Below are 57,671 nucleotides of genomic sequence, written 5' to 3'. Positions count from 1 at the left end.
ATGAAAACAGTTACCCTTCAACCGGGGGTTATTAGAGATGAACTGAACCAATATCTAAAACCATACGGCCTTTTCTTCGGTCCAAACACTTCAACCAGCAATCGATGTATGATAGGAGGAATGGTTGGTAACAATAGTAGTGGTACAACTTCTATTCAATACGGTACAACTCGTGATAAGGTTTTAAAATTAAAAACTATCCTTTCGGATGGTAGTGAAGCCATATTTGAATCGCTTACAAAAGAAGAGTTTCAGGCTAAAACAAATTTGAATTCCTTAGAAGGTGAAATTTATAAAAAGCTTTATAAAGCATTATCTCCTAAAGAAGTTCAATATGAAATAAGAAAAGAGTTTCCAAAACCTGAAATACATCGTAGAAATACAGGCTACGCTGTAGATAGTTTAATAAATACATCTGTTTTTGGTGACTTTAAAGATAAAATAAACATCTGTAATTTACTTTGTGGCAGCGAGGGAACATTAGCCTTTACAACTGAAATTACACTTCAATTAGAACCATTACCGCCCTTACATACAGCAATGGTGGCTACTCACTATCAATCCCTCGATTCGTGTTTAAACGACGTTGTGGTAGCAATGCAGCATAATCTTCACACCTGCGAAATGATGGACGATGTTATTTTGAGTTGCACTAATAACAATAAAACTTATGAGCCTTATCGCTTCTTCGTAAAAGATAATCCCAAAGCTATTTTATTATTAGAATTAAAGAGTAATTCAGAAGAAGATCTTCAAAACCAAGTAAACTCTTTGTTGGCTTCCTTAAAAAATTCAAATTATAGTTATCATAATCCAGTTTTAAGAGGTGAGGAAATAACTATGGCTTTGGAACTTCGTAAAGCCGGTTTAGGGCTTTTAGGGAATATGGTTGGTGATAGAAAAGCAGTTGCATGTATTGAGGATACTGCAGTAGCTTTGGAAGATTTACCTGCATACATAAAAGAGTTTTCAGCTTTAATGAAAAAGTATAATCAACAAGCTGTTTATTATGCTCACGCAGGAGCGGGAGAATTGCATTTACGTCCTATATTAAATTTAAAGAAAGATGAAGGTGTTCAGTATTTCAGAAAAATCACCACCGATGTAGCTTTACTTTGTAAGAAATACAATGGATCGTTTTCGGGAGAACACGGCGATGGAATAGTACGTGCAGAGTTTATTCCTTTAATGATTGGAGAGAAAAATTACGACCTATTAAAAAAAGTAAAAAAAGCATTTGATCCACAAAACACCTTTAATCCTGGTAAAATTGTAGATGCCCTTAAAATGGATGAATCGCTTCGTTATGAAGTGAATAGAGTAGAAGCCAAAATCGAAACCTTGATGGATTTTAGTGATTCTGAGGGAATTCTTCGATTATCCGAAAAGTGCAATGGCAGTGGGGATTGTAGAAAAAGCGCTGAAGCTTCTGGAGCAATGTGTCCAAGTTATCATGCCACAAAAAATGAAAAAGATACCACTCGGGCTAGAGCAAATGCTTTAAGAGAAGTATTAACTAACAATAATGCCGTAAATAAATTCAATTCTAAAGACTTAAAAAAGGTCTTTGATTTATGTTTAAGCTGTAAAGCTTGTGCCAGTGAATGTCCTAGTAATGTAGATATAAGTACTGCAAAAGCAGAGTTTTTATATCAATATAATAAAGAAAATGGAGTTTCATTTTCTAACAAACTCTTTGGAAAAAGCACTGAGTTAAACAGATTAGCCTCCAAGTTTCCTAAAATTTCAAATTGGATTTTTTCAAACAATTTGACCTCCAGTTTCATCAAAAATATTGGGGGAGTTCATCCTAAAAGAAGCCTACCTTTGGTTTCAACTAAAGGTTTAAGTAAAATGCTTGAACTGCATTTAAACGAGGTGAATGAAGAGATTTCAATTCAAAAGGAGATATTTTTATTTGTTGATGAGTTTAGCAATTATTTAGATACAGAAATCGCTGTAGATTCGTTTGTACTTCTAACGCGTTTAGGTTATAAAGTTAACATTATTGATAACTTGGATAGCGGCAGAGCCTTACTTTCTAAAGGCTTTTTAGAGGAAGCAAAAAAAGAGGTTGACAAGAATATAAATAAGCTAAAAGAAAAGATATCTGCAACAACTCCTTTAATAGGGATTGAGCCATCTGCAATTCTTTCTTTTCGCGATGAGTACCTCCGATTAGCAACTGATAAAACTTCAGCTACAAATATTTCAAAACACAGTTATTTAATAGAAGAATTCTTAGCTAGTGAGTTTGAAAGAGGTAATATTTCATCTAATATGTTTACTTCTGAAGAAAAACACATTAAAATTCACTCACATTGTCATCAAAAATCACTTAGTAACCAAAAGGTAACTTTCGATATACTAAACATCCCTGAAAACTTTAAACCAACTATAATTACTTCAGGTTGTTGTGGGATGGCTGGGAGTTTTGGTTATGAAAAGGAACATTACGATGTGAGTATGCAAATTGGAGAGCTAAAGCTTTTTCCAGCTGTTAGAAAAACTTCCGAAGAAACTATTATTTCGGCTAATGGGACGAGTTGTAGGCATCAGATTTTTGATGGCACAGGTCGTAAGGCTTTACATCCCGTTACAATTCTTAAAAATGCTTTAAAGTAAATACACCCAAAATAGATTTTAAATATACCTGTAATTCAAGTTTTTAAATGATAAATCTTGAATTTTGAATTTTGAATCCTTGAATTATTAAATTCGAAAGTTTACATTTGTTCAAAACCAATCTATGGCGGGCAATTCTTTTGGAAAAATCTTTAAAATCACCACTTTTGGCGAATCTCATGGAGAGGCTATTGGTGGCGTGATAGATGGTTGTCCTGCAGGGATTTCCATAGACTTCGAGGCAATTAATGCTGAAATGCAGCGGCGTAAACCTGGGCAATCTGCCATTGTCACTCAACGAAAAGAAGAAGATGAAGTAAAATTTCTTTCGGGAATTTTTGAAGGAAAAACTACAGGAACTCCCATTGGATTCATAATTGAAAACACCAATCAAAAGAGTAAGGATTACAGCCATATAAAAGACGTATATAGACCTTCCCACGCCGATTATACTTATGATAAAAAATACGGAATTCGTGACTATCGTGGTGGTGGACGCTCGTCTGCACGAGAAACTGCATGCAGAGTTGTAGCGGGAGCAATTGCAAAACAACTAATTAAAGAAATTAAAATTAGCGCTTTTGTATCTTCGGTTGGAGATATTTTTATAGATAAACCTTATCAAGCGCTCGATTTTACAAAAACCGAAAGTAACATAGTTCGTTGTCCTGATGCGAAAAGCGCTCAAAAAATGGAAGAGCTTATCAGAGAAACCAGAAAAAATGGTGATACTGTGGGCGGAACAATTACTTGTGTAATAGAAAACGTTCCAGCAGGATTAGGAGAACCTGTATTCGATAAACTTCACGCAGAATTGGGAAAAGCAATGCTTTCAATTAACGCTGTAAAAGGATTTGAATATGGCAGTGGGTTTTGCGGTGCAAAGATGAAAGGAAGTGAACATAACGACCTTTTTAATTCCGATGGTTCTACAAAATCCAATTTAAGCGGCGGAATTCAAGGAGGAATAAGCAATGGTATGGATATCTATTTTAGAGTAGCATTTAAACCAGTTGCTAGTATTATGCAAAAACAAGAAACTATAGATAGCCAAGGAAAGAAGGTGATTGCTGAGGGAAAAGGCCGTCACGATCCTTGTGTGGTACCTCGTGCTGTTCCTATAGTTGAGGCAATGGCAGCTTTAGTTATTGCTGATTTTTGGTTGTTGAATAAAATTTCAAAAATAAATTAGAATTTCATAAACCGTCTATATTAAATAATTTACCATAATTAAAATCTAGTATCAAAACTTCAATATGAAAAAAATCGCACTTCACTGGAAAATTATAATCGGACTTGTATTAGGTATAATTTGGGCATTACTTTCCAGTAAATTAGGATGGAGTGAATTTACTTTGGATTGGATTGCTCCATTTGGTAAAATATTTATAAATCTATTAAAATTAATTGCAGTTCCATTAGTGTTAGTTTCTATTATCACTGGAGTTGCAAATATTGGAGATCCTTCTAGCTTAGGTAGAATGGGAGGGAAGACACTTTTAGCTTATTTATTTACAACATTGTTTGCTGTGAGTTTAGGGCTAATTCTTGTAAACACTATTAAGCCTGGTAAATTAATAGATGAACAAAGTAGAATAGATAACCGTATTAGTTATGAGCTTTGGGCGGATTCTAAGGGGCATCAAATAAAGGATGGAATAAATTACTTACAAGATCCCGCCTTTTTTGAACGTGCACAGGAAATCACCAATTTATCAAAAGGAGAATTAAAAGATGCATCGGTATCAGATAAATTGGAAACAGCTAAAAAAGCTACAGAATCCACCCCCTTACAACCTCTAATAGATATAGTTCCTGAAAACTTCTTTTTCTCACTCACTAATAATGGTTTAATGCTTCAAATAATATTCTTCGGAATATTTTTCGGAGTTTGTTTGTTGCTAATTCCCAACGAAAAATCTAAACCTGTAACCGACTTTATGGATGGGGCTATGGAGGTTTTCCTAAAAATGGTAGACCTGGTTATGCAAGCCGCTCCATTTTTCGTATTTGCTTTATTAGCAGGAGTTGTGAGCCAAATGGCGGGAGATGATATAGGTAAAGTTTACGAAATATTTAAAGGTCTTAGTTGGTATTCATTAACTGTTTTCTTAGGATTAATGTTAATGATATTTATTATTTATCCTCTTTTTATGAAGCTTTTCGTACGAAGCATTCCATATAGAGGGTTCTTTAAAGCGATGGCGCCAGCACAAACATTGGCTTTTTCAACATCAAGTAGTGCAGCTACACTACCCGTAACAATGGAATGTGTTGAAGAAAATTTAGGAGTAGATAAAAAAATCACCAGTTTTGTTTTACCAATTGGAGCAACAGTAAATATGGATGGAACTTGCCTGTACCAAGCTGTTGCAGTAGTCTTTCTTGCACAATTACACATGATTGATCTAACCATTGGGCAACAACTAACTATTGTAATTACTGCTACATTGGCTTCAATTGGCTCTGCCGCTGTACCAAGTGCTGGGTTAGTAATGCTAATAATTGTTTTAGAATCCGTTGGCTTAAATCCAGCTTGGATTGCCATAATTTTCCCTGTAGATCGAATTCTAGATATGTTTAGAACAATCGTAAATGTTACGGGTGATGCAACCGTATGTAGTATAATTGCAAAGGGAGAAGGTATGCTAAACTATAAAGATAGAAAAAACCCTTCTGAAACATTTGACTACGACTCATAAATATATTGATTATCAACGTTTTACACTTTGAAATCATATATATTATTTTTAAATTAGCATACTCCTCATAAATTTTTCTAAGTCTATAATTTAGAAATACTGCATTTTTAATGTTGTAAATCAGTTGATTATGGAGAGGTTGCTTTTTTTACTTAGTATTTTATTGATTTCCACAATATCTTATTCTCAAGTTGGAATTGGCACAACTACTCCTTCAGCTGCGTCTATGCTGGAAGTGAGTAGTACTTCGGATGGTGTGTCCTTTGGTGGATTTATGCCTCCTCGAGTTCCTAATGTGGCAGCAAGAGATAATATTAACCCTAGTAATTCTGATGTTGGTTTACTTGTGTTTACTGAAGATTTAAATTGCTTACAAATGTGGAATGGCTCTGGTTGGGAAGATGTACATTGTAATTACACATTAGCTTTTGTTAACTTATACCATAACTTTGATCTCCATACAAGTTGGGGATTTACATCAGATGTTCCATTTTTTGATAATGGTAGCAAAGGTTTTTTTGGAGTGACAGATGCTACTAATGGAGGCTTTAATGTAATTACAACATTAACCAATAACTTCTTGGGTATAATGGATTTAAACGATACAGAAAACGGAAATGGCACGGCAGATTATGCTACATTAACTTTTGAGACTATAGATGTTTCTAATGCTTCTAACGGTGCGACAATGAGTTTTTATTATGAGTTTTTTGAATATGACGGTGGTGATAACGCCTATTATACTTTAATTATTGATGGTATCACACAACCAGAAGTAACTCTAATAGAGGGACAAAATGGTGTAGGAGGAGTGTCAGATAGTGGAGTAATAGAAGAAATACTCCCACCTGGCACAAATTCAGTTTCTTTAAAAATAAGGATTAAACAAAATGGTCAAGAAGACTTCGCAGGTTTTGATAACTTCGCAATTGTTGCAAACTAACAGTTAATCCATAGAAACCTATAAAAACTTATTTTTCAACTCTGCTGTAGGAATCATACATTTATCCTTTTTCCCAAACCATTTATATCTATTTCTAGCTACATAATCGTATACGGCATTTCTTATAAATTTTGGAACTATAATAAACCCAAAAAGTAGGGGATAAGCACCCGAAAGATGTTTTGCTATATAAAGTGCTGCAGTAGACTTTTCATAATGTTTATCACCATCAATTAAAATAATAGAATCTACCTTAGCCCTGTCTATATTGAATTTTGCTGTGAGATTTTGTCCTGTTTCACTTTGAAGAGCAGCAAATTTGAAAACGTTTTTATGATCTCGTTTAATAACATAATTAATCGCGCCGTTGCAAAGATTGCAAACACCGTCGAATAAAATTATTTTATGAGTTTCAATCATAATCGTTATTGAAAAGCACTTAAATCAAATTCAAAACTAATCCTAATTTTTAAGAGGTTCGTTTTTTGAAGTTTGATGCTTACGTTTTGGAATTTTTATAATTATACTTTCTCCAATTCAGATAAACTTACATTAGTAGTAAAAGTCCCATAATTTACAAAAGCTTTGTTTTTTTCTATAGTATCTATTGTTCCTATTGCTCTTCCATCTATCATTCTCACTCTATCCCCAATTTTTAAAGTAACTTTTGGTTTTGGTGGAGGGAGTTTTTTAGCTTCTTCTTTTTCGATTTTCTTTCTTTCTCTAATTACTTCAACCTTTTTCTCTACTTCTTGAATTACCTTTTGTTTTTTGGCTTTTACAGCTTTTTTCACCTTAGGCGCAAGCTTTTTTCGTTTGCTATTTTCAATCATAACAAGTTTCATAAACTCATCAATAAGCTGTTTTTTCTTCTTATTATTGAAGTATTTATCTGCAAGAGAATCAACCTTTCTACCAAGACTTATAAGCTTTTGGTTAGAGTCGAATAATTCTTGATAGCTTTCTAATTTCTCTTGTACTCGAGCGTTTATTTCTTCGAGCTGTTTGCTTTCAATACGTGCTTTTTGTTCCTCAGATTTTAGGGATTCAGAGGTTTTTCTAAGGTTTGAGCGTTCTTTTTGAAGATTAGCAATCGTTTTATCAAATCTTACTTTTCCACGCTCAATTTTCTTTTTAGCTTTATTTATTAAACTATACGGAATCCCATTTTTTTGCGCTACTTCAAAAGTATAACTACTTCCGGCTTCACCTAAATGTAACTTATATAAAGGTTCTAAAGACCTACTATCAAATTGCATATTTGCATTAATAGCGTGAGGAAGTTCATTTGCCAATAGTTTTAAATTGGTATAATGAGTAGTTATAATTCCAAACGCATTGCGTTCGTAAAAGACTTCTAAAAAAGTTTCTGCTAATGCACCTCCTAATTCTGGATCACTACCAGTACCAAATTCATCAATTAAAAAAAGAGTATTCTTATTACACTTTTTAAGAAAATAATTCATCTTTTTTAAACGATAACTATAAGTGCTTAAGTGATTTTCAATAGATTGATTGTCTCCAATATCGGTTAGAATACGTTTAAAATAGCTAACTTCACTTTGTGGCTCTACGGGAATCAGCATACCACTTTGCAGCATTACTTGCAACAGACCAACTGTTTTAAGCGTAATACTTTTCCCACCTGCGTTAGGTCCGGAAATAACGATAATCCGCTTTTCTGGAATTAATTCAATGCTTTGAGGGTAAGTTTTTTGTTTCCTTTTATTATTAGAAATCAATAACAAAGGATGATACGCTTCCAGTAAAGAAATCTTTTTCTCCGAATTATTTCCTTCAGTCTTATAAGTAAGAATAGGAAGGACTCCGTTTATTTTAAGTGCGTACTTAGCCTTCGCATAAAGCACGTCCATTGTAGTTAAATATTCTTGATAACTAGCTAGAAGCTCGGCATATGGACGAACAAATTCAGTTAATGCTTTTAAAATTCGCTTAACTTCTTCTCCCTCTTCATACAGTAGATTGCTTAACTCATTTGCAAACTCTAGAGTTTCTTGGGGCTCTATATAAACTATACTCCCAGTTTTTGATCTTCCCAAAACTGCACCTCTTACTTTTTTACGGTGCATCGCTTTTACTGCAAGTACTCTACGATTTTCAACAACCGATTCACGAATGTCGTCTAAGTAATCGTTTTGTGAGTATTGCGAAAGAGCTTTAGTAAAAGAAGAATTAATCTTTCCTTTTACAACATTTAACCTCCTGCGAATTGTTCCTAATTCGATAGAAGCCTCATCTTTAATCTCGCCGTATTTATTAACTTTTTTATTAATTTCTTCTGAAATAATTGAAGTGTAATTTACTTCTTCAGAAAAAGCATTAAGGTGTATGTAAAACTCTTCATATTTCTTGAAGAATTTTAGTAAAATTCGAGTAGTTTCTGATATAGAAAGAATCTTTCTGAAGCCTGAAATCTCCAAAGTACTATTTTCAATACTGAATAGTTTAAGCTCTCTAAAAATAGGATCGAAACCGTGATTGGGTATCTTATTATCGCCTTCAAAAGATACCGTGAATTCCTTTAAGCGCAATAATTCAGGTTCAATTTCAGAAAATTCCTGAAACGGTCTTATTGAAAGAACCTGTTCCCGACCAGGTTCAGTAACACATAATTCTGAAATCTGATTCAGAACGGTTGGAAACTCAAGATCCTCTAAAGTTTTTTTATCAATTTTAATCATACAGATTACTCTTGGAATTTTCTTAATACTAACAAATCAAAAAAAACTAAAACGCTAACGATTGAATGAAACGAATTAGTAAGTTTTGGATTGATTAAATAAGGCTTTTTCTTTTATTTTTTAAATAATTAAAAGATTCAAACATCCACCTATTCGTGAATATGTTATCTTATTTTTGTGTTCACAAAAGTAAGTATAATGCAGATAACAATAGAGCCTGGATGGAGGGCGATTTTAAAAGATGAATTCGAAAAACCATATTTCAAAGATTTAATGGAATTTGTGAAATATGAATATAAAACATCAAAATGCTTTCCACCTGAAAATCAAATATTCTCGGCTTTAAATCACACACCATTTAACGAAGTTAAAGTGGTTATTATAGGTCAAGACCCTTATCACGGAGATGGTCAAGCACACGGGTTGTGTTTTTCAGTAGGGGAGAATGTGGCTATTCCTCCATCCTTAAAGAATATTTTTGAAGAAATTAGAACAGATGTAGGCAAAGATATTCCAAACAATGGTTATTTACTTCGATGGGCTGAACAGGGGGTTTTAATGTTGAATGCCACCTTAACTGTAAGAGCGCATCAAGCAGGTAGTCACCAAAAAAAAGGTTGGGAAAAATTTACAGATGCTATAATTCAAAAACTCTCTGAAGAAAAAGAAGGTATTGTTTTTTTACTTTGGGGTGGACCTGCTAAAAAGAAAGGTTCTAAGGTCGATAGTGCTAAGCATTTAGTTTTAAATAGCGGACATCCATCTCCATTAGCAGCAAATAGGGGTTACTGGTTTGGAAACAAACACTTTAGTAAAGCAAATGATTATTTGATTGAATTTGGAAAAAGTCCAATTGAGTGGTAGGCTAAAACTTATTGAGCCCTATAAATTATTACAAAATTTACTAAGCGAAATAGACTAGAAAACACTGTTAACTTAAAAGAAGTATTGAAACTTACTATTCTTCCTCAGGTACTTCAGTGTCTGCATTTGCGTCATTACAACTAAACTGTAGTAACAAGAAGTTTGTAACTAACAACGCCCCCAAAATGATTAAAAAAGTTGTCATAATACTTGATTTTATATAAATAAGATGCAAGTATTACTTTTGGGTTGCGTAAATATTAAGATTTTTTTTAGAATTTATGTAACACGCTGTTTTCATGAACCTTAGAATCGATTAACTGAAGTTCTAGAAGTTTTTGTTGTATATTTTGAAGCTCCTTTGAAGTTAATTGCACATCAGACCATTCTGTTAATGATAGCCATTCACGAACATCTTCTATTTTCTGACCATAGCGTTTTGCAATTATTTCGTCTATTTCTGGTAAATCTTTAAAGTTAGCTGTAGTCTTGTTAATTACATCCAATATAGACTGAATACAATCCGCTTCATTTTCTAAAACATCATTTCTAACAGCAATCACAAAACTAGGCCATGGAGTAGGAGATAACCCAACTAATCGGAAGGTTCCATTATCTACGTAAGGTTTAGTCATAAACTTTTCCCACATAAAATAATCACCATTACCTTTAGGCAATCCTTCTATTGCACCATTTAAATCTTGAATTACTTTAAATTTTAGATCGGATTGTAAATCCCATTCTAGATTTTCGGCATTTACATAAGCCATTAAGTGCGATCCAGATCCGTATCGACTAATTGCTGCTTCGGTACCTTTTAAGTCTTCCACTGCGTTAAATTCTGAGTTGGCGGCTACGTGAATCCCCCAAAGTAAAGGCGATTTTACAAATACCTGAACAATCTTACAGTCATTTCCATTAATAATATCACGAACAATTCCTTCAGTAAGAATTACAGCCATATCAATTTCTTTATCACGTAAAGCTTGAACCATATGGCCTGTTCCTTCAGGAAAATCTTTCCAACGCAAATTGATATCTTTCTTGTGAAATTCCTTATCGCGTAATGCAATATACCAAGGTAAATTAAAGTGTTCCGGCACACCGCCGATTAAAAAATTTTTCATTGTACAATTTTTTCTAAAGTATATTGAATAAGCTCATCGATAGTTTTATACGAGTTTTTACTAAAACTACCTGTGGCGCGATTAGCGATAATTGCATTCATGGAAATAGCACGATGGCCTAATAATTTAGACATACCATACATCGTTGCAGTTTCCATTTCCATATTCGTAATTTTCTTTTTATTAATACGGAATGAAGTAAGTTTTTCGTTAAGATTTTCATCTCTTAATCTAGCTCGAAGTACACGCCCTTGTGGACCATAAAAACCTACGTTAGTAATAGTAATACCTTTAAAAGTTTTATCTGAAGATAATTTTTCTAATAAACTTTTATCAGCTTTAACAGCATAAGGAACCGAATTATCTGGATTCCATTGTGTATGATCTATAAATTTTTGGGCAAAATCCTGTTCAAAAATAGTGTCTATATCATTGTAATAATGCATAACATTATCTAAGCCAATACCTATAGCACTTATTAAGAAACTATCTACTTCAATTTCATCAGTTAAGCTACCAGATGTTCCAATTCTAATAATATCGAGAGAAGTAAGTTTCTTTTTAATTGTTCTATTTTTAAAGTCAATGTTTACTAAAGCATCGAGTTCGCTAAAAACAATATCTATATTATCTGGACCAATTCCAGTTGAAATAACACTGATACGTTTCCCTTTGTAAGTACCTGTATGTGTTTTAAATTCACGATGTTCAGCTTTTACTTCAATAGAATCAAAGTATTTAGAAACCATTTCAACTCGACCTGGGTCGCCAACGGTAATTACTGTTGGAGCTAACTCTGAAGGAGCAAGATTTAAATGGTAAATTTTACCCTCAGGTGTTAATATTAATTCACTCGATTTTATAGATTCTAGTTGCATATTAATTCTTTGTGATTAACTGTGTGAAAAATAGGTGCTTCAAGTCAATTTCTTTCAGCTTCAATTATCCTCCTACACGTTTTACTTTAAATCCCTTATCCTTCAAAAACTTCATTATCTTATCGCGATAATCACCTTGAATTATAATTTGTTCATTTTTAAAACTTCCACCAACACTTAAAAGCTTCTTTATTTCTTTCGAAAGTATTTTAAAATCCGAATCTGCACCATTATACCCTTCAATTATAGTAATAGGTTTGCCTTTTCGTTTTTCGTATTTACAAATAAGAGGCTCGTCTTGTAACCAAATTGTTGATTCTTCCTCTGTTTCAGGAACGTCTTCTGGTTCGTGATCTGGAAATAGGTTTTTTAATTGGTCTTCTAAAGAATTCAAATTTTAAAGTTTAGGATTTATATTTCGGCTATTCTCAATATCAAAAATTGGTTGTTGAGTGAAGTCAAAAGGCTACTTTTTTATCAGTCCGATTTCTACCAAACGTTGGTGAAGAAACTCTCCTGCAGTAATATCGTCATATGCTTTTGGATGATCTTCATCGATACACTCTGGCATACAGTTTAATTTCATATCACTACGAGGGTGCATAAAGAAAGGAATAGAATAACGAGGTGTATCCCATTCTTCACGAGGTGGATTTACTACGCGATGTATAGTTGAACGAAGTTTGTTGTTAGTATGACGCTCTAACATATCACCTACGTTTATAACTAATTCATCTTCATTAGGTATTGCATCAATCCATTCTCCATCTTTTCTCAATACTTGTAAGCCTCCTGCTGAAGCTCCCATTAAAAGTGTGATTAAATTTATATCGCCATGAGCACCGGCACGAACAGCTCCTTTTGGCTCTTCAGTAATAGGAGGGTAGTGGATTGGCCTTAAAATACTGTTTCCGTTATTAGCCCAATGATCGAAGTAAAATTCATCTACTCCAATATATAATGCTAAAGCTCTTAATACATAAATACCAGTTTTTTCAAGCATTCTGTAGGCTTCCATTCCTGTATGATTAAAGTCTGGAAGTTCACTTACTTGCACGTTTTCAGGGTAATCTTCTTCTAAATTAGCGTCTGCAGATGGCTCCTGTCCAAAATGCCAAAACTCTTTTAAATCTCCTTCTTTTTTACCCTTAGCATGTTCTTTTCCAAAAGAAATATATCCGCGTTGGCCACCAAGACCTTCAATTTCGTATTTCTTTTTCGTTTCTTCAGGAAGTGCAAAAAAGCTTTTCACTTCTTTATAAAGTTCATCAACTAAATCATCACTTAGAAAGTGATTTTTAAGTGAAACAAATCCTATATCTTCATAAGCCGAACCAATTTCGTCTACAAACTTTTGTTTTCTTTTAGGATCTTCTGAAAGAAAATCAGCTAAATCAACACTTGGTATATTATTCATAGTTTCAATTTTTTAATGAATTTATTCATCGTTTAGAAATTAAAGATTTAGGAAATAAGCCTAAGTCTGTAATTTATAATCAACTACATTTTTGTATAACTATTATAAGCTACTTTAAAATTCTTACAATTCTCAATGAATTTTAGATTTACAAATATACCAAATTGTTAAAGTTTATACGAAGTTAAAATTTGCTATAATAATCCTTTTAGATGCGGGTTTTTTCCTAATTTTGATAGTTATAACTTTTTAAGATGAAAACTGAAACAACTCCACAAATATTCTATAATTACGACCGAAAAGGTCTTGATGACTCTACATTATTAAAACTGTATCGTGCAATGTTGAAGCCGCGTACAATTGAAGAAAAAATGCTAATTCTTCTTCGTCAAGGAAAGATTTCAAAATGGTTTAGTGGAATAGGGCAGGAAGCAATTTCTATTGGAGTAACCTCTGTATTAGAAAAAGATGAATACATCTTACCTATGCACCGAAACCTAGGGGTTTTTACCTCTCGTGAGATTCCTTTACATAGATTATTCTCACAGTGGCAGGGAAAAGCCAATGGTTTTACTAAAGGTAGAGATAGAAGTTTCCACTTTGGGACACAAGAATTCCACATTATTGGTATGATTTCACACCTAGGCCCTCAATTTGGTGTTGCTGATGGAATAGGATTAGCCAATAAATTAAAAAACAACAATAAAGTTTGTGCTGTATTTTCAGGAGAAGGTGGGATGAGCGAAGGTGATATACACGAAGCATTAAACGTAGCGTCCGTATGGCAACTTCCTGTATTGTTTTGTGTTGAGAACAATGGTTACGGACTTTCAACCCCTACAAATGAACAATACAATTGTGAAAACATAGCAGACCGCGGTGTAGGCTACGGAATGGAATCGCATATTATTGAAGGTAATAATGTTCTTGAAGTATACACTAAGCTAAAAAGTATTGTTGAAGATATGCGTATAAATCCTCGTCCAGTTCTTTTAGAATTTAAAACTTTTAGAATGCGGGGTCACGAAGAAGCTAGTGGTACAAAATACGTTCCTTCAGAATTAATTGAAAAGTGGGAAGAACGCGATCCACTAGTGAATTTTGAAAACTATTTATTAGCTGAAGGTATCCTTACTGAAGAAAAAATCAAAGAGTTTAAAGATGAATTTAAACAGGAAATTGATGAAAATTTAGAGATAGCATTTGCAGAACCTGTAATCGAATTTTCTGAAACTAATGAGTTAAATGACGTTTATAAAGAATTTAATTATCAGGAAGTTAAAGAAAATTCAGAAAAAGAAAATATTAGATTGATTGACGCTATTTCTCAGGGCTTAAAACAATCTATGGAACGCCACGACAACCTTGTAATAATGGGACAAGACGTAGCGGAATATGGTGGTGTTTTTAAAATCACAGAAGGCTTTGTAGAGCAATTCGGGAAAGATAGAGTTAGAAACACTCCGATATGTGAATCTGCTATTGTATCTGCGGGAATGGGGCTTTCAATAAACGGTTTTAAAGCAGTTGTAGAAATGCAGTTTGCAGATTTTGTTAGTTCTGGATTTAACCCGATAGTTAATTATTTAGCAAAAAGTCATTACCGATGGAACGAAAAAGCTGATGTAGTAATTAGAATGCCTTGTGGAGCAGGAGTAGGTGCTGGACCATTCCACAGTCAAACAAATGAAGCTTGGTTTACACATACACCAGGATTAAAAGTTGTATACCCTGCTTTTCCTTATGATGCAAAGGGATTATTAGCAACAAGCATTGAAGATCCAAACCCAGTCCTTTTCTTTGAACATAAAGCACTGTATAGAAGTATCCGACAAGATGTTCCTACCGATTATTTTACATTACCATTAGGCAAAGCAGCCTTGCTAAAAGAAGGAGAAGGTATTACTATCATAACCTATGGAGCAGGAGTGCATTGGGCTCTTGAAACTCTTGAGCAAAACCCTGAAGTTAATGCAGACCTAATAGATTTACGAACACTTATGCCTTTAGATACAGATACTATATATAAGTCTGTAAAGAAAACAGGGAAGGCTATAATTCTTCAAGAAGACTCTATGTTTGGAGGAATAGCATCTGATATTTCAGCTTTAATTACAGAGAATTGTTTCGAACAATTGGATGCACCTGTAAAACGTGTGGCTAGTTTAGAAACGCCAATCCCTTTTGCCGCAAATCTTGAAAAAGGCTACCTTTCTAAAGGAAAATTTAAAAAAGAACTATTTAACTTAATATCTTATTAATCATTTAACACTCTCTGTTAAACTTTAGATAAAGGAAATACAAACGTTAAAATTGTTGTTTACTTTAGTGACATACTAATCATTAAAACTAAACAATATGGTACGCTGGATTATTATTTTCTTGGTAATAGCAATAATTGCTGGAATCTTTGGATTCGGGGGCATCGCAGATGGTGCAACTGATATCGCAATGATTATTTTTTGGATCTTTATTGTATTACTAGTGCTGTCGCTACTTTCTAGACTATTTAGAAAATAGAGTTATTCTAACCAATTTATTATAAACAAATCACATTTTAAAATTATGAAAAAACTAATTATGCTAGCACTAGTTGCTGCAACCGCTTTTGCTTGCGGTACCCCAAAAACAGTACAAGAATCTCGAAAAGTAATTAAAGGTTACTGGAATTTAGATGAAGTTTCATACGATTCGTCTGGTACATTTAACGTTACAATGTTTAATGACACATCTGCAGAATGTTTTGAAGGCAGTATGTGGCGTTTTATCCCTAACAATAATACTGGTAGATACAATATCGAAAATTCTAATTGTCCTACTGGTGAGCGTAACTTTATTTTTACAATTCAAGAAATAGATCCAACAAGTGGGTTGTATGATTTCTTACTTAAACCTACAAATGCCAAAGGTAAATCTGATACAAATGCTGGTTATAGATTGCGCTTAACTCAACTTAACGAAAATTCAATGCGTTGGGAGCAAACTGTAAATCTTGATGGTAAACCATTTAAAATTAATATGAACTTTTCTAAAATAAACGAATAAAAACTTATGAAAACTTTTTTTAAACAAACCGCATTAGTTGCTTTAGCATTTACACTAGTAATAAGCTTAGGAAGCTGTGAAGCAACTAGAAACGCAAATAATAAACAAAAAGGCGCTGTAATTGGTGCTACTGGTGGGGCTGTACTTGGTGCCATATTAGGTAATAATATTGGTAAAGGAGGAAACAGCGAACTAGGAGCAGTAATTGGTGGTGTAGTTGGTGGTAGTGCCGGTGTAATTATCGGTAACAAAATGGATAAACAAGCACAGAAAATCGAAGAGGAAATTCCTGGAGCTCAAGTAGAAAGAGTTGATGATGGAATTGTGGTTACTTTTGATGAAAACAGTGGTGTTTATTTTGCTACTAACAAATATAACTTAAATACTCAATCTCAAGAAACTCTTGATAGATTGGCAAATGTATTAAAGGAATATCCTGATACTAATATTTTAGTTGTAGGACATACTGATAGTACTGGTCCAAGAGATTTTAATATGACACTTTCTAGAGATAGAGCTAATTCGGTAACCAATTATTTCGTATCTCAAAAAGGACTTGGTTCTGGAAGAATTACAACTAAGTGGTTCGGACCTGATACTCCTATTGCAGACAATAGTACTGTTGAAGGAAGAGCTAAAAACAGACGTGTAAACATTGCTATCGTTCCAAATGAAAAAATGAAGAATGATGCAAAGAACGAAGCTGGAGAATAATTAATATTTGAAAGTATTTTAAATCCCGCCCATAATTGGAGCGGGATTTTTTATTTTTATTAGATATATTATGGTTAGAAAAAATAAATGGGATTTAATTATAATTGGTGGAGGTCTTGCAGGCCTTACCACTGCTTTACATTTATCTAATCATAACTTAAAAATATGTTTGATAGAAAAGAATACATATCCAAACCATAAAGTATGTGGTGAATATGTAAGTAATGAAATTCTACCATACCTAAATTCCTTAAATATTGATCCTTTTTCTATTGGAGCAAAAAAAATCACAAGATTCAATATCACGAATTTAGAAGGTACGACTCTTAACACAGATCTTCCATTAGGTGGCTTCGGAATTAGTCGTTACGCTTTTGATAATTTAATTTATGAATCTTTAAAGAATGAAATAGAAATAAAATTTGATACTGTTGAGAAAATACTTTTTCAAGATGGGAATTTTAAAGTTTCTACTCAGAATAAAGAAATCTTTACAGCGGAATTTGTTGTGGGAGCATTTGGAAAAAGATCGAATATTGATTCTTTTTTAAAAAGAGATTTTATATTACAAAAATCACCTTGGCTTGCTGTTAAGGGTCATTATGAGTTTGATTTTCCCGAGGATACTGTGGCTTTACACAATTTTAATGGCGGATATTGCGGCCTTAGTAAAATCGAAACAAATGCTGTTAATGCTTGTTATTTAACCACTTTTAAAGCATTTAAAAAATATGGTGATATTGATTCTTTTCAGAGTAACGAAATGAGTAAGAACCCATTTCTAAAAGAATTTTACAAAACTGCAAAACCCATTTTCGAAAAATCATTAACTATTAGTCAAGTTTCTTTTCAAAAAAAGAAACCCGTAGAAAATCATATCTTTATGATTGGTGACAGTGCTGGATTAATTCATCCATTATGTGGAAACGGAATGGCAATGGCAATTAGAAGTGCTCAAATATTTTCAAATTTATTTTTAGAAGCAATGCAGAAAGATTGTTTTAACAGAAATATTTTAGAAGTAAATTACACTCGATCATGGTATAATGAATTTGGAAAAAGACTGAAAACAGGAAGAACTATTCAAAGTTTGTTGATGAATCCACATAGTTCAAAAATTGGATTCTCTGTAGCCAAAACATTCCCATCAATAATCCCTATACTTATTAAAAAAACACATGGTAGTCCTACTATATGATTAGTTTCAGCAATAAACATAGATCTTCTCAAGAAGAAGTGATGGACCGTTTGGATTTTCAAGGAGATGAATTGAATAATCTACTGAATGACTTAAAAACTATAAACAAGTGGTTAGGAGGCAATCACATTACAATTGATGGGGTTAAAAAGTTAATAAAAAATCACTCTAGAGACAACACTATTACAATACTTGATATAGGGTGTGGTGACGGAGAAATGCTCAGAAAATGTGCCGATTATTCTGTAAAGCAAAATTTAAAATTTAAGCTTATTGGTATAGATTTCAATGAAAACATATTAGAAATAGCCAAATCCAAAAGTGCTGGTTATTCAAATATTTCCTTTATTAATATTGATGTCGTAAACAATACAGAAGCAATACCTGAAAGCGATATTGTTTTATGTACGTTATTTCTTCATCACTTCAAAAATGAAGAAATAGAAAGGTTAATAAAAGAGTTTTTGGTCAAGTCGCGATTAGGGATAGTTATAAATGATTTAGAAAGAAGCAAACTAGCATTTAATTTGTTTAAATTGGTACATAAATTATTTCTGAAAACAAAAACAGCTAGGCACGACGGTTTAATATCCATCGCAAGAGGTTTTAAAAAAAATGAACTAGTAAGGTTTTCCGAGCATATTCAAAATCAAAAAAGTACTATCCGTTGGTGTTGGGCTTACAGATTTCAATGGATTATAAATAAAAATAAATAATGGTAAAAATCACAACGGTTTCAACTCAATTGCCACAATACGGTAGAGAAACACCTGAAATTATTGAGCTTGTTAAAAATTGGATGAGCAATCAAGATAATAGGTACAAACGTAAAGTGGTTAAAATAATGGAAGGAGCAGGGGTGGACAAACGCTATTCTATTATGAATCCTGTAGAAGTATTTGAAAACCCCAGTTTTGAAGCTCGTAATGACATTTACATTAAGGAAATAAAAAAGATGGGCAAAGAATGCCTACAAAAAGCACTAAATAAAGCAAATTGGAAGCCTACTGATATTGATTTTATTATTACAGTAAGTTGTACAGGAATTATGATTCCATCTGTCGATGCTTATCTAATTAATGATCTTAAAATGAGGGATGATGTAGTGCGTTTACCCGTAACTGAAATGGGGTGCGCTGCTGGAATATCTGGAATAATCTATGCTCGAAATTTTTTAAAGGCAAATCCAGGAAAAAGAGCAGCTTTAGTTTCAATTGAAGCTCCAACTGCCACCTTTCAAATTAATGATTACTCAATGGCAAATATTGTAAGTACCGCAATATTTGGAGATGGTGCTGCATGTGTACTATTATCTTCTTGTGAAGAGGATACTGGGCCTGAGATAATTGCTGATGAAATGTATCATTTTTACGATGCAACTGATATGATGGGATTTAAGCTTGTAGATACTGGATTACAAATGATACTCGATAAAGAAGTACCTGAAAAAATAGCAGAACACTTCCCTAAAATTATTCACCCATTTTTAAGAAAGAATGGTTTAGAAATTGAAAATATAGATCATCTTATTTTCCACCCTGGAGGTAGAAAAATTGTAGAAACTGTGGAAGAACTTTTTGGTAAATTAGGTAAAAATATTACCGATACCAAGGAAGTTTTAAGGCTCTATGGAAACATGAGTAGTGCCACTGTACTTTTTGTTCTAGAAAGATTTATGACACGAAATCCTGAAGCTGGATCCTATGGACTTATGTTAAGCTTTGGCCCAGGATTTTCTGCTCAGCGCATATTGTTAAAGTTTTAAGGTAAGGGACTATGAGTTTTAAAAATCAATGGGCAGTGATTTTAGGTGGAAGTAGTGGTTTAGGTCTTGCAAGTGCTATAAAACTCGCTTCTGAAGGTATGAATATTTGTATTGTTCACAGAGATAGAAAAAGTCACATACCTGAATTTGAAGCTGAAGTTTCTAAATTAAAAGCGTTTGGAGTAGATATAAAAACTTTTAATAAAGATGCTTTAAATAAAGAGGTGCGAAATCAAATAATTTCTGAATTACCGGAAAAGAGTGTGAAACTGTTATTACATAGTATTGCGAAAGGAAGTTTAAAGGCTATGACTGACGATGGACCTAATCTTGACAAACAAGATTTAGATATAACAATACATGCGATGGCAACTAGTTGGTACGAGTGGACTCAAGCTTTAATCCAACAGAATAAATTTTCAGATAGTGCTAGAAATTTAGCTTTTACAAGTGAAGGAAATACTAGGGTTTGGCCTGGTTACGCAGCAGTTTCAGCTGCAAAATCGGTTTTAGAATCTTTAATGAGAAGCATGGCTGTAGAACTTGCTTCACTTAATATAACATCCAATTGTATTCAAGCAGGTACCACACAAACTGCATCTTTTAAAATGATTCCAGGTAGTGAGAAATTAGCGGAAATGAGTAAAATGAGAAATCCATTTAAAAGAATGACTCAAGCAGAAGATGTCGCAAATGTGGTTTTTTTACTTTGCAAAGATGAAGCTAAGTGGATCAATGGAACTATTATAAAAGTTGATGGTGGCGAGAGTCTTCGGTAATTAAAAAATAAGATTTGAAAAGCGAGAATATAATAAAATTACTCCCTTACGGACCCGAATTTTTATTTGTGGACAAACTAACTAAGATTTCTTCGGAAAGGGTAGAAGGTTATTATACTTTCAAAAAAGACGAATATTTTTACCACAGTCATTTTAAAAATAACCCAGTAACGCCAGGCGTAATCCTTATAGAGTGTATGGCTCAAATCGGACTCGTGTGTTTGGGAATATATTTATTAAATTCAGAAGAGATTTCTGTAAAAACTACTGTTGCATTTAGCAGTTCTCAAGTTGACTTTTTTATTCCTGTGTTTCCTAGAGAAAAAGTAAAAGTCGTTTCAGAAAAGGTATATTTTAGATTTAATAAATTAAAATGCAAGGTTAAGATGTTTAATGAAAAAGGGGAGCTTGTGGCGAAAGGTGAATTAAGCGGAATGATAAAGAAGTATGAATAATAGAGTTGTAATAACTGGTTTAGGTGTTTGTTCCCCAATAGGAGTGGGGTTGCCCGATTTTACAAAAGCTTTAAAAAATGGTAATTCTGGAATTCGTTATTATTCTGAATTAGAAGATTTAAAGTTTTCTTGTCATTTAGGTGCCATTCCTGAAGTTACTGAAGAAAAAAAGAGGGAATATCTTACAGAATTACAGTTACGAAATTTTAAAAGCAGTAGCATTTTATATGGTGTTATTGCAGGAATGGACGCTCTAAAAGATGCGAAAATTTCAGCATCTAAAATTGATGATGACCCTTTATGGGATTTAGGAATTATTTTCGGAACCGGTGTAAGTAGCGTAGAAAAGTTTAGAGAAAGCATACATAAAGTAGATGATAAAAACTCACGTAGGTTAAGTAGTAATACCGTTCAACAAATAATGACTAGCGGAATTAGTGCTTATTTAGGTGGTTTAATTGGAGCAGGGAATATTGTTACAACAAATTCATCTGCCTGTTCCACTGGTACTGAAGCTCTACTATTAGGTTACGAAAGAATAAAAACTGGCAAAGCCAAGCTAATGCTTTGTGGTAGTACTAGTGATCATGGGCCATATATTTGGGCAGGTTTTGACGCTCTAAGAGTTACTAATTATAGATATAACGAATCTCCCGAAAAAGTTCCGGGTCCTTTAAGTGAAGCTGCAAAAGGATTTATACCAGGTAGTGGAGCAGGGGCATACCTTTTAGAATCGTTAACGAGTGCGGAAAAAAGAGGAGCTACAATATATGCAGAAGTTTTAGGAGGCGCCATTAATAACGGTGGTCAAAGAGGTAAAGGAACAATGACAGCTCCTAATAATAAAGCTATTATAAAATGTATACAAGCAGCCTTAAATGATTCAAAAATTGAAGGAAAAGATATTGAATATATAAATGGCCATTTAACGGCAACTTCTAAAGACCCAGACGAGATTGAAAGTTGGTGTAAGGCACTTAATAGAAAAGGAAATAACTTTCCTTATATAAATTCCTTAAAAGGTGCAATAGGGCATTGTATAGGTGCAAGTGCTAGTATTGAAATAGTTTCGGCATTGGTACAAATGAAAGAAGGATTTATTTTCCAAAATAATAACTGTGAACCTATACACCCTGAAATACTAAAGAATATTTCCATAGATAAAATTCCAACACAAACCCTTCACAAAACATTTAATATAATGGCCAAAGCGAGTTTTGGGTTTGGAGATGTTAACGCTTGTGTTATTTTCAAAAAAAATAAATAAAATATGACATCAGAAGATATTTACAAAAAAATTGAACCAATTATCAAGAACTACCTACCTGAAGATGTTTCTAAAATGGAAATTAGTAGAGAAAGTGATCTTACAAAAGAATTAAATATCAACTCAGCACATTTAATAGATATTGTTCTAGATGTAGAAGATGTTTTTGATATCGAAATAAAAAATGAAGATCTCGAAAAACTCAGAAACCTGAATGATGTAATTAATTTAATTAAACAGAAAACGGAATAATTAGGTATTCCTTGTAAACAGTTACCGAGTTTGAACTGGTATAAAAAAACTGTTTTTATTAGTGTAAAGGACTAGATTCCTAAATACTAATAAAAACAGTTATTTAATTTTATTACTCTATAAAATTTTCGTTTTCGGAAGTAGGTTTAATATCTGGTGGAGTATCGTTGGAAGGACTTTGCTCCAAACCTGCAGATTCAACTTCAAAAAATTCTAATATTTCTGTTGGACTTTCAATTTGTTTCGTTCTATCGCCATTTATCGCAATAGGTTTAGAGATTACAAAATCATTGCTTTGAATAATTTTTATCCAATCCTCGGTATTAAAATCTGAAGTGTTATCAGAATCTAGATCAAGCTCACGAGTGTCAACTAGGTCGCCAACTTTCACTCCAAGAGCTTTTGCTATTTCCACCCATTGTGTATCTCCAACTTTCGTTTTTGCTATATCAATTGCTAAATACGGTTTTTCGATACCTGTAAGATAACTCAACGTATGTGTACCTACACGTGTATTACTACTGTATATAAGTGTTAATTGATTTTTGTCACGTGCTATTACTCCCATATTTATATATTCTTAATGTGCTTGTAGTTTATCTTTTCGCTTTTGTAATTGTGTTCTAAGCTCTGTCGAAACCTTTGCCACAGAGGCCTCAAATGATGCTGTTGATGTTTCTGCAAAAATATTAGAACCAGGTACGCTTAAACGTACACTGCAAATTTTACCTTTTTCTGGATTGCTGCTATTTTCTTTTTTGAAATAAACATCTGCACTTACTATAGAGTCGTATTTAGATTCTAGTTTATTTAACCTTTCTGTTAATAAAGCTTCTAACCTTGGACTTGCGGTTACCTCGTGATATTCAAAATTGATAGTCATATTTTATTTATTTAAAATTTGAATATTAAAGATACAATAGCATAAAATCCATTCCAAACTTTTAATAGCTTTTTGTGAAATTAATCCTCTTTAGTTGGAGTATTACTAGAATCTGGAATTATTAAAGAAGCAATTACACCTCCTGCTAAAGATATACCTATAACACCAAGTGAAAGCCACTCTGGTATTTCTACATTATGAGTAAGCAACATTTTTATCCCTACAAATGCAAGAATAATTACTAGACTATAATTGATATATCGAAATTTAGTCAACATTCTAGAAACTAAGAAATACATAGAACGCAATCCTAAAATTGCCAAAATATTGGAACTAAAAACAATAAATGGATCGGATGTAATTGCAAGTATTGCAGGAATGCTGTCTAAAGCAAAAAGGATATCGGTTAATTCAATAATTATTAAAGCCACGAAAAGGGGAGTGGCTGCCCGTATTCCCATACGTTTTATAAAAAATTTATCTCCATCCATTTTATAACTTATAGGAAAGAGTTTTTTCACATATCGAAATACTTTGGATTTTTTTGGATCGAATTCAGACTCTTTATGAGTTAACATTCTAAAAGCCGTAAATAAAAGGAAAGCACCAAAAACGTAGATTATCCAATCAAACTTATTGATGAGAGCTACACCAAAAAATATCATTAATGCTCTAAAAACTATAGCACCTAAAATCCCCCAAAACAAAACTTCGTGTTGATATTTTTGAGGAATAGCAAAGGATGAAAAAATTACAGCTATCACAAATACATTATCAATACTTAACGACAGCTCGATTAAATATCCAGTGATATACTTAAGGACTGCATTTTCTGGGGTCAGGTTTGTTGGATTGTCAACTAGTCCTTCAGAAAACAACCAAAAAATAATTCCAGAAAAACCTAAGGCAACAGTTATCCAAATAGAAGTCCAAATTGCAGCTTCCTTGGTTTTAATTACGTGAGGAGTACGATTAAATACACCTAAATCTAAGGCTAGAAATAAAATTATAAATGCAATAAATACACCCCATACCAACATAGTGAAATTTTTTTATCAAAATTAAGTTTAAATCATATTTAAATGTTCTACATATATGTTAATAAACAATATTTCCGTTAAATCTTTTTTAAATCCTTTATATACAATCACTATCTGATTATTTTTAAATAAAATTCTTTAAACATATGAAAGTAAACAAAACTACACCAACCGATTACCCAATTTTAGATAGTATAAAAAATAGATGGAGTCCAAGAGTTTTTTCTAATACACCAATTACAGAACAACAAGTAAAAACATTGCTAGAAGCTGGTCGTTGGGCACCAAGCGCCTCAAATATCCAGCCATGGCGTGTAATATGGGGGTTAAAAGGTACAGAAATGTATGATCGAATTTTTAATTGCTTAGACGAATTTAATAGTAGTTGGGCGGGGAATTCACAGTTACTTTGGATTAATGCATTTAAAAAAACCATGAATAATAGAGACGTGGATAATTTTCACGCATTACACGATTTAGGACTATTTATGGGAAATGTAATCCAACAAGCAAATAGTATGGAGATTGCAGTGCATCAAATGGCTGGACTAGATTTTAGAAAAGCACAAAAAGAATTTGGTTTTACAGATGATTATCATGTAACTACAGCAGTAGCATTTGGCTATTTTGGTGGTAATCCTGAAAATTTACCTGAGGATTTAAAAAAGAAAGAGGTTATGGAAGTTCGTGAACGCATGCCACAAGAAGATTTTGCCTTTAACGGTAATTTCCAGAATAAGAAATGATAATGATTCCATACTAACGTAATATAAATAGAAGAGGTGTTCTATATAGGAACACCTTTTTAAACCTATAAGAATATGGAGTTGTACAAAAACCCTATTTTACATAATATAAATTATAGAACAAAATGGTATATAACTTAATTCCATTAAATACTCCATTTCTAGTTATTCCTTAATATTAAATAATGCATACGAAATACTATTTACCGCATCGGTCATTATATTGAAATCAAGAGTTTCAATAGTATCTGTAGCTGTATGATAATGTGGATTTCCTTTGCCTCCAGTTCCAATCACCATTACAGCTGGAATATTGAATTGCCAATAATTGCGATGATCTGAAGGGCCGTTATTTGGATAGTTCTCGGCAAAAGAAATACGTCGGGAATCCATGGTGCCATTCGCTTTTAACAACTGAGAGACTTTTCTATTAAAGAAATCAAATCTTTTTATACCAGAAACTATCAATTGATTTTTGTGGATAGAACTATGTTTATCTATAATCTTGTCTTCACGATAATAACCAATCATTTCAAGAGCAATCATCCCGATATAATCCTTGTTAGTTTTTGCAATTGACTTGGCGTGAATATAGCTTCCCATTTTATCCGTTTTAAAAAAAGGAGGTTCTTCCAAGCAAAAAAACACAAAATCAATTCCGTAATCTAATGCTAGTTTACTTTCAGTTAGAATTCGTGATATTTCTAACAAGCCAGCTACACTACTTGCATTATCGTCTGCTCCAGCAATTTCTTTATACACATCATAATGAGCACCAATTATAAACCGTTTTGATTTTTGAGGTTGGTATGTAGCGATAACGTTTTCGTATATATTTCCTTTAGCATCCCATTTTTGCCTAGCTGTCGGTAAACCAATTTCCTTAAGTTGCTCCTCTATATATGCTGCTGTTTTTTGAAGGCTTTCAGGGTTTTTAAAATTTCTATAAGGGAATATTGATGTTAAAAAAGCTATATGATTATATAAGTTTTCTGTTTTTGCTTCCATTTTTCCTTTAAACTACACTATTCTTTTATTATAAGCTGAACCGCATCCATCCTAACTCTTGCATTTTTAATAAGAACTGATAGTTCTTCCTGCTCATCAAGAGCAGTTTGAATTTCTTCTGGCCTGATGTTATTATTATTTTCCTTTAATGCTCTTAATCGTTCTATTTCGTGGTTAAGAGTAATGTTCATTTTTTGAAGCCCTTTTTCTTTCTTTTTTAAACTTTGGGTTTCAGCTATTTTTGTGGCAGCCATCATCATTTTGGGTAAGATTGTTTCTACCAAAGCTTCATTATCTAGCAAAGGTTCTATCTGGCCTGCAGTCAAATTCTTGTCGATAAAATCAGCAAGATAATTATCGGTTACTTCATTTCCATTAATGTCTACCACAATACGTATTGGGGTATTGGGAAGAAAACGATCTACAAATACGCCTTGTTTGCTTGATGTTTCTAACACATAGAGCAACTCCAATAATAGTCCGGGACTATTAGAGTTTCGAAGGATACCAAAACTAGCACTTCCTATTCCGGAAGTTACCACCATATCGATACACTCTGTAGTAATAGGATGGTCCCAACTTAAAAAACTCAGGTCTTCCCTACTCAAAGCATGATTTCTATCGAAAGTAACTCCAATACCTTCACGCGGAATTGACGAAAAAGCCTCGGTAGTTACAGAAGCGGGATGTATAAAATAGGTTCGATAAGCTAAATCTTCCATTTCCATTTTGAAATACCTGAAGACCTTGGTTAAGTATGTTTCAAGAGTTTTGTCACGGTCTTCTTGCTTAATTTGCTTTATTATTTCATAAGAAACCTTTGGTCTAAATGAATTCATTTCTAACAACTTATCACGTCCCTTTGAAAGTTTTTCTTGAAGTTTATTTTGAAAGACTGCTGTATCAGCTATTAAGGCTTCCAATTCTGAGTCTGCCTCTTTGATGGCAGGAGAATTACAAATTTTAAGCAGTCGGGCTCCAAATAATTTAAAAACTTCATAACCACCTTCAATGTTTTTTTCAAATGCATTCAAGCCTTCGTGAAACCATCTTACAAGTTTATGTTGTGGACTTTCTAATAAATATGGAATATAAATATTGATGTCCTTAGTCTGGCCGATTCTATCTAATCGCCCTATTCTTTGCTCCAACAATTCTGGATGTAGCGGAAGGTCAAAAAGTATAAGGTGATTAGCAAATTGAAAGTTCCGTCCCTCACTCCCTATTTCTGAACAAAGAAGAATTTGTGCTCCATCTGTTTCGGTAAACCAAGCTGCATTTTTGTCTCGTTGTACAATAGTGAGGTCTTCATGAAAAACAGCTACATTTAAATTGGCGCGTTTTGTTAATGCTTCCTCCAAAGCCAATACTTTTTCCTTGCTTTTGCAAATTAATAAGGTTTTATCGGGAGAAATTTCTTTTAAGACATTCAAAACCCAAAGCACCCGTGGATCGTCCTTAAACCAAAAATCTTGTTCTTCAATAAGATTTTCTGTATTTATATCCCTTACAAATTCCTTGGTAAGCCGTTCAACCCAAATTGATTGGTCTTCCTTTACTTCAAGAGGAATTAAATGTGCCTTCCGTTTAGGAAAATCACTCATAGCAGATCGGGTATTCCGGAATAACACCCGTCCAGGACCATGTTGATCCAATAAATCTTCAATTAAATTATCCTTCGCTAATTCATCACCCTTTAGCACAGACTGTATACGTTCCTTGGAAAAAAGAGACTCTAAAACTTTTGTTTCCTTAGAGTTTAAGGCTTTATTCAAATCAAGTTTTTCAACTATGGTGGCAATATTTTTATGATCTTTTGATTCATTTATAAAATCCTCATAATTGTCATATCTATTTGGGTCGAGCAATCGAAGACGTGCAAAATGGCTTTCAATTCCTAATTGTTCCGGCGTTGCGGTAAGAAGCAACAATCCTTTCGCCACCTTACTCAGCAGCTCCACCACAGCGTATTCCGGGCTTACCTTATCTAAAGACCACTCCAAATGGTGAGCTTCATCCACAACAAGCATATCCCAACTTGCAGTTAGAGCTTGGCGAGTTCTCTTTTCAGAAGTTGCTAAAAACTCTGTACTACAGATTATTAACTGATTGGCAAGAAATGAATTACCCTCTGGCGCACCATCGTCAAGAGCTTCACAACGCGGTTCATCAAAAATATTAAACCACATGTTAAACTTGCGCAATACTTCAACAAACCATTGATGTACCAAAGATTCAGGAACGAGAATAAGTACTCTCGAAATTCGACCACTTAGCAATAATCGGTGAATTATAAGACAGGCTTCAATTGTTTTCCCAAGGCCCACTTGATCTGAAAGTAAGACACGCGGGGCATAGCGAGAACTCACTTCGTGCGCAATATAAAGTTGATGTGGAATTAAATCTATTCTTCCGCCTACAAATCCATATACGGGAGAAATTCTTCTATTATATTCGTGTTCTAAGGTTTCTCTTCGTAATGCAAAGGAGCGGGGTGAATCAACATCTCCCATAAAAAGCCTATCATCCACTCCATAATTTGCGGTAACATCACCTAGCTCGGCTTCAGAAATCTTATTGTCTTTACCGTAATATATATAAAGCCCGTTTTCCATTTCAACTCTTTCAATAAGCATGGACTGCTTATCTAAATCAACAATCGTATCTCCGGGTTTAAAAATTACACGACGCAAAGGAGCACTTTCTATGGCATAAACTCTATATTCATTGGAAAGCGGGAAATATATTTTTACTTGTCGGTTACTGGTTTCCGTTAAAATACCTATCCCTAATTCAGGCTCACCTTTACTAGTATATCTTTGATTTGGATAAAAAACATCCATATTTTTTATTGTTGTAAAATGTTTATTTATTGTGTGATTTGCATATATATTCTGCAAAACATACTAATTTAATTAGTCGTATTCATCGAGTATGTAAGACATTTAATTGGACATCTAGGCTTACAAGCTTTATTTAAGTTAGTTAATTAATTAGATATTTTATTTATCCTTTTCGTCTCAGCCGTGATATTTTACCGCAAATTCGCAGATCTTAAGAATGTTAACCTTAGAAGCAAAAGTCCTGACTTCTCTTATGGCAGTCAATCCTTCAGTCCTACTTCATTATACAGATACAAACTATCCTCTAACCTCTAGAAACTACCAACTACCACTTACCCACTCTTTCTCAAAACCTCCAATGGCGAACTTCTTAAAACCTCCCGAATGTTGCTTAAGCCAATTCCTAAGACTAAAAGAGAGATTCCAGGTAAGAAAACCAAGAATGGGATTAGCGAAGGAGTAAATGATTCTTGAAACACAAACACTGCTAATAATAAACTACTTATCAATGCCAAAAGTATTCCTAAGAGGCTACCTAAAATACCTAGAAATAAATATTCTAGAGCGGTAATGGTTAAAATCTGTTTGTTTTTGGCTCCTAAGGTTCTCAATAAAACACTTTCTTTTATTCGTTGATATTTACTGGTACGAACGGAACCTATCAGAACAATAATCCCCGTAAGAATACTAAAAAATGCCATGAAATTTATTATCCAAGACACCTTGTTAAGAATATCTTCTACTACAGTAAACATCTGCCGTAAATCTATAACGGATACATTTGGAAACTTACTTACTAAGTCTCGTTGCAATTTAGCAGAACTGGCTTCAGTTGGTGCGTTGGTAGATAATACATAAAACTGTGGCGCGTCTTCTAGGACACCACTCGGAAAAAGGATAGTGAAATTAGGTTGCAGGTTTGCCCAATCCACCTTACGTATGCTTTTTACGACAGTTGGCATCAGTACACCTTGAACATTAAAAACAATTGAATCTCCAATAGTTACATTAGCATCTTCAGCAAGATTTTCGGAAATTGAAATTTGAACAATCTCCCCTGGCTTTTGTAAAGGCACCCACTCCCCTTTTACTATTTCTTCAGAATCAATTAAATTATTTCGGTAGGTGGTTCTAAATTCGTGATTTAAAACCCAACCTCTTATTTGTGCTGTACTATCGGTGCGAAGGTTGTTTACCAATTCATTTTTTATGCTGTGCATTCGCATAGTAACCAGCGGAATATTATTTAATACCTGTAGACCATTTGCTTTAAAAGTATTAACCACATCCCCTACTTGGTCTGGTTGTACATCGAGGGTTATTAGATTTGCACTTTCTGATGTTTGACCAATTTCAGCCTTATCTAGTAGAATATCTTTTGTAAAATATAATGTACTAATTAAAAAAGTTCCTAATCCAATAGCCACTAACAGCACTACAGTTTGATTATTGGGACGGAATAAATTCAGTAAGCTTTGTCTAGTAGTAAAGCCTGTATTTTTAGGGAAAAAGGTTCTTACCAATTTCATTGTACCTAATGCTATTCCTGAGAGGATTCCAAAGGTTACCATGATTCCGCCGATAAAGGCCAATGCAAACATCCAATCGCGAAGCAACCAATAAGAAAAAGAATATAGGAATAAAACAATCACCGCAATGGCCACAATACTTGCCTTTCTAGATTGTTTTGAAGTATCCCCATTAACTCGTAATACTTCCAATGGTGAAACATACCAAGTACGCAATAGCGGTAGTAAAGCGAATAAAACTGACATTATAACCCCCAAAAGAACACCTATAATGAGCGGTTGTAGACTAATACTTATAGTTAATTCGAAAGGCAGAAACTCTTTTAAAACAATAGGGAAAAGCTCTTGAAGCCCTACTCCTATTGCTGTACCAATAATTCCTCCTAATAATCCTATTCCTGCAATCTGAATCAAGAAAATTAAAAAGCTCTGTTTTCTAGAGGCTCCCAAACATTTTAAAACGGCAATTGCTTTTATTTTTTCTTTAATATAAATATTAACTGAACTAGCAATCCCTACACAACCTAACAAGAGTGCAATAAATGCAATAAGATTTAAAAACGAACCTACATTATCATAACGCCTCCCTAATCTACTGCTAGTACTAATATGAGTGTCTAAGTCGGCATTTTCTTCTTCCAGTAATGGTTGCAATTGCTCTTCCAATAAAACTAAATCGGTGTCGGGTTGATTATAGAAGAATTCATAACGTTTACGGCTTCCAAATTGCAGCAATTTTGTTGCTTCTATAAATCGATACGGAATAATTACCAATGGCGCTACAGAACTTGAGATTGCTGTATTACCCGGAATTGCATTTAATGCACCAGCTATAGGTAAGGTTATTTCTCCTATTTTAATAGAGTCACCAGCCTGAAGATTGTATTGCAACATTAAGGTAGCATCTACTAATGCGCCACCTGAAGTTTTATATAAAGTGGAAGCTGTAACCGGTTCTGTTTCAAGCTTTCCGTAAAAAGGAAAATCACCCTGCAAGCCACGCACACGAACTAATTTAGTACCATCGTTCTTAGGAAATGCGACCATGGATACAAAACTCACTTCCGAAGCGTCTGGTTGAAGAGAATCTATAATTTCCTGTGCCCGCTCAGATGGAACTTCATTTATATCAATACGAAAATCGGCCCCCATCAACGATTTCGATTGTCTTTGAATATTATCGGTAAGGTTTTGACTAAACAACTGTATTGAAACCACTGCGGCAATTCCTAAAATAATGGAAGCCATAAATAGTAGCAACCGCGCCCTACTTGCTTTAGCATCACGCCAAGCCATTTTAAACAGCCAAGCAGGATTACTATTTGACTTTAAAGTTGACTTTTTCAAATTACCGCTGTTTTTTCATTGGTTAAAATTTGTCCGCCTTTCAGTTTTAAAATTTGTTGAGTTCTTGCGGCTAAGTCTAAATCGTGCGTAATTATAACAAGCGTAGTCCCTGCTTCTTCATTGAGGTTAAGAAGTAACTGAATTACTTTTTCACCAGTTTCTTCATCTAAATTTCCTGTAGGTTCATCGGCAAATAAAATAGAAGGATTGTTGGAAAACGCTCTTGCTACTGCTACTCGTTGCTGCTCCCCACCTGATAATTGTGAGGGATAATGATTGACACGTTTTCCCAAACCTACTTTTTCTAATAATTCTTTCGCTTTACTTGCGGCATTTTTGGAACCTTGTAGCTCTAAAGGCACACTTACATTTTCAAGCGCAGTTAAGGTTGGTAATAATTGAAAGTCTTGAAAGATAAAGCCTACTTGTTCGTTTCGCAATTGTGCTCGTTCATCTTCATTAAGAGCACTTAAATCGTGCCCACATAATTCCACTGTTCCTGAGTTAGGAGTATCCAAGCCTGCACATAATCCTAGTAAGGTGGTTTTTCCACTTCCAGAAGGTCCAACAATAGCAAATGTTTGCCCTTTTTCAACTTCGAAGGAAACTTTTTGAAGGACTGTTAATTGTTTAGAACCACTTTTATAAGTTTTTACCAGCCCGTTTATCTTTAATATCTTTGTCATTTAAATTTTATAATTATCTCCGACAATATGCCGAAGTCCAAAATTACACAAAGCCTTTTAAATACAAGCCTTTACAAGTCTCGAAACCTCTTAAAGTTTTGTTATATCCTTCTGGCATTTGTAATGATTTCCTGTGGGAATGATAAAAAAACTGAGGCCACAACAGATTCAACCGAAAACAATACTACGGAAACTGAAACTGCAGAAAAAACATCTAGCAAAACCATTATGTTTTTTGGCGATAGTATTACCGCAGGGTACGGTTTAGATGATACAAATGACGCATTCCCAGGAATTATTCAAAAGAAATTAGATTCGTTAGATCTAAATTACCAAGTTGTGAATTCTGGTGTAAGCGGAGAAACTTCTGCCGGCGGTAGGAGTAGAATCGATTGGATTTTAAATCAAGATATTGATGTTTTTGTTTTAGAACTCGGAGCCAACGATGGACTGCGTGGTCTTCCTATAACAGAAACTAAAGCTAATTTACAAGCAATTTTAGATGCAGTAAGAGCAAAGAATCCTGAAATAAAAATCGTTTTGGCAGGAATGCAAATGCCACCCAATATGGGAGCGGAATACACCACCCAATTTAAAGCCATATTTTCTGATTTGGCTTCAGAGAATAACATTGAATTCATACCTTTTATTTTGGAAAATGTAGGTGGTGTAAAACACCTAAATCAAGCCGATGGAATCCACCCTACAGCTGAAGGACATAAGATTTTAGCTGAAACTGTTTGGGAGGTACTTGCTAAGGTTTTGGATTTTGAATAAAACAGTCTCATTGGTAAAACTATTTATTTTTATAAAAATTACAGAACTAGATACTGTAACAAAGGATGATAACATTTAAATTAGGTAAGTTCACTCCGTAATTCCTTATAACTCGGCATTAGGTAGTATATTTGTTGAATTGTAAAATCTCAACTAATTATCATGTCTTTATTTCCTATGCCTTTTAAAAAACTAAACCCTGAAATAAAAGAGAAGTTAGAAAAGTTTGAAATAATTACTCCTACTCCATTTCAGACAAAAAGTATTCCCGTTATTAAAAGTGGTGCTAATGTATATTGTACGGCTCCTAAAGGAAGTGGAAAAACAACAACACTTATTCTAACAACCTTACAGAAACTTAAGTTTGAACCTGTTGGAGATGCTCCTAGAGCAATAGTTTTGGTAGAAAACAAAGAAAAAGCATTAGAAATGTTTGAAGCTTTTGAAGCATATACACAACACAAAGAAATAAGAGTATATGTTGGATACGAAGAGCTTCATATTGACATTCAAAAATCTGAAATCTTTATGGGTGTAGATATTTTAATTTCTACGCCTAAAACATTAAATAAATTGTTTTTAACCAATGGAGTTAGTTCCTCTCAGTTAAAAATATTAAGTGTTGATGATGCTGAATTTCTTGCGCAAAAAGCTGATTATACCGCAATTATGGCGGTAACTCAAACTATTAAAAGATGTCAATATGTTTTGTACACAGAGAAAATTCACCCAATGTTAAAACGCTTTGAAGCACACTTTATGGAGTTTGCTAAAAAGGTTGAAATTTCTTGAAAATAGATGGTTGCGAGAAGAGCACAAAGAATAAAGAATAAAGAACAGAGAATAAAGAACAGAGAACAGAGAAAAAAGATCTTCAAAAAGAGGCAATGCAATCTTGTTTATTAAAACATTGACAAAACGCTATGATACCCAAATTACATTATATATCTCAAGGAAATTCTCCTAAAGAGCATTTGGAAAATATCCAGAAGGCGTGTACTTCTGGGGCAGAATTGGTACAGTTGCGTTTAAAGAATATTTCTGATAAAAAGTTATTAAAACTAGCCCAAGAGGCAAGAGATATTACAGCTCACTTTCAGACCAGATTAATAATAAACGACAATTATAAAATCGCTAGAGAGATTAAAGCAGACGGAGTACATCTAGGAAAATCTGACACCTGTCCTACTATTGCTAGAAAACATTTATATACTTGGCAGTTTATTGGTGGTACTGCAAACACTTTACAAGATTGCGAAGCCTTAATTGAAAAAGAAGCAGATTATATTAGTTTAGGACCTTTTAGATTTACAGAAACAAAGGAAAATCTACCCCCAGTTTTAGGGTTAAATGGATACACAGCAATTATTGATGTTTTAAATACTGAAACGCCTATAATTGGTGTGGGAGGAATTACCTTAGAAGATGTAACCGCAATTCTAGAAACTGGAATTTCAGGACTAGCAGTATCTGGAGAAATTACTCGTAATTTTAATACAATTAGAAAATTTAACGAAATGCTCAATGCCTCTTCAGCAGCAGAACAACGATATACTTTTGAATAAAGGTAAAGCTGAAAAATATTTTATAGACATTTAATGCTTTGAAAAATTATGAAATTAAACTTAATATCTTGCGATGCGCAACGCCCCGATAGAAGAGCGATAGCTCAATGTATTACAGAAATTTCGAAGCACAATGAGTCCTTGGCAAAGGAACTTACAGATATATTATTAGAAGGTGACGCAGTAGAAATTGATGTTGACGATAAAAACTCAGGTTCTGCATTACGAGCTTTACGAAAATTAAGTGTCAATTACGAGATTATTGAATAACCCTAACTTGACGATATTAAAACTTTAAAATTGAATTTATTATGAAATCAATTCGCTATCATTATTTTTTAATTTTTGTTCTTCTATTTGTAGGTTGCAAAACCACGACAAGCGTTGCACCTACTTTAAGAGAGGTTTCAAAATTTGAGAAATTAGCTTCTATAGAAAATGTTGTAAGTATTGAAAAAAGAGCTGTAGTAAGTCATTTTGATGAGAATTATGAGCTTTGGTTTGAACAACCGATTGACCATAACGACTTAACAAAAGGCACATTTAAACAACGTGTATTTTTAGGTTTTGAAAATCCAATGCAACCTGTAATTGTCGAGCTTAATGGCTATGGAATTGGTTCAGAAAAAGCTGGGGAATTAGCAACTCATTACAATGCCAATCAAATATCAATAGAACATCGTTATTTTAATAATTCTCGACCTGAAGACATAGATTGGAATACACTAACAATTGAAAACGCCGCTAAAGATCAAGCTGCTATCATCAATGCAATTAGAAATGCCTTATATCCAAATGCAAAATTTATTTCCACAGGAATTTCAAAAGGTTGTCAAACTGTAATGGCACATAGATATTATTTCCCAAAAAATGTCGACGGTTGTGTTTGTTACGTTGGTCCTTTAAATTTTGATAGAGAAGACGAAAGGATATTTGAATTCTTAAGGAATGTAGGGACAGAAGAAGACAGGACAAAAATCAAAAACTTTCAAGAACTTAGTTTTAAAAATAGAGAAGCATTATTAGAAATATTAAAGACTAAAGCTGCTGAAGAAGGAATGTCTTGGGAGTTTGGTGTAGAGAAAGCACTTGAATATTCAATTTTAGAATATCCTTTTGCACACTGGCAATGGGGCACAAAAACTGATGATATTCCAACAGAATCAGCAACAGTTGAGACTATTTACGATCATTTATTTGATGTTGTAGGCTACGGTTTTTTCGAAGAAAGTTCGGTTGAAGATTTACAACCCTATTTTTGGGCTGCATTAACACAACAAGGAATTTATGCCTATGAAACCAGACCATTCGAAAAATACTTAAAAACAGATAAACTATACACTTTTGATTGGGCTTTCCCTGAAAACATCTCAAAACCTTTCGATCCTAAGCCAATGCAAAACATAAAAGCTTTCTTAGACACGAAGGCTGAAAAGATGCTATTTATTTACGGCGAATACGACGCTTGGAGTGCTACAGCTGTAGAGTTGACAGAGAACGCTGAGAAACGAGAGTTATTTAAGTTTGTAAACCCTCAAGGCGATCATAGAACTCGTATTAAGAGTTTTGATGTTTCAGAACAACAACAGATTTATAAAATTATAGATAGTTGGCTTAAGGAATAGATGTTAAGCGCAGTTGCTTGAAATTGAAATCGAAATCAAAATCGAAAGGGCCTTTATATTTTTTTTGGTTAGATTTTGATGGTTTATAATTCTTCACACATACGTTTTAACCACTCTTTTTCATCAGTATTCAGCATAGGAGATAGTTGATCAAACACCATTTTGTGATAAGAGTTATACCAGTCAATTTCAGTAGTTGTTAGTAAAGACTTATCAATTAGTTGTCTGTCTATCGGGCATAATGTAACTGGCGTAAATCCTATAAATTCTCCGTATTCTGTTTCTTGTTTAGCTATAGACAATACTATGTTTTCAATTCGAATTCCAAACACTCCTTTTTTATAACACCCAGGTTCAATAGTTGTAAGTTGATTCGGTAAATGTGCTGTTCTCCCGCTACTCGTTGCAGGATTTGTTGTAAAACCTTGTGGTGGTTCGTGTACCATCCCGAAACTACCTATTCCGTGACCTGTTCCGTGTGGATAGTTTAAGCCTTGTTGCCAAAGATGGAATCTTGCAAATGCATCAATTTGCATCCCAACAGTTCCTTTAGGAAATTGTAATTGCTCAAGTGCAATATATCCCTTTAAAACTGATGAATAGGCCGTTTTTAATTCTTCAGTTGGCGTCCCTCCTAACCAAACAGTTCTGGTAATATCAGTGGTTCCATCTTTGTATTGAGCGCCACTATCTACTAATAGAATATTTTCATTTTTCACCATGGCAGAGCCTTCTTTTGGTGCTGTATAATGTATGATTGCGCCGTTTCCTTTATAGCCTACAATTGCAGCAAAAGATTCACCTGTATATAAATTTTGTTGTTGCCTGAAACTTTCTAGTTTTTTTCCAATTTCATATTCAGAAATCTCTCTTATTGCAAGTTCATTTTCCAACCAAATGAAAAACTTCGTAAGTGCAACTCCATCCTTTACCATACAGTTTTTGGAACCGTTTATCTCTATTTCGTTTTTAATAGCTTTCAATTCTCTTGCTATTGAGTTTTGAAATAAAAACTTACTCTGTATAGCGTTAAAAACTGCATAATTAAGAGACGATAAATCTGTGATGATTTTCTTGTTTGAATCTAATTTCTGAAATTCAGAAATAGCTAAATCATAGTCTAATACTTCGATATCTAATTTTGAAAATGCTTCAATAGCTGACTGGGAAAACCTGTTTCTATCACAAAAAATAATTGTGTTATCCAATCCAACTAATGCGTAAGAAGTTACTAAAGGTGTAAAGTCAACATCTTTAGAACGAATATTAAATAACCAAGCAATTTCATCTAAACTTGAAAACAAATAATAATCTGCTTTCGCTGTTTCAATTTTATTTTGAACTTTTTTAATTTTTGAAGCAGTAGTTTCTCCGCTGTATTCTAATGGGTGAATGTCAACTGGAAAACTCGGCAAGGCGGGTCTATCCTTCCATATTTCATCTACTAGATTAGGAATGTTTTTAAGTTCAATATTTTTAGAACTCGATACTTCTTTTATATAATCGATTTGGGCTTTTGAAAATTGAAAAAAATCAACGCCAATAACAGTTTCTTCCTCTAAACTATCACACAACCATTGTACGTGTTCTGGAGCATGAGGTATCGATTGTTTGTGTAAGTTTAAATTGTAGTCTTTACATTCATCTTCAAATTGAAGGAAGTAACGTGAGTCTGTCCAAAGTGCAGCTTCATTTTGATTTAAAACTAACACCCCAGCTGAACCTGTAAATCCTGTAAAATACTCTCTTACTTTCCAATGTTTAGCAACATATTCTGATTGATGAGGATCTGTTGAAGGTATAATAACTGCATCTAATTGATATTTAGTCATTTGTTGACGCAGATTCTCTAGCCTTTTATTAATCATAAGAAGTAATTGAAAAATTTATTTTGTAATGGATTTAAAAGTTTAAAATTAATAATATCAAATGGATTTTATCTGGCATTTGAAGTTAAAAAAACGGGAAAACCCATACAATTATATGGGTTTTGAATGAGGAGTAGGATAATTATTCAATATTAACAGTAAATCTTATCAATGCTTTTTAGCTACTATACGCTAATTAAAAACTGATGCCATAAAAACATAAATATTTTTAATGACTTAGTCCTGTCTATAATACAAATTAAGAAGATATGAACTCTTAAGAATTATCTTAAGAGTTCTTTTTTGTTTTTAAGTATAGATTCTCCACTTTTTCTCTAGCCCACGGAGTTCTACGTAGAAATTTTAAGCTAGACTTAATGGAAGGGTTACTATTAAAGGAGTTAATTTTAATTTTTTCACCTAAGGTCTCCCATCCATAAAATTCTACTAGATATTCTAAAATATCGGCTAGCTTCACTCCGTGTAAAGGATTATTTGGTTGTTCGTTACTCATAGTTTTAAAACTTTAAAATTTAATTGTATTGAAAACCTCTCGATTTAAAAAGGTTCCCGATAAACTATCGGGACACGCCGTTGTTAAATAGTACTAATCATCTACCAGTCTATTGGTCTATAATCCTTTAAAAATTTCCCACTCCAGTGTTTTCCAGTGTTAATCCCGTCAAACAATGGATCCATAACTCTTGCTGCACCATCTACAATATCTAATGGAGGTTGAAAGTCGTGTAATTCCATTTTTCGCTTTGCAAGCTCTACAGGGTCTTCATCTGTTACCCAACCCGTATCGACTGCGTTTATATAGATTCCTTCCTTAGCAAGACTTCCTGCTGCAGTATGCGTTAACATATTAAGCGCGGCTTTTGCCATGTTTGTATGTGGATGTCGGTCTTCCTTAAAAAAGCGATGAAACTTTCCTTCCATAGCCGAAACATTGATAATGTGTTTTTTACCGGTATTTTCTTTCTTCATAATTTCACCCAAACGATTACAAAGAACAAAAGGAGCTATAGAATTTACTAATTGAACTTCAATCATTTCAGTAGTTTCAATTTCACCTAATCTTAATCGCCAGCTATTAGTCTTCCTTAAATCTACTTGTTGTAAATCTGCATCTAGTTTTCCTTCAGGGAAAACTTCATTTGCACTTAATGAATTATCAAAACTATATGGTATTTGTGAAAGTTTTGCCGAAGCTTTAATTCCGATTCCTGGTTCTGAACCGTGCCAAGTAACCGGTAAATTTTTATTTGGGTCTTTACCAATATCGTCAGTAAGTGATTTTAACTCGGTTAAACAATGGTAGTGATCTTGAAGTAAATCTTTTACAAATTGAGGGTGGTCTTCAAATGGCATTTCTTCTTTAGGCATCAAGTGCTTGTAAAATCCAGCTGGCCTACGTACAGTTTGAGCTGCGTTATTTATTAAAATATCAAGCTTGTCATATTTCTGCTCTATATAATTACAGAAAATTTCAACACTAGGAATATGGCGAAGGTCTAAACCGTGAATTTTTAAACGGTCAGACCATTGGTGAAAATCTTCTTCTTGACCAAAACGATAAGCAGAGTCTGCGGGAAATCTAGTAGTTGCGACAACAGTCGCTCCTGCCCTAAGTAACATCAATGCGATATGATACCCAATTTTAAGTCTTGAGCCTGTTAAAACTGCTACTTGCCCTGTTAAATCGGCTGTTTGAAACCTTTTAGCATAATTAAAATCTCCACACTCGGTACACATTGTATCATAAAAGTGGTGCATTTTTGTAAAAAGAGTTTTACAAACATAACAGTTGCGAGGGTTTTCAAGTTCTAAAGTTTCTTTTGAAGACAAATCTGAAGTTTGTAAAAGCTTGGGGGCTACAAATACTACATTCTCTCTAGCACTTCTTATCCCTGTTTCTTTTCGTGCAGTTCTATCTTTATTTGCAAGTTTACGCTTCTGGGCTTTCTTGGCGTCTTTTTTTCTACGTGAAAATTCGTCTCGATTAGGTCTTGAAAGTTGACCAGAAGCCTTTATTAAAGCTGTACGTTGTTCCTTTGGAATTTCAAAAATCTCATCGGTATTATTATTCAAATATTCAAGTATAGCAATACACTTGGCAATTTCATCAGAATTAATTGCTTTATTTTCTTTATCAGAAAATTCACTAGAAAAATTATTTTCTTCAACTGAGATATCATTCTCAGACTCCTTTCGAGACATAGTTTTAGTTTTTAACAAATATAGCTAGAGTATCAATGTAAAATGTAATTATGGTAATCATAAATTTTAAGTTTCTCTTTTAAAGAAATCATCTGCATTTCATCCCCAAAAAAACATAGTGTAGATCTTTAAAAATCTTTTTAATTTAAAAATTTGGGAATACTTTAAAAGTATTTTCATTTAAGTATTAAATTTATATTAAAGTCAACAATATCACATTGTTATGGTGCGCTAATCTCGTATCTTCACATAAACAAAAAAATAAAAAGATATGAACAATAAAGGAAAAGGATTATTAGCAGTTTTAGGTGCAGCTGCGGGTGCATTTGCACTATGGAAGTATAACAAAATGACTCCAGAAGAAAAGCAAAGACTTAAAGACAAAGCTACTGATACAGGTAGAAGAATTAAAGAAAAAGCTGGCGAAGTTGAAGATACAATTTCTGAAAAGTACGGTCAACTTAAAAATGCCGCACAACGTGAAACCAACCAGCTAAAAAATAAAGCTGAAGACTTAACTAGTTAATAAATAACTAGACTTAAATTGAAAAATCCCGCTTTTGGCGGGATTTTTTATTTAAAAAAGTTTAATGCTTTAGATTTTAGTAACCTTTACAGCATTCATTCCTCTTTGACCTTTTTCAAGCTCGAATGATACGTTATCATTTTCAGTTATTTCGTCAATAATTCCACTTACGTGAGTAAAGTACTTTTCGTTGTTTTCGTTATCGATAATAAATCCGAATCCTTTCGATGAGTCATAGAAAGAAACCTTTCCCTTTCTTACAGGGTCAAAAGCTTCTCTATCCCCTTCTTCTTTTGGTGGAATTCCAAGGATTATATCTTCTGCTTCAATTTCTGGCTTCATACTAGGATCTGGTGGCGTATCAGTTAAGTTACCGTTATGGTCTACATAAACAAAGTCTATTCCTGGAGTTTTATCAGCTTTACGAGCTAATTTTTTCTTTTGTTTTTCCTCCTTCTTTTTCTGTTTTGCTTTTTCTTTTTCTTTTTTACTGTACGTCTGTTGCGATTTTGCCATTTGTGTTTTTAGAATAAAAAAAGCCATCCGCTGTAGGCAGATGACTTTTTAATGAATTACATATTAAAAATTATTGTTATTGGTATACCTACTGGGGTTTTAAATTATAGTTGCCCCCTAATGCTTCAAAGGTACGGATAATTAATGTGTTAAAATAATTAATGACTGACTATTTAATTATTAATTCTAATTCTTTATGCTAAAAGCTTTTGTTTTCACTTAAAAAAACTAGAATCTAGAAAGGATATCCAATTCCGAAATTAAATACAGTTTCCTTTACGTTAAAATCGAATCCATTATCCTTGGATGGCTCGTGAAAAGGAGCGGCAAAATCAAAGCGTAGTACAAAACCTTGCACATCAACTCTAAGTCCTACTCCTGCTCCCATTCCAAGTTCTTTGATAAAACTTGAGGTAAATTTATCTTTCCCTTCGTAAACTGGATTAGGATCTGAGTTCCATATATTTCCTGCATCGGCAAATACAGCTCCTTTTAAGAAAGATATAATAGGAAAACGATATTCAATATTTGCTTCAATGCGAATGTTTCCTGTTTGATCGAAATAATTAGTTTGAGAATTACCTTCATCAGAATATGTTCCTGGCCCTAAAGATCTAATTCGAAACGCTCGAACACTATAAGGTCCTCCAGAGTAGTATTGCTTTACATAAGGCATTATATCGGAATTTCCATAAGCATATCCGTATCCACCGAATAATCTAGCAGCTATAAGTTGTTCTTTTCCGAAGTTTAAATGATATCTAAAATCTGCATCAACTTTTGCATATTGAGCATATTCTAAATTTAAAATTCCTTTTTTACCATTATCCATTTCTTTGCCAAACAAACTCATGGTGTTACCCGCAACATCTAAGGTTGAATTAATAAAAAATTGATGTTTTTTAGATGCATCTACCATTCCGTTGTAAGTAAATGAATAGTTCAAGCCTGCAATAAATTGCTTTTCAAAACTGCGTTTTAGATAAGGGTTAGCGTCTAAAATGTTTTGAAACTCTTCAGTAGTATTTGAAGGTTTTGTGTAGTTTAATGAAATAGGTATTATTTCGTGAGTTACATACCTATTTGCTTGCCAAAGGTATCCAAATTGTGCGCTACCCGATAGTAAAGTATAAAGTTGTGTTCTTCTTAAATAATCAAGACTAATGCTTGTCTTTGTTTTAGGTATATCGTATTTAAAAAAGTCGCTATCTATTTTTATTGGAAAAATTACTCTTGGGAAAATCAACTCAGATTTTAAACCTAAATCTACACTTGTTTTACCACTACTACTCCCACCTCCTACTTGCATTTCATAACCAAAACTAGCAGTAGTATTTAATGTTTCCCCACCACTAAAAAGGTTTCTGTTACTGTAAGTTAATGCTATTCCAGGTCCAGAAAAATTATTGGATTTTGATACTGCTTGCAATTCAACACGAAGAGCTCTTTTGTTTAAAGGTGATAGAAATATATTAGCTTCCAAAATTCCCAAGCTGTCATTATGTACAGTATCTCGTTCTTTATACTGAATATTCACAAACTTATACGCTCCAATTGTTGAAAGTCTTCTTGCTGTATTTCTTGAGTTTTCTGGGCTGTAATATTGCCCTTCCTCCAAAGTAATAAAAGGATCGAGGTATTTTGATTTAAAAAAATCTGAACTGTTTATAAAGTTCTTTTCATTAAAACGCTCCACCTCATTATCAATAGAATCTTCTACGTGATAGTTGGCGTAAACATTAATTTTAGAAATTTTATAGGGAATAATAGATTTTTTAGGAACATCTTTTTTTAATCCGAGAAATAAATCAAATCGTTTTTTGTCATACTGATTAGTGTCGACTTCAAAAATTAGAAAACTTGAATTAAAGTTATAATATCCATTTTGTTTTAATTCTCTATCTATACGTTCACGTTCCATCTTCATATTAGCTAAGTCAAAACGCATTCCTTTGGAAAGCTTTGTTTTGGCTACACTTTTTTTAACTTCAGGATAAATAGGATGCGGCATACTATCTATTTGGTAACTAGCAATTGTGTATGCCTTTGGTGCTTTAACTGTGTATTTTACTGAAGCTTCTTTGTCTCCCTCATTATCTTCAAACTCCGATGTAATCTCACTATAGAAAAAACCTCTGTTTTCCATACGATTGAGTAGGATTTCTTCAACTTCATAAGGTTTTACATCACTTTTATAAACAGGTTTTTGTTCTCCAAATCGTTTATAAAAAAATCGATTTATAAATCCCGGATTCTCTTTTTGCATTTTGTAGTAATAATGAAGCCCAACACGCATTCCCAAAAACTTTTTATTAGGCTTGGGCAATAAAGCTTCTTCTAAAACAGATTTTAGTTGAGATTCATTTTTTATAATAGAATCCGATTTAATCTCCACAGTTGCACCGGTATAAAGCATTTCATCTTCAGGTATGTGCTTTTTTACTGCACACGATTGAAGCACGAGCAATGCCGATGTTAAAATAAATACTATTTTAAATTTGATATACATAGTCCAACTTTGCTTAGCAACCTATTAGGTGGCTTAAGTTTAAGTATTACAGTTTTACTTATTCCTTAGTTTTTGAATCATTAGTGTTTTTATCATCTTCTCCTTCATTTTCAATATTCTTTTTAATTTCTTCCTCTTCTTTTTCTATTTTTTCTTTTTCCTTTTCCAATGCTTCTTTTTCAGCCTTTTCCTTTTTGGTTTCACCACTTAAAATAGCTTGCCACAATTCATCAAACTTATTAAACTCTTGTGTGAATATTAAAGCAATTCCACTTACAATAGTTTGTCCGTCAACAACATTTTCAAATTGATTTTTTCTAAATCCTTTTATTCTGTATCTGCCGTTTTCGGTGATTAAATATTCTAAACTTACATCGCCAATAATTGGGGCTTCTTCTTCATTTGAACCGCTTCCTTGTATGTCAACTTCACTACCTACACGTACTATTAATCTATCGTTGAAGAGTTTTTTCTGCGCAGCAATATCTAATTGTGTACGCTCTTGTGCTGTTTCACCTTGGTAATCGGTATAGCTGTTTAATCCAAAATCCAATTGAATTCCAGATCCGCCTAATAAATTATTTGAAAAGTTATTTAATTGATCTGAAATAGCGTCGTTTAAATTATCTCTTGCCACAGTGGCAAAACCTCCAGCACTACCATCACTTCCTGGTTCCGGATAAAATCTATTGAGAACTAGCAATGAAAATACTTGACGATTTAATTCGTCTTCCTGACTATTTACTTGTTGTAATCTTCCATATACCTGTCCTCCTATTGCTCCCTGCTCATCCTCTGGCATATCAAGGTCGAATGCGATTATTGGTTTGGTTAATTCTCCGTCAATATTTAAATATACGCTAAATGGTAATACTTGTTTATACCTATTTTTCACCGAAGGATCAGCTCCAGAACTTATAGGCGCCATTAATGCCGACGCAGAGGCTTTCAAATTGTATACAGCCTTGATGTCTAGTTTAGCATCAAAAGGATCGCCAGACCAACTTACTCTACTTTCAGGAGCAAGTTCAAATCTTCTGTTTACTAAATTGTATAAGTTCATTTCATAATGACCACCTGCCACATTATATACGCCACTTAAATTCATTCTTCCTGTAGGATTCATTGTAAAATCGAATTCCCCAGCACCGTAAACTTCAAAGTTATCTCCTGTTTCTTGATCTATTATAATTTTGACTTTAGCTTCTTTCCCAATTTTTAAAAATGCCCTAACATCAAGCCCTGTTAATGTTGCTGTTTTTTCAGCAGTTTGCGTTAATATAGCATCTCGATTTTCACGATTTACAAATACTACAACTCCATCTCGTTCTTCAATAGACACTGATGACGAAGGCAATATATAAGTAATATCAGTTGCATCATTTACAGTTATATTGGCGTCTAGTTTTGGAACTAGCATATCTCCCGTTAGGGTTGCATCTGCGTTAAATGAAGCCTTTCCATATAAAAAGCCATTATCATCCTTTGTTGCGTTTAATACTTGAAAATCTTTTGCGTTAATCTTCAAATTAAACGTGGGATTGATAAAGTTTTTCGTGCCAACCTCTCCAGATAAAACCAATTGGTTCTGATTTTCATCACGCACAGTAAAACCATCCATAAAGAACCCATCGTTATTAATAGATAGAGTTTCATTTTTAAGTGTAAACGGTGCATTTAACTTTGCAATAGTAAAATCTGCATTATTAAAAATTAATTTCCCTTCGTAATTGGGCTCCGCTATACTCCCGGTTACATTAAACTTTCCTGAAAATCCTCCTTTACCATTTTTAATTTCACCTAAAGAAAACCCTTCGAGCGCTTTCATTTTAAACTCATTTATAACTAAGTCTAAATCTATCTGTGCATCTTTTTGATTTGCTATATAATCTCCCCTTAAATCTAAATCGACGTCGCCTTCTTTTAAAGCTAAATTAAAATCGTAACTATTTTCACCTTTCGACTTGGCGTCAACCGTCATCGTTCCTAAACCAACATCTAAGAAATTTAAATTATCTACAGTAAGGTCTGCCAAAAGCCCCATATCCCCAAAAGGATTAATAGTTATTAGACTACCGTTTAAATTTCCCTTAGCGATTTCATCTGATGGATTTAAATAATTTAGAATCTCACTTAATTTGAAGTTATTAAATGTAATTGCTGCGTGATTTTCAGGCACATTTGGCAATTTATCTGATAGTTCGACCATCTCATCGCCCTTAGAAAATTTAAAATTGTTGAATTCTAAATTATCTTTTCTAATAAGAATCTCATTGTCTTTAGGAGTAAGCCACTTACTTCTATCGAGTATTAAATCTTCAGGAATAATATTAAATCTAAGCTGTTCTGAAGTACCTGTAATTTGAGATTGAATATTAATAAGCGTACTGTCTTTATATACCGACTTGAAGCTTAGGTTCATCTCATTATCTTGCTGGTTTCCTGTAATTTTTGTCTTAGGAATATCTAAGGGGCCACCCTTTATATTTTTAAAGCCCAGGTCAAAAACAAATTTATCTTTATCTGTATCCATTGTGAATGAAAGACTATCCAACTCGTTGCTTCCATAAACAATATGTGGTGCTTGAATATCTGCTTTTAATTTTCGTGCTGCTTCGTCAAAGTCAACCGATAGTTTAATTGTATCTAGTTTTTTAACATTCACTAAAAATACTTCATTTAATACAGGGGCTTCTACTATTCGCCCTTTAGCATTAAGCTTTATAGGATTGCTTATGGTATCAGACAAGGTAATGTCTCTAGAAAAATAACTGGAAACATGTCGCTTAATGGCTTTGCTAAATAACTCTGGATTTGTATTACTCTCTAAACTAAGTTGAACAATTTTATTATTAATCCACACAGAAGTGGTATCGCTTCTAGTGTGAGCAGTTGCCAATACATCGCCCAATATGTACGTTTTATCATCATATACCACTACTCCATCTCCAATTGTTGAAATAACATCGAGACCATCTTTAGTGATATCAAAATCGGCGTCTAAGGTAAAAGCTGTCCTAACATCTCGATCCATTAACCCAAGCGACTTCAAGTTTGCACCAATAATTTTTAGATGTGCATTAGCATTTGTTGCTATAGAATCTAAAATTACGTTAGCATTAAAATCTAAGTTGATATTTTCATCTTTATAAGCTGAAACCACATTCCCTTTTCCGTCTTTGATATTACCATTTATAGCTAAATCTTTTATAGCATAATTATTAAACTGAAAACTAGATATTACAGCTTCTAATTTTGCGTCAAGAGTGTTTATATCATTACCTGTACCACTAGTTTTTATGTTTAAACTAAGAGTTCCTAATTGATCGTTTTGTAAAAGCTCATTTAGTTTATACTCTTTTATATCAACATCGGCATCAAAAGAAATTTGCGAATCGTTTTTAAAGTGGCCATCTATAGTTGCAACTCCTTGTGTAGTGGTTAGGTTAGCTTTGGCGTAAACATCTTTTAAATTTCCTTTAGCACTACCATTAAGTGAAATATTTTCTGGTAGACTTACTCCTAAATCTTTTTCACTTACAAATTGAATTAAATCTGTACGCTTAGTATTTGAAGCAAAATGAGGAATATTAAATTTCAAATTATCTGGATTTGTAACATTCTCAATTAATCCATTAGCAGTAATTCGAGTAGAATTCCCCCAATTAACAGTCATATTTGGGAAGGTTATTGCAGATAAATAGCCTGAAGCTTGTACATTTCCTGAAATATACTTTTTACTTAAAGTCTGTAAATATTCATTCTTACGAAGTTCTGGTTGAAATTTAAATACTTCTCTTAAATCTACTTGAAATGCAGGGAAGTTTAAAGCTACTTTAGTTTTGTCTGGAACCTCGATTAAATCTGCTAAAGAAATATAGTCTAGGTGTACATTTCCCTTTAGCCTGTTGTTGTTAAGCGCTAACCCTAAATTATCAAGGTTTAATTCAGTATCAGTAATATCTAAATTTAAAGCTAATTCATTTAGATTTAAACCTGACCCTTCTTGAAAGGTTAAAGTTTTGAGTTGTAAACCTGCCTTTTTATCCTTTAAAAAAACATCATTTGCCTTTAAATTAAAGTCCTGCAACGCAATTGCATTGGAATTAAAATGATCTTTTTTCACTTTATGGTTACCAACAAAATAACTGATGCTATTACCTTTTAAATCAATGTTATTTATTGCAAATTTAAAATCGGGCCACTCAAATTTTTGAAAATCAGCTTTTACTTCTTCCTTTATTTCTTCTGCCTTTTGAGTAATCTCGTTAACTTCTGTTTCGGTGTTAATTGCAATAATTGAATTATTCAAACTGAATTCTCCAATAACAATCTCATTATTACTTAAATCTGCTTTTTCTAATTTTAAAAACAAATCAGATAACTCTAGGTTAGCAGCAATCCTATCGGCATAGGATTGATAATCTACAAATACGTTTTTCAGAGAAACCTCCTCTAAGGCTATATAAGGTAAAGGAGAATCTGATGGTGGTGTTGGCGGAACAGGAGATTGGATATATTTAATATGAGCATTAGAAATTGAAGCATCCGAAGCACGAAAATCCATGTTTTCTAAATCGGTTTTTTCCATTTGTAGGCTTAATGCTCCTATTTTGAATTGGCTATTTATACCCAATACACTGTCATTAAACACTACATTAAAATCTTTAAAACTGATATTCCCTAAAATTATATTTAAAGGTTCCGAAGCAGTTTCGTTTTTAACTGCGGTAGTATCAGACGAAGCAAAAGCATCTACCAGGAACTGAAAATTATAGCCTTTAATTGAATCTTTCCGGAAAATATTTGCGCGAAGCCCTTCCCATTCAAGATATTCAACCCCTATACCATTACCGCGAATAATAGGAAGAAGCGGTACGTCTGCTTCTAAAGATTTTGAATAGATTAATGTATCTCCTTTTTTATCCTCTAGATAAACGCCTTTAAGCATAATATTACCATCGAAAGTAATAAAAAGCTTTTCAATCTCAACTTTGGTATGGGTTTTATCGGATACATATTTAACAGCACGCTGTACTATAATATCTTGTCCCCAAGGACTTCTGATAAATAGTACAAGAAGAATTAACAGTAGAATTAGAACTAAGAAAACTCTTCCTATAATTCTTAAAACTCTGTATTTCTTATTTTTTTTATTCTTTTCTTTTTTCTTTTCCAATGCTGTATTTGGTAGGTATCAAAAATAGGAAAATTATAAACCAATAATCGTATTTAGGTAAGTAACAATAAGTTTAAATTACATCTAGTATAGTAAACTAAACCAACTTTTTATCGTTTTGAAACTGTAAAAATTCTTGAAGTAAATGGAATGTTGAGTAATAAGATTTTGACTGCTGCTATTTACTGGGTTTAAAATTTCTTTTTGCTAAATCTTTACGAACTCTACTCAAACTTTCTGGCGTAATACCCAAATACGAAGCAATCATCCATTGTGGAACACGAAGTAATAAATCTGGATACATTTCAATAAAACTCAAATATCTTCTTTCGGCAGTTGCTCCTAATAAAAGATTAATCCGTTTCTGCATTTGACGGATATGATTGTGCAACAATTTATCATTAAACTGACCGAACACTGGACTAATTTTATTAGCGTTAGCAAAAAAATTTTCTTCCAATAACACAACTTCGGTGTCTTCAACAGCTTCAATAAAACTATCAGAAGGATCATTGAAATAAACACTACTTCTATCAACTATAAACCAATTCTCTGGTGCAAATTGAATAATATGTTCCTTCCCGTCGTCTCCTAATCTATACGAGCGAAGTAAACCTTTTTCCACAAAAAACGAGTTACTGCAAATAGCACCTTTATTCAAAAGAATGGAACCTTTTTCATACTTTTTCTTTTGAAGTTTATCATATAATTCTGTTGCTTGTTCTTCAGAAATAGCTGCAGCGTTAATCAAATAAGATTTAAAATTAAATTCGTTCATCCGAAAGTTTGTTTTATGCAAATAGTTATTTCACCTACTTCAAAAATACCAATTTATAAGTTATAACTTCTAGCTCATATTAACTTAAAAGACCAAACAAATACCTTATTTTTATAAGTTCTTAGCAGCAAAGAAACTATAAGATTTTTTTATAATGAAAACGGCAAAAATTGAATCATTACTTCAAAAAAGTAACGTTAGACCAACAGCTATGCGTATTTTGGTTTATAATTTTCTTTTAGAAAATGAAGCTGCTAAAAGTTTAACAGATTTGGAAAACTATTTTGATAAGTCTGATAGAACAACGCTATATCGAACAATTAAAACTTTTGAAGAAAAAGGTGTTGTTCATCAAATAGATGATGGCACTGGCACAACAAAATATGCCTTATGCGAACAAGGTTGTAATTGCCAAATAGAAACTGATCTTCACCTCCACTTTTATTGCAATATTTGCGATGAAACCGTTTGCTTAACCGATAGAAAAATCCCGCATATCAATCTTCCTGATGGCTATACTGCTGAGGATGCCAACCTCGTGATAAAAGGTAGATGCGAAAAGTGTCCTGAATAATGCACTTCTGTTGCACTATCTATATTTCTAAATTGCCACTTTAAATACCAAGCTATTTGTTATAGAATTTGTTAGGCTTAAAAAATAGCCGAAATGAATTTTTATTTCAAAATTGGAAATAAAAATATGCAATGAAGAAAAAGGAATTAGCTCATAATAAGTTTGAAAGTGAAGAAAGATGCTGCAGTCACAATCATAATGTCAATACCGATAATCACCAAAGTAATTTCAAAATATATTTACCTGCCGTAATAAGCTTTATAATGCTAATTTCGGGTATTGTAATGGATTACTATAACACTGCTTTCTTTAAAAATTGGGTTCGATTAGTATGGTACGGAATAGCTTATATCCCAGTGGGTTTCCCAGTAATGAAACAGGGTTGGGACAACATTATTAAAGGAGATTTTTTTACAGAATTCTTTTTAATGACCATTGCTACCATTGGAGCTTTTGCCATTGGTCATTACGAAGAAGGTGTTGCTGTAATGCTTTTTTATACAGTTGGAGAGTTATTCCAACATTCGGCAGTTGAAAAAGCTAGAGGAAATATAAAAGCTCTTTTGGATGTGCGCCCAAAAGAAGCTTTAGTAAATCGAAATGGAAAATACGTCTCAGTAAACCCTGAAGAAGTTGAAATCGGTGAGAAAGTTCAAATACGCGTGGGAGAAAAAATCCCCGTAGATGGTAAATTAGTTTCTCAAAAGGCTTCATTAAATACGGCAGCACTCACCGGTGAAAGCAAGCCTGATACAATTAGAGAAGGAGATAAAGTTTATGCAGGAAGTATTAACCTTGAAGGCGTTATCGAAATTGAATCCACAAAACTATTTAACGATAGTTCAATATCTAGAATTTTAGATTTAGTTCAAAATGCTACTTCTCGTAAATCTAAAACTGAACTTTTCATTAGAAAATTCGCTAGAATCTATACTCCAATAGTTGTTTTTTTAGCTATAGGCGTTACGCTTCTACCCTACTTTTTTGTAGACAATTATGTGTTTCAAGATTGGTTATATAGAGCTTTAATATTTCTAGTAATTTCATGCCCCTGCGCCTTGGTAATATCTATTCCTTTAGGGTATTTTGGAGGACTAGGAGCTGCTTCACGAAATGGGATACTATTTAAAGGAGCTTCATTTCTTGATGCGATTACCAAGATAAACACTGTAGTTATGGATAAGACAGGTACCCTGACTAAAGGAGTTTTTAAAATCAGTGCAATTAAGGCATTTACCTATTCTGAAGAAGAATTGATGCAATATCTTCTTGCAATTGAAGCTCAGTCAACGCATCCCATAGCAAGAGCTATTATGGAGTACGAGCATGATAAAAACATATATCAAGCAAATAATGTTACTGAAATAGCTGGAAAGGGATTAAAGGGCAATGTTAATGGTAAAACTATACTTGCTGGAAATAAATCCTTACTGATTTCTAATAATATTGAAGTTCCTCAAGAAACTGAATCTATTGTAGAATCTATTGTTATGATTGCCATAGATAATGTATTTGCGGGATATGTAATAGTTGCAGATCAATTAAAAGATGATGCTCAAGAAGCTATTACAAACCTGAGAAAGGTTGGAATTAAGAATATCATTATGCTTTCGGGTGATAAAGCTTCAATTACTGAAAAAGTTGGTCTAGAATTAAAATTAAATCAAGCTAAAGGCGGATTGTTGCCAGAAGATAAATTGGATGAGGTTGAAAGATTAAAAAAGATCCCGGGCACAAAAGTTGCCTTTGTTGGTGATGGAATAAATGACGCACCTGTTATTGCGGCAAGTAATGTTGGAATTGCGATGGGAGGCTTAGGCAGTGATGTTGCTATAGAAACTGCCGATGTAATTATTCAAACAGACCAACCTTCAAAAATTGCTCAAGCGATTAAAATAGGACGTTCAACCCGACATATTGTTTGGCAGAATATAGCTTTGGCATTTGGTGTAAAATTAATTGTTTTAATTCTTGGTGCAGGAGGTATAGCTACAATGTGGGAAGCTGTTTTTGCTGATGTGGGTGTAGCTTTTCTAGCCATTTTAAATGCGATACGATTACAAAAAATGAAATGGTCATAAATTGAGTATGGTTTCAAAGTTTCAATGTCAACAAAAACGTTAAATTTGTTTTATTCATAATTGTTCACATAATTCCTATAATGCTTACTATAAAGTTTAAAATAAAATATAATGTTTAGGCATCAAGGCAAAAGCAGAACTTTAAAGCACAACCTACAAATTGCAACTGTTTTATCATTTGTTGCTGGAATTGTAAACGTTACTGGGTTTCTTGCCATTCAAGAGCTTACTACTAATGTAACTGGACATTTTGCCCAATTTATATATGAATTAGAAAATTTAAAATTTTGGAAGGGAACTATTTATTTGCTGTTTATCCTTTCATTTCTTCTAGGATCTTTTTGTTCTAGTATTCTAATTTTAAAATTCAGAGAAACTAAAAGAATAAATGTTTTTGTGTTACCTACGTTAGCAGAAGCCCTAATTCTTGTTACAGCAGCTATCCTGGCTCAATCTACCGAAATACAGTATCCAAATACTATAGCTTGCTTATTACTGTTTTCAATGGGTATGCAAAATGCTTTTGTAACTAAAATTTCAAACGAAATTGTACGTACAACACACCTTACGGGGCTTTTCACCGATTTAGGTATTGAATTGGCTCATCTGTTTTTTCCAAAAATGCACCCTGACATTGATAAAGTAAAATCGAATATAAAGCTTAGAATGGTAATAATTTCTTTTTTCTTTATGGGAGGTTTACTAGGTGGCTTTTGTTATTCAACTTTAGGGTTTAAGACAAACAATTTACTAATTGGAGCTGTTATACTAATACTGAGTTTATTTTATGACGACTTAAGATTTAGCCTAATTAAATCCAAAAGGAAATTCAATCAGAAAAAGATTCGGAATAACTAATGACACAACTTTTATGGAAAAAGATCTGAATCAACTCCAAACCTTAGAAATTTTAGGAATACTAAAAATACGTTTTCAGAATAACAAAAAACGTCATGTTGATGTAGATTGGGAACAGGTAGAATTAAAACTAAAAAGTAGTCCACATAAACTTTATTCGTTGTACCAAATGGAAACTACGGGTGGTGAACCAGATGTAGTTGGAATGGACCATCAAACCAATGAAATTAAATTTTTCGATTGCTCTATAGAAAGTCCTAAAGGACGACGAAGTTTATGTTACGACAATAAAGCGCTAGAAACAAGAAAACTTCATAAACCTAAGAATAGCGCTGTTAATATGGCATCCGAGATGGGCGTGGAACTACTAAATAAAAATGAGTATCGTGAACTTCAAAAGTTAGGAGAATTTGATTCAAAGACTTCGAGCTGGTTAAAAACACCCGATGAAATTCATAAACTAAACGGAGCTATTTTTGGCGATTTCCGTTTTAATACTGTTTTTGTTTATCATAACGGAGTACAATCCTATTACGCCGGAAGAGGCTTCCGAGCATCTTTAAGAATATAACCAATAAATTAAGCTTAGAAATAAACTATTCTTAATTAGCCTTTACTAAAGCAAATTGAAAATAGCTAAAGCGTAAAGGTAGAATCTTACAAAACGAAGTAATCCGAAAAGCAGATAGTTTCTAAAGCTATAATGAATCATTCCTGCAGCCATACTAGTCATAGAATACGGTATAGGCAATAAAGCACCAACAACTATAAGGAAACCTCCCCATGTGCGAATCTGCTTTAAGTGCTTCTTCATTTTACCTTCCATATAATCATAAACTCTAGGAAGAGTGAAAATCCATCTACCAATAAAATATGAAATAATACCTCCTATGTATGATAATGCAGCTAATAAAGTTAAGTAAAGTATTGGCTGAGGCATTTTATCACTCCAAGCAATAAAAATTTCTGGTGGTACAAGTCCAAGTAAAGACTCTGAAGCCAAGAAGACCAACAAAATATTTATCGGCGCGTAGGTTTCAGTGATATAAGTAAAAAGGTCACTGAAATCTACTAAATACCTATCTACGGCAAATAATGCAGCAATAATTAAAACTATTGGAATAAAAGCTTTTTTAAGACTTTGCCCTACAAAAGAATAGAAACCTGTGTATTTGTAATACAGGTGTACCCTCTTTAGTTTGTTAGTTTCAGATTTTTTTACTGTGTTCATTATATGTTGTGAAAATTCAATCGTTTTTATCTTAAAAATAGTCATCAACCTATACAGGTTTAAGACGTTGCAAATATAATTTTATTAATACTCAGACACAATGATTTATGAAATCATTCACGGTTAATTGTATGTTAAAGAATTACAGTGTTTTAACACCGAAATCCCTAACGAAAGAAAAGATTTAAAAAAAATATATTCTAAGGATTTGGCTTAGATTGTCCGCTAGGTTTTGCTTGTGGTTTTTTCTTTTCAGGCATTGGTCCACGTAAATGAATTACTAAGCCATTTAAAAAATTACGAAGAAACTGATCACCACATTCCATATACTTTTCGTGGTTTTCATTTCTAAATATTGCACCAAGTTCGCTTTTACTTACTTTGAAGTCTACTAATGCACAGATTTTTACGATATCTTCATCTCTAAGTTTATGCGCTACGCGCAATTTTTTCATTATATCGTTATTTGTTAATGCCATATATCAAGATTGAATTTTTTCAAAGATAACTTTATTTAAACTCTATAAAAACCAGATTGCATAAGAAATAAGGTATCCAATATGTCTTAAATAAAAACCCTTCTCTTTTAAATGCATTCACTTCCCTCCTACTTTTCTCCGGTAGGAACAAGATATACTGGAACTTTGGTTTTTTCAAGTACACTAGATGCAACTGTCCCAAGGAAGATTCTTTCTAAAGTACCATGGCTATGAGTTCCCATAACAATTAAATCTGCACCCCATTCGTTGGAATATTTTAAAATCTCGTTTGCGGTATCTCCTTCTACTAGTTTTGTTGAAACATTTTCGCCTCCTATATGTCTCTTTGCTTGTTGAAGATAATCTTCAGCAACTTTTACAAATTCTTCTTGTATGTTGTAATCTACAGGAAAAGCATATCCTTCATATCCCATAAATGGTTGATATTCCATTCCATAATAACGCATTTCAGAAAGAACATGAAGCAAACAAACTTCAGCATTCATCATTTTTGCTAACTCGTAACCCTTATTTACAACTTTTTCAGAATTAGGGTTATAATCAACTGTAATTATTACTTTTTTCATATCGGATAGTGTTTCTTGTAAATTTAAAATACAATGATGAATAAATTCGCTTTAATCGGCAATATTTCTTTTAAAAATGGATGTTTTGCAACTATTCAATAAAAATTATTGCTTCACAATAATCGTAGTGGCTTTATTTCCTGTTAGCAAATTCCATTCATAAGAAGCTAAAAGGTTTCCAATTTCATCGTAAACATTAACTTGTGCCGTATTCGGGCCTGAAGAACCCTGATTTAAAGCTTCGAAATCAATTTTATTAAATCCGTCCTCAAGCGGAAGATCAAAGCCTCTAAAGCTTCCTTCTAGTCTAACGTGAGCAATTTCAATTTGTCCGTTAACCCATACTCTAATCATATCTCCGTCCACAAACTCGTGATCACGATACATAATAGTAGCTTTTTTTGCTGTTGTTTTAAAATCACCTAAATACTGATCCTTCCCGTACTCAGGTTTAGCTTCCTTATCTTTAGTAAAATACTTCGGGGCTTTGTTTGTACCTGTGTAGTCTATAAGCCCATCCCCATTTTGCATATCGATTTGCTTATCTTTTTCTTTTCCTAAATCAGAATTACTAAAAGTATTAGACTTATTATTTTTAGTAAGTGAAGGTGTTTTTACAGCTGGTATTTCAAAACTTGTTGGATTATCTATTGTTGATTGCGATGATTCAAAACGAACATTGTTGTTATTCGGGAATTCAATTTGTGCAAACAAAACCCCGTTAAACAGAATTAAACCAATAAATAAGACTTTCTTTAACATAGCATATAAAATTTCTTAGCCTATAACAACAACTACACCAAATTTAGTGTGCTAATTGATAAAACAAGAAATATATTATAAAATTTTTATTTATTCTGTTTTTGCCTTTTTCTCCACCAAAGAATTAATATCACAAATACGATTGGAATAATTATATAAATTATCAAGTCGGCTGTATTTGATAAATCTATTGGGTAATCACTTGGTTTTGGTACCTCTGTAGGCTTTTGTGCCCAACCAATTGAGGTAAATAACAAGGCTGTTATAGGGATTAAGATATCTTTCATATTCATAATTTTTATTAAGGTAAACATTAAAAACTACACCATCAAATTTTAACAACTTATGTTAACTATTTGGAAAATCCCCAAAAATGTCTTACTATGCCATGTTATTATTAAAAACAGGAGAATATATGAGACAACTTAAGATCACGAAGCAGGTTACCAACAGAGAAACCAAATCTTTAAACAGTTATTTACAAGATGTTAGTAAGATAGATTTAATAACCGCCGAAGAGGAGGTTGAGTTGGCACAACGAATTCGTGAAGGTGATCAAGCCGCACTAAATAAATTGAGTCGTGCGAATTTACGATTTGTTATTTCTGTGGCAAAACAGTATCAGAACCAAGGTTTAAGTCTTCCAGATCTTATTAACGAAGGAAACGTTGGTTTAGTGAAAGCTGCTAAAAGATTTGATGAAACGAGAGGTTTCAAA

The 57,671-nt window shown here is 33.2% G+C and carries 53 protein-coding genes (1 of these 53 running past the window's edge); 28 read left to right on the top strand and 25 right to left on the bottom strand.

Annotated features, from left to right (window positions below; all coding sequences use genetic code 11):
• The 4 genes from G3A46_RS06480 to G3A46_RS06465 all read left to right on the top strand — a co-directional run.
• Positions 1-2,625: the 3' portion of an FAD-binding and (Fe-S)-binding domain-containing protein gene (locus tag G3A46_RS06480; RefSeq protein WP_165147775.1), read on the top strand. It extends 294 nt beyond the left edge of the window; the window shows 2,625 of its 2,919 coding nt (coding positions 295-2,919); the start codon falls outside the window, past its left edge; the stop codon is at positions 2,623-2,625.
• Positions 2,626-2,749: 124 nt separating this feature from the next.
• On the top strand, positions 2,750-3,817 hold the full coding sequence (aroC, locus tag G3A46_RS06475) for a chorismate synthase (protein WP_165147772.1): 1,068 nt from the start codon (positions 2,750-2,752) through the stop codon (positions 3,815-3,817).
• 64 nt (positions 3,818-3,881) lie between these two features.
• The gene (locus tag G3A46_RS06470) at positions 3,882-5,327 is read left to right on the top strand and encodes a dicarboxylate/amino acid:cation symporter (protein ID WP_165147769.1); all 1,446 of its coding nucleotides are present in this window, start codon (positions 3,882-3,884) and stop codon (positions 5,325-5,327) included.
• 130 nt (positions 5,328-5,457) lie between these two features.
• Positions 5,458-6,270: a hypothetical protein gene (locus tag G3A46_RS06465; RefSeq protein WP_165147766.1), complete on the top strand. Its 813-nt coding sequence runs from the start codon at positions 5,458-5,460 to the stop codon at positions 6,268-6,270.
• A gap of 18 nt (positions 6,271-6,288) precedes the next feature.
• Here the strand turns inward: G3A46_RS06465 and G3A46_RS06460 are convergent, their stop codons facing one another.
• Positions 6,289-6,690: a thiol-disulfide oxidoreductase DCC family protein gene (locus G3A46_RS06460; protein WP_165147763.1), complete on the bottom strand. Its 402-nt coding sequence runs from the start codon at positions 6,688-6,690 to the stop codon at positions 6,289-6,291.
• A 101-nt stretch (positions 6,691-6,791) separates the two neighbouring features.
• On the bottom strand, positions 6,792-8,972 hold the full coding sequence (locus tag G3A46_RS06455; RefSeq protein WP_165147760.1) for a DNA mismatch repair protein MutS: 2,181 nt from the start codon (positions 8,970-8,972) through the stop codon (positions 6,792-6,794).
• Positions 8,973-9,170: 198 nt separating this feature from the next.
• On the opposite strand from G3A46_RS06455, the gene ung reads away from it, so the two are divergent.
• Positions 9,171-9,836, top strand: a complete 666-nt coding sequence (ung, locus tag G3A46_RS06450) for a uracil-DNA glycosylase (RefSeq protein WP_165147757.1) — start codon at positions 9,171-9,173, stop codon at positions 9,834-9,836.
• Positions 9,837-10,108: 272 nt separating this feature from the next.
• Here ung and G3A46_RS06445 read toward each other — a convergent pair whose 3' ends face one another.
• The 4 genes from G3A46_RS06445 to G3A46_RS06430 form a co-directional block, all read right to left on the bottom strand.
• Positions 10,109-10,963 (bottom strand): substrate-binding domain-containing protein, encoded by an 855-nt coding sequence (locus tag G3A46_RS06445; RefSeq protein ID WP_165147754.1) that lies wholly within the window; start codon positions 10,961-10,963, stop codon positions 10,109-10,111.
• The gene (locus G3A46_RS06440) at positions 10,960-11,841 is read right to left on the bottom strand and encodes a nucleoside phosphorylase (RefSeq protein ID WP_165147751.1); all 882 of its coding nucleotides are present in this window, start codon (positions 11,839-11,841) and stop codon (positions 10,960-10,962) included. Before G3A46_RS06440 ends, G3A46_RS06445 begins: the two co-directional genes overlap by 4 nt.
• A 64-nt stretch (positions 11,842-11,905) precedes the next feature.
• A complete protein-coding gene (locus tag G3A46_RS06435; RefSeq protein WP_139854665.1) occupies positions 11,906-12,235 on the bottom strand; it encodes a translation initiation factor in 330 nt (109 codons plus the stop codon).
• A gap of 72 nt (positions 12,236-12,307) precedes the next feature.
• A complete protein-coding gene (locus G3A46_RS06430) occupies positions 12,308-13,258 on the bottom strand; it encodes an isopenicillin N synthase family oxygenase (protein ID WP_165147748.1) in 951 nt (316 codons plus the stop codon).
• A gap of 254 nt (positions 13,259-13,512) precedes the next feature.
• On the opposite strand from G3A46_RS06430, the gene G3A46_RS06425 reads away from it, so the two are divergent.
• The 11 genes from G3A46_RS06425 to G3A46_RS06375 all read left to right on the top strand — a co-directional run bounded on the left by G3A46_RS06425 (position 13,513) and on the right by G3A46_RS06375 (position 22,733).
• Positions 13,513-15,519, top strand: a complete 2,007-nt coding sequence (locus G3A46_RS06425; protein ID WP_165147745.1) for a dehydrogenase E1 component subunit alpha/beta — start codon at positions 13,513-13,515, stop codon at positions 15,517-15,519.
• Positions 15,520-15,616: 97 nt separating this feature from the next.
• A complete protein-coding gene (locus G3A46_RS06420) occupies positions 15,617-15,778 on the top strand; it encodes a DUF1328 family protein (RefSeq protein WP_139854662.1) in 162 nt (53 codons plus the stop codon).
• 45 nt (positions 15,779-15,823) lie between these two features.
• A complete protein-coding gene (locus G3A46_RS06415) occupies positions 15,824-16,303 on the top strand; it encodes a lipocalin family protein (protein WP_139854661.1) in 480 nt (159 codons plus the stop codon).
• Positions 16,304-16,309: 6 nt separating this feature from the next.
• Positions 16,310-17,017, top strand: a complete 708-nt coding sequence (locus G3A46_RS06410) for an OmpA family protein (protein ID WP_139854660.1) — start codon at positions 16,310-16,312, stop codon at positions 17,015-17,017.
• A gap of 70 nt (positions 17,018-17,087) precedes the next feature.
• A complete protein-coding gene (locus tag G3A46_RS06405) occupies positions 17,088-18,215 on the top strand; it encodes an NAD(P)/FAD-dependent oxidoreductase (RefSeq protein WP_165147742.1) in 1,128 nt (375 codons plus the stop codon).
• Positions 18,212-18,931, top strand: a complete 720-nt coding sequence (locus G3A46_RS06400) for a methyltransferase domain-containing protein (RefSeq protein ID WP_165147739.1) — start codon at positions 18,212-18,214, stop codon at positions 18,929-18,931. Before G3A46_RS06405 ends, G3A46_RS06400 begins: the two co-directional genes overlap by 4 nt.
• The gene (locus G3A46_RS06395) at positions 18,928-19,980 is read left to right on the top strand and encodes a type III polyketide synthase (protein ID WP_165148886.1); all 1,053 of its coding nucleotides are present in this window, start codon (positions 18,928-18,930) and stop codon (positions 19,978-19,980) included. The genes G3A46_RS06400 and G3A46_RS06395 overlap by 4 nt, the downstream gene beginning before the upstream one ends.
• 11 nt (positions 19,981-19,991) lie before the next feature.
• The gene (locus tag G3A46_RS06390) at positions 19,992-20,759 is read left to right on the top strand and encodes an SDR family oxidoreductase (RefSeq protein WP_165147736.1); all 768 of its coding nucleotides are present in this window, start codon (positions 19,992-19,994) and stop codon (positions 20,757-20,759) included.
• 14 nt (positions 20,760-20,773) lie between these two features.
• Positions 20,774-21,214 (top strand): FabA/FabZ family ACP-dehydratase, encoded by a 441-nt coding sequence (locus G3A46_RS06385; RefSeq protein WP_165147733.1) that lies wholly within the window; start codon positions 20,774-20,776, stop codon positions 21,212-21,214.
• A complete protein-coding gene (locus tag G3A46_RS06380) occupies positions 21,207-22,481 on the top strand; it encodes a beta-ketoacyl-[acyl-carrier-protein] synthase family protein (protein WP_165147730.1) in 1,275 nt (424 codons plus the stop codon). The genes G3A46_RS06385 and G3A46_RS06380 overlap by 8 nt, the downstream gene beginning before the upstream one ends.
• Positions 22,482-22,484: 3 nt before the next feature.
• On the top strand, positions 22,485-22,733 hold the full coding sequence (locus tag G3A46_RS06375) for a phosphopantetheine-binding protein (protein WP_165147727.1): 249 nt from the start codon (positions 22,485-22,487) through the stop codon (positions 22,731-22,733).
• A 112-nt stretch (positions 22,734-22,845) separates the two neighbouring features.
• Here the strand turns inward: G3A46_RS06375 and G3A46_RS06370 are convergent, their stop codons facing one another.
• From G3A46_RS06370 to G3A46_RS06360, 3 genes are all read right to left on the bottom strand, one after another.
• Positions 22,846-23,301, bottom strand: coding sequence for a hypothetical protein (locus G3A46_RS06370; protein WP_165147724.1), 456 nt, complete (start codon positions 23,299-23,301; stop codon positions 22,846-22,848).
• 12 nt (positions 23,302-23,313) lie between these two features.
• A complete protein-coding gene (gene raiA, locus G3A46_RS06365) occupies positions 23,314-23,616 on the bottom strand; it encodes a ribosome-associated translation inhibitor RaiA (protein ID WP_165147721.1) in 303 nt (100 codons plus the stop codon).
• A gap of 80 nt (positions 23,617-23,696) precedes the next feature.
• Positions 23,697-24,656, bottom strand: a complete 960-nt coding sequence (locus G3A46_RS06360; RefSeq protein ID WP_165147718.1) for a TerC family protein — start codon at positions 24,654-24,656, stop codon at positions 23,697-23,699.
• A gap of 146 nt (positions 24,657-24,802) precedes the next feature.
• Between G3A46_RS06360 and G3A46_RS06355 the strand changes: the two genes are divergently transcribed.
• Complete coding sequence (locus G3A46_RS06355; protein WP_165147715.1) at positions 24,803-25,402, top strand: nitroreductase family protein; 600 nt, start codon at positions 24,803-24,805, stop codon at positions 25,400-25,402.
• A 165-nt stretch (positions 25,403-25,567) separates the two neighbouring features.
• Here G3A46_RS06355 and G3A46_RS06350 read toward each other — a convergent pair whose 3' ends face one another.
• From G3A46_RS06350 to G3A46_RS06335, 4 genes are all read right to left on the bottom strand, one after another.
• Entirely contained in the window at positions 25,568-26,410 is an 843-nt protein-coding gene (locus tag G3A46_RS06350; RefSeq protein WP_165147712.1) for a M28 family peptidase, read from the bottom strand.
• Positions 26,411-26,427: 17 nt separating this feature from the next.
• Positions 26,428-29,253, bottom strand: a complete 2,826-nt coding sequence (gene rapA / locus G3A46_RS06345; RefSeq protein ID WP_165147709.1) for an RNA polymerase-associated protein RapA — start codon at positions 29,251-29,253, stop codon at positions 26,428-26,430.
• A gap of 332 nt (positions 29,254-29,585) precedes the next feature.
• Positions 29,586-32,078: an FtsX-like permease family protein gene (locus G3A46_RS06340; RefSeq protein ID WP_165148883.1), complete on the bottom strand. Its 2,493-nt coding sequence runs from the start codon at positions 32,076-32,078 to the stop codon at positions 29,586-29,588.
• Between the two features lie 47 nt (positions 32,079-32,125).
• Positions 32,126-32,815, bottom strand: coding sequence for an ABC transporter ATP-binding protein (locus tag G3A46_RS06335; RefSeq protein ID WP_165147706.1), 690 nt, complete (start codon positions 32,813-32,815; stop codon positions 32,126-32,128).
• Positions 32,816-32,842: 27 nt separating this feature from the next.
• Between G3A46_RS06335 and G3A46_RS06330 the strand changes: the two genes are divergently transcribed.
• The 5 genes from G3A46_RS06330 to G3A46_RS06310 all read left to right on the top strand — a co-directional run bounded on the left by G3A46_RS06330 (position 32,843) and on the right by G3A46_RS06310 (position 36,782).
• Positions 32,843-33,592: an arylesterase gene (locus tag G3A46_RS06330; RefSeq protein WP_165147703.1), complete on the top strand. Its 750-nt coding sequence runs from the start codon at positions 32,843-32,845 to the stop codon at positions 33,590-33,592.
• A gap of 162 nt (positions 33,593-33,754) precedes the next feature.
• Positions 33,755-34,384, top strand: coding sequence for a DEAD/DEAH box helicase (locus tag G3A46_RS06325; protein ID WP_347237686.1), 630 nt, complete (start codon positions 33,755-33,757; stop codon positions 34,382-34,384).
• Between the two features lie 131 nt (positions 34,385-34,515).
• The gene (gene thiE / locus G3A46_RS06320) at positions 34,516-35,157 is read left to right on the top strand and encodes a thiamine phosphate synthase (RefSeq protein ID WP_165147700.1); all 642 of its coding nucleotides are present in this window, start codon (positions 34,516-34,518) and stop codon (positions 35,155-35,157) included.
• 48 nt (positions 35,158-35,205) lie between these two features.
• Positions 35,206-35,427, top strand: coding sequence for a hypothetical protein (locus tag G3A46_RS06315; RefSeq protein WP_165147697.1), 222 nt, complete (start codon positions 35,206-35,208; stop codon positions 35,425-35,427).
• A gap of 41 nt (positions 35,428-35,468) precedes the next feature.
• Positions 35,469-36,782 (top strand): S28 family serine protease, encoded by a 1,314-nt coding sequence (locus tag G3A46_RS06310; RefSeq protein WP_165147694.1) that lies wholly within the window; start codon positions 35,469-35,471, stop codon positions 36,780-36,782.
• An 83-nt stretch (positions 36,783-36,865) separates the two neighbouring features.
• Here G3A46_RS06310 and G3A46_RS06305 read toward each other — a convergent pair whose 3' ends face one another.
• The 3 genes from G3A46_RS06305 to G3A46_RS06295 form a co-directional block, all read right to left on the bottom strand.
• A complete protein-coding gene (locus G3A46_RS06305; protein WP_165147691.1) occupies positions 36,866-38,650 on the bottom strand; it encodes an aminopeptidase P family protein in 1,785 nt (594 codons plus the stop codon).
• Between the two features lie 289 nt (positions 38,651-38,939).
• Entirely contained in the window at positions 38,940-39,164 is a 225-nt protein-coding gene (locus G3A46_RS06300; RefSeq protein WP_139854631.1) for a VF530 family protein, read from the bottom strand.
• Positions 39,165-39,265: 101 nt separating this feature from the next.
• Complete coding sequence (locus G3A46_RS06295) at positions 39,266-40,873, bottom strand: SDR family oxidoreductase (protein WP_165147688.1); 1,608 nt, start codon at positions 40,871-40,873, stop codon at positions 39,266-39,268.
• A 271-nt stretch (positions 40,874-41,144) separates the two neighbouring features.
• On the opposite strand from G3A46_RS06295, the gene G3A46_RS06290 reads away from it, so the two are divergent.
• Positions 41,145-41,399 carry a YtxH domain-containing protein gene (locus tag G3A46_RS06290; protein WP_165147685.1) on the top strand — a complete coding sequence of 85 codons (255 nt, stop codon included), beginning with the start codon at positions 41,145-41,147 and terminating at the stop codon, positions 41,397-41,399.
• 69 nt (positions 41,400-41,468) lie between these two features.
• Here G3A46_RS06290 and G3A46_RS06285 read toward each other — a convergent pair whose 3' ends face one another.
• The 4 genes from G3A46_RS06285 to G3A46_RS06270 form a co-directional block, all read right to left on the bottom strand.
• Positions 41,469-41,915 carry a cold shock domain-containing protein gene (locus G3A46_RS06285; protein WP_165147682.1) on the bottom strand — a complete coding sequence of 149 codons (447 nt, stop codon included), beginning with the start codon at positions 41,913-41,915 and terminating at the stop codon, positions 41,469-41,471.
• Between the two features lie 235 nt (positions 41,916-42,150).
• Positions 42,151-44,424 carry a BamA/TamA family outer membrane protein gene (locus tag G3A46_RS06280; RefSeq protein WP_165147680.1) on the bottom strand — a complete coding sequence of 758 codons (2,274 nt, stop codon included), beginning with the start codon at positions 44,422-44,424 and terminating at the stop codon, positions 42,151-42,153.
• A 58-nt stretch (positions 44,425-44,482) separates the two neighbouring features.
• Positions 44,483-49,603: a translocation/assembly module TamB gene (locus G3A46_RS06275; RefSeq protein WP_165147678.1), complete on the bottom strand. Its 5,121-nt coding sequence runs from the start codon at positions 49,601-49,603 to the stop codon at positions 44,483-44,485.
• Positions 49,604-49,781: 178 nt separating this feature from the next.
• Positions 49,782-50,381, bottom strand: coding sequence for a Crp/Fnr family transcriptional regulator (locus G3A46_RS06270; protein ID WP_139854622.1), 600 nt, complete (start codon positions 50,379-50,381; stop codon positions 49,782-49,784).
• 154 nt (positions 50,382-50,535) lie between these two features.
• Here G3A46_RS06270 and G3A46_RS06265 point away from each other — a divergent pair, with 154 nt between their 5' ends.
• The 4 genes from G3A46_RS06265 to G3A46_RS06250 all read left to right on the top strand — a co-directional run bounded on the left by G3A46_RS06265 (position 50,536) and on the right by G3A46_RS06250 (position 54,465).
• Positions 50,536-50,955 carry a transcriptional repressor gene (locus G3A46_RS06265; protein WP_139854620.1) on the top strand — a complete coding sequence of 140 codons (420 nt, stop codon included), beginning with the start codon at positions 50,536-50,538 and terminating at the stop codon, positions 50,953-50,955.
• A 131-nt stretch (positions 50,956-51,086) separates the two neighbouring features.
• Positions 51,087-53,036, top strand: a complete 1,950-nt coding sequence (locus tag G3A46_RS06260) for a heavy metal translocating P-type ATPase (RefSeq protein WP_165147676.1) — start codon at positions 51,087-51,089, stop codon at positions 53,034-53,036.
• 111 nt (positions 53,037-53,147) lie between these two features.
• Positions 53,148-53,894: a YoaK family protein gene (locus G3A46_RS06255; RefSeq protein WP_165147674.1), complete on the top strand. Its 747-nt coding sequence runs from the start codon at positions 53,148-53,150 to the stop codon at positions 53,892-53,894.
• A gap of 13 nt (positions 53,895-53,907) precedes the next feature.
• Positions 53,908-54,465, top strand: coding sequence for a DUF4256 domain-containing protein (locus tag G3A46_RS06250; RefSeq protein ID WP_165147672.1), 558 nt, complete (start codon positions 53,908-53,910; stop codon positions 54,463-54,465).
• A 45-nt stretch (positions 54,466-54,510) separates the two neighbouring features.
• Here G3A46_RS06250 and G3A46_RS06245 read toward each other — a convergent pair whose 3' ends face one another.
• From G3A46_RS06245 to G3A46_RS06225, 5 genes are all read right to left on the bottom strand, one after another.
• Positions 54,511-55,125, bottom strand: a complete 615-nt coding sequence (locus tag G3A46_RS06245; protein ID WP_165147670.1) for a VTT domain-containing protein — start codon at positions 55,123-55,125, stop codon at positions 54,511-54,513.
• A 200-nt stretch (positions 55,126-55,325) separates the two neighbouring features.
• The gene (locus tag G3A46_RS06240) at positions 55,326-55,604 is read right to left on the bottom strand and encodes a DUF1456 family protein (RefSeq protein ID WP_165147668.1); all 279 of its coding nucleotides are present in this window, start codon (positions 55,602-55,604) and stop codon (positions 55,326-55,328) included.
• A gap of 128 nt (positions 55,605-55,732) precedes the next feature.
• On the bottom strand, positions 55,733-56,191 hold the full coding sequence (locus G3A46_RS06235) for a universal stress protein (RefSeq protein WP_139854612.1): 459 nt from the start codon (positions 56,189-56,191) through the stop codon (positions 55,733-55,735).
• Positions 56,192-56,296: 105 nt separating this feature from the next.
• Complete coding sequence (locus tag G3A46_RS06230) at positions 56,297-56,953, bottom strand: hypothetical protein (RefSeq protein ID WP_165147666.1); 657 nt, start codon at positions 56,951-56,953, stop codon at positions 56,297-56,299.
• Positions 56,954-57,039: 86 nt separating this feature from the next.
• Entirely contained in the window at positions 57,040-57,240 is a 201-nt protein-coding gene (locus G3A46_RS06225; protein ID WP_165147664.1) for a hypothetical protein, read from the bottom strand.
• 128 nt (positions 57,241-57,368) lie between these two features.
• Between G3A46_RS06225 and G3A46_RS06220 the strand changes: the two genes are divergently transcribed.
• Positions 57,369-57,671, top strand: a 303-nt coding sequence (locus G3A46_RS06220) for a sigma-70 factor domain-containing protein (RefSeq protein WP_277875384.1), incomplete at its 3' end; no start/stop codon positions are given.

The sequence above is a fragment of the Aequorivita sp. KMM 9714 genome (genome assembly GCF_011065475.1).
GTDB lineage: Bacteria > Bacteroidota > Bacteroidia > Flavobacteriales > Flavobacteriaceae > Aequorivita > Aequorivita sinensis.
This window is presented reverse-complemented; position numbering and strand designations above follow the sequence as displayed.

What these genes read in the sequence shown, in the direction of transcription:
- aroC (WP_165147772.1), top strand. Translation starts at nt 2,750, where the DNA reads ATGGCGGGCAATTCTTTTGGAAAAATCTTTAAAATCACCACTTTTGGC.
- G3A46_RS06470 (WP_165147769.1), top strand. Translation starts at nt 3,882, where the DNA reads ATGAAAAAAATCGCACTTCACTGGAAAATTATAATCGGACTTGTATTA.
- G3A46_RS06465 (WP_165147766.1), top strand. Translation starts at nt 5,458, where the DNA reads ATGGAGAGGTTGCTTTTTTTACTTAGTATTTTATTGATTTCCACAATA.
- G3A46_RS06460 (WP_165147763.1), bottom strand. Translation starts at nt 6,690, where the DNA reads ATGATTGAAACTCATAAAATAATTTTATTCGACGGTGTTTGCAATCTT.
- G3A46_RS06455 (WP_165147760.1), bottom strand. Translation starts at nt 8,972, where the DNA reads ATGATTAAAATTGATAAAAAAACTTTAGAGGATCTTGAGTTTCCAACC.
- ung (WP_165147757.1), top strand. Translation starts at nt 9,171, where the DNA reads ATGCAGATAACAATAGAGCCTGGATGGAGGGCGATTTTAAAAGATGAA.
- G3A46_RS06445 (WP_165147754.1), bottom strand. Translation starts at nt 10,963, where the DNA reads ATGAAAAATTTTTTAATCGGCGGTGTGCCGGAACACTTTAATTTACCT.
- G3A46_RS06440 (WP_165147751.1), bottom strand. Translation starts at nt 11,841, where the DNA reads ATGCAACTAGAATCTATAAAATCGAGTGAATTAATATTAACACCTGAG.
- G3A46_RS06430 (WP_165147748.1), bottom strand. Translation starts at nt 13,258, where the DNA reads ATGAATAATATACCAAGTGTTGATTTAGCTGATTTTCTTTCAGAAGAT.
- G3A46_RS06425 (WP_165147745.1), top strand. Translation starts at nt 13,513, where the DNA reads ATGAAAACTGAAACAACTCCACAAATATTCTATAATTACGACCGAAAA.
- G3A46_RS06420 (WP_139854662.1), top strand. Translation starts at nt 15,617, where the DNA reads ATGGTACGCTGGATTATTATTTTCTTGGTAATAGCAATAATTGCTGGA.
- G3A46_RS06415 (WP_139854661.1), top strand. Translation starts at nt 15,824, where the DNA reads ATGAAAAAACTAATTATGCTAGCACTAGTTGCTGCAACCGCTTTTGCT.
- G3A46_RS06410 (WP_139854660.1), top strand. Translation starts at nt 16,310, where the DNA reads ATGAAAACTTTTTTTAAACAAACCGCATTAGTTGCTTTAGCATTTACA.
- G3A46_RS06405 (WP_165147742.1), top strand. Translation starts at nt 17,088, where the DNA reads ATGGTTAGAAAAAATAAATGGGATTTAATTATAATTGGTGGAGGTCTT.
- G3A46_RS06400 (WP_165147739.1), top strand. Translation starts at nt 18,212, where the DNA reads ATGATTAGTTTCAGCAATAAACATAGATCTTCTCAAGAAGAAGTGATG.
- G3A46_RS06390 (WP_165147736.1), top strand. Translation starts at nt 19,992, where the DNA reads ATGAGTTTTAAAAATCAATGGGCAGTGATTTTAGGTGGAAGTAGTGGT.
- G3A46_RS06380 (WP_165147730.1), top strand. Translation starts at nt 21,207, where the DNA reads ATGAATAATAGAGTTGTAATAACTGGTTTAGGTGTTTGTTCCCCAATA.
- G3A46_RS06375 (WP_165147727.1), top strand. Translation starts at nt 22,485, where the DNA reads ATGACATCAGAAGATATTTACAAAAAAATTGAACCAATTATCAAGAAC.
- G3A46_RS06370 (WP_165147724.1), bottom strand. Translation starts at nt 23,301, where the DNA reads ATGGGAGTAATAGCACGTGACAAAAATCAATTAACACTTATATACAGT.
- raiA (WP_165147721.1), bottom strand. Translation starts at nt 23,616, where the DNA reads ATGACTATCAATTTTGAATATCACGAGGTAACCGCAAGTCCAAGGTTA.
- G3A46_RS06360 (WP_165147718.1), bottom strand. Translation starts at nt 24,656, where the DNA reads ATGTTGGTATGGGGTGTATTTATTGCATTTATAATTTTATTTCTAGCC.
- G3A46_RS06355 (WP_165147715.1), top strand. Translation starts at nt 24,803, where the DNA reads ATGAAAGTAAACAAAACTACACCAACCGATTACCCAATTTTAGATAGT.
- G3A46_RS06350 (WP_165147712.1), bottom strand. Translation starts at nt 26,410, where the DNA reads ATGGAAGCAAAAACAGAAAACTTATATAATCATATAGCTTTTTTAACA.
- rapA (WP_165147709.1), bottom strand. Translation starts at nt 29,253, where the DNA reads ATGGATGTTTTTTATCCAAATCAAAGATATACTAGTAAAGGTGAGCCT.
- G3A46_RS06340 (WP_165148883.1), bottom strand. Translation starts at nt 32,078, where the DNA reads ATGGCTTGGCGTGATGCTAAAGCAAGTAGGGCGCGGTTGCTACTATTT.
- G3A46_RS06335 (WP_165147706.1), bottom strand. Translation starts at nt 32,815, where the DNA reads ATGACAAAGATATTAAAGATAAACGGGCTGGTAAAAACTTATAAAAGT.
- G3A46_RS06330 (WP_165147703.1), top strand. Translation starts at nt 32,843, where the DNA reads ATGCCGAAGTCCAAAATTACACAAAGCCTTTTAAATACAAGCCTTTAC.
- G3A46_RS06325 (WP_347237686.1), top strand. Translation starts at nt 33,755, where the DNA reads ATGTCTTTATTTCCTATGCCTTTTAAAAAACTAAACCCTGAAATAAAA.
- thiE (WP_165147700.1), top strand. Translation starts at nt 34,516, where the DNA reads ATGATACCCAAATTACATTATATATCTCAAGGAAATTCTCCTAAAGAG.
- G3A46_RS06315 (WP_165147697.1), top strand. Translation starts at nt 35,206, where the DNA reads ATGAAATTAAACTTAATATCTTGCGATGCGCAACGCCCCGATAGAAGA.
- G3A46_RS06310 (WP_165147694.1), top strand. Translation starts at nt 35,469, where the DNA reads ATGAAATCAATTCGCTATCATTATTTTTTAATTTTTGTTCTTCTATTT.
- G3A46_RS06305 (WP_165147691.1), bottom strand. Translation starts at nt 38,650, where the DNA reads ATGATTAATAAAAGGCTAGAGAATCTGCGTCAACAAATGACTAAATAT.
- G3A46_RS06300 (WP_139854631.1), bottom strand. Translation starts at nt 39,164, where the DNA reads ATGAGTAACGAACAACCAAATAATCCTTTACACGGAGTGAAGCTAGCC.
- G3A46_RS06295 (WP_165147688.1), bottom strand. Translation starts at nt 40,873, where the DNA reads ATGTCTCGAAAGGAGTCTGAGAATGATATCTCAGTTGAAGAAAATAAT.
- G3A46_RS06290 (WP_165147685.1), top strand. Translation starts at nt 41,145, where the DNA reads ATGAACAATAAAGGAAAAGGATTATTAGCAGTTTTAGGTGCAGCTGCG.
- G3A46_RS06285 (WP_165147682.1), bottom strand. Translation starts at nt 41,915, where the DNA reads ATGGCAAAATCGCAACAGACGTACAGTAAAAAAGAAAAAGAAAAAGCA.
- G3A46_RS06280 (WP_165147680.1), bottom strand. Translation starts at nt 44,424, where the DNA reads ATGTATATCAAATTTAAAATAGTATTTATTTTAACATCGGCATTGCTC.
- G3A46_RS06270 (WP_139854622.1), bottom strand. Translation starts at nt 50,381, where the DNA reads ATGAACGAATTTAATTTTAAATCTTATTTGATTAACGCTGCAGCTATT.
- G3A46_RS06265 (WP_139854620.1), top strand. Translation starts at nt 50,536, where the DNA reads ATGAAAACGGCAAAAATTGAATCATTACTTCAAAAAAGTAACGTTAGA.
- G3A46_RS06260 (WP_165147676.1), top strand. Translation starts at nt 51,087, where the DNA reads ATGAAGAAAAAGGAATTAGCTCATAATAAGTTTGAAAGTGAAGAAAGA.
- G3A46_RS06255 (WP_165147674.1), top strand. Translation starts at nt 53,148, where the DNA reads ATGTTTAGGCATCAAGGCAAAAGCAGAACTTTAAAGCACAACCTACAA.
- G3A46_RS06250 (WP_165147672.1), top strand. Translation starts at nt 53,908, where the DNA reads ATGGAAAAAGATCTGAATCAACTCCAAACCTTAGAAATTTTAGGAATA.
- G3A46_RS06245 (WP_165147670.1), bottom strand. Translation starts at nt 55,125, where the DNA reads ATGAACACAGTAAAAAAATCTGAAACTAACAAACTAAAGAGGGTACAC.
- G3A46_RS06240 (WP_165147668.1), bottom strand. Translation starts at nt 55,604, where the DNA reads ATGGCATTAACAAATAACGATATAATGAAAAAATTGCGCGTAGCGCAT.
- G3A46_RS06235 (WP_139854612.1), bottom strand. Translation starts at nt 56,191, where the DNA reads ATGAAAAAAGTAATAATTACAGTTGATTATAACCCTAATTCTGAAAAA.
- G3A46_RS06230 (WP_165147666.1), bottom strand. Translation starts at nt 56,953, where the DNA reads ATGTTAAAGAAAGTCTTATTTATTGGTTTAATTCTGTTTAACGGGGTT.
- G3A46_RS06225 (WP_165147664.1), bottom strand. Translation starts at nt 57,240, where the DNA reads ATGAAAGATATCTTAATCCCTATAACAGCCTTGTTATTTACCTCAATT.